The 51,256-nt window shown below is 51.4% G+C and carries 67 protein-coding genes and 1 pseudogene; 7 read left to right on the top strand and 61 right to left on the bottom strand.

All coding sequences use genetic code 11. The features are described 5' to 3' along the window. Nucleotides 1–95 precede the first annotated feature (95 nt). The 37 genes from NFS35_RS23460 to NFS35_RS23285 all read right to left on the bottom strand — a co-directional run bounded on the left by NFS35_RS23460 (nucleotide 96) and on the right by NFS35_RS23285 (nucleotide 25,018). The gene (locus NFS35_RS23460; RefSeq protein WP_251209484.1) at nucleotides 96–506 is read right to left on the bottom strand and encodes a hypothetical protein; all 411 of its coding nucleotides are present in this window, start codon (nucleotides 504–506) and stop codon (nucleotides 96–98) included. After that, nucleotides 497–982 (bottom strand): hypothetical protein, encoded by a 486-nt coding sequence (locus NFS35_RS23455; RefSeq protein WP_251209483.1) that lies wholly within the window; start codon nucleotides 980–982, stop codon nucleotides 497–499. Before NFS35_RS23455 ends, NFS35_RS23460 begins: the two co-directional genes overlap by 10 nt. Before the next feature lie 2 nt (nucleotides 983–984). Continuing rightward, nucleotides 985–1,557, bottom strand: a complete 573-nt coding sequence (locus tag NFS35_RS23450) for a phage tail protein (RefSeq protein WP_251209482.1) — start codon at nucleotides 1,555–1,557, stop codon at nucleotides 985–987. Beyond that, nucleotides 1,554–1,898, bottom strand: a complete 345-nt coding sequence (locus NFS35_RS23445) for a hypothetical protein (RefSeq protein WP_251209481.1) — start codon at nucleotides 1,896–1,898, stop codon at nucleotides 1,554–1,556. Before NFS35_RS23445 ends, NFS35_RS23450 begins: the two co-directional genes overlap by 4 nt. After that, nucleotides 1,898–2,959, bottom strand: a complete 1,062-nt coding sequence (locus NFS35_RS23440; RefSeq protein WP_251209480.1) for a major capsid protein — start codon at nucleotides 2,957–2,959, stop codon at nucleotides 1,898–1,900. The genes NFS35_RS23445 and NFS35_RS23440 overlap by 1 nt, the downstream gene beginning before the upstream one ends. A gap of 35 nt (nucleotides 2,960–2,994) precedes the next feature. Then, nucleotides 2,995–3,333 (bottom strand): hypothetical protein, encoded by a 339-nt coding sequence (locus tag NFS35_RS23435; RefSeq protein ID WP_251209479.1) that lies wholly within the window; start codon nucleotides 3,331–3,333, stop codon nucleotides 2,995–2,997. 31 nt (nucleotides 3,334–3,364) lie between these two features. Continuing rightward, nucleotides 3,365–4,501: a head maturation protease, ClpP-related gene (locus tag NFS35_RS23430; RefSeq protein WP_251209478.1), complete on the bottom strand. Its 1,137-nt coding sequence runs from the start codon at nucleotides 4,499–4,501 to the stop codon at nucleotides 3,365–3,367. Beyond that, nucleotides 4,437–6,044: a phage portal protein gene (locus NFS35_RS23425; RefSeq protein ID WP_251209477.1), complete on the bottom strand. Its 1,608-nt coding sequence runs from the start codon at nucleotides 6,042–6,044 to the stop codon at nucleotides 4,437–4,439. The genes NFS35_RS23430 and NFS35_RS23425 overlap by 65 nt, the downstream gene beginning before the upstream one ends. Nucleotides 6,045–6,135: 91 nt before the next feature. Next, nucleotides 6,136–6,366, bottom strand: a complete 231-nt coding sequence (locus NFS35_RS23420; protein WP_251209476.1) for a DUF6148 family protein — start codon at nucleotides 6,364–6,366, stop codon at nucleotides 6,136–6,138. Beyond that, on the bottom strand, nucleotides 6,366–8,192 hold the full coding sequence (locus NFS35_RS23415; RefSeq protein ID WP_251209475.1) for a phage terminase large subunit family protein: 1,827 nt from the start codon (nucleotides 8,190–8,192) through the stop codon (nucleotides 6,366–6,368). The genes NFS35_RS23420 and NFS35_RS23415 overlap by 1 nt, the downstream gene beginning before the upstream one ends. Then, complete coding sequence (locus tag NFS35_RS23410; RefSeq protein ID WP_251209474.1) at nucleotides 8,164–8,670, bottom strand: hypothetical protein; 507 nt, start codon at nucleotides 8,668–8,670, stop codon at nucleotides 8,164–8,166. Before NFS35_RS23410 ends, NFS35_RS23415 begins: the two co-directional genes overlap by 29 nt. 143 nt (nucleotides 8,671–8,813) lie before the next feature. Next, entirely contained in the window at nucleotides 8,814–9,602 is a 789-nt protein-coding gene (terS, locus tag NFS35_RS23405) for a phage terminase small subunit (protein ID WP_251209473.1), read from the bottom strand. A 189-nt stretch (nucleotides 9,603–9,791) separates the two neighbouring features. Further along, the gene (locus tag NFS35_RS23400) at nucleotides 9,792–10,271 is read right to left on the bottom strand and encodes a sigma-70 family RNA polymerase sigma factor (RefSeq protein WP_251209472.1); all 480 of its coding nucleotides are present in this window, start codon (nucleotides 10,269–10,271) and stop codon (nucleotides 9,792–9,794) included. Nucleotides 10,272–10,498: 227 nt separating this feature from the next. Further along, on the bottom strand, nucleotides 10,499–11,332 hold the full coding sequence (locus NFS35_RS23395) for a DNA-3-methyladenine glycosylase family protein (protein WP_251209471.1): 834 nt from the start codon (nucleotides 11,330–11,332) through the stop codon (nucleotides 10,499–10,501). A gap of 11 nt (nucleotides 11,333–11,343) precedes the next feature. After that, complete coding sequence (locus NFS35_RS23390; RefSeq protein WP_251209470.1) at nucleotides 11,344–12,597, bottom strand: ParB/RepB/Spo0J family partition protein; 1,254 nt, start codon at nucleotides 12,595–12,597, stop codon at nucleotides 11,344–11,346. 32 nt (nucleotides 12,598–12,629) lie between these two features. Next, nucleotides 12,630–13,418, bottom strand: coding sequence for a ParA family protein (locus NFS35_RS23385; RefSeq protein ID WP_251209469.1), 789 nt, complete (start codon nucleotides 13,416–13,418; stop codon nucleotides 12,630–12,632). A 49-nt stretch (nucleotides 13,419–13,467) separates the two neighbouring features. Beyond that, complete coding sequence (locus NFS35_RS23380; protein ID WP_251209468.1) at nucleotides 13,468–14,079, bottom strand: hypothetical protein; 612 nt, start codon at nucleotides 14,077–14,079, stop codon at nucleotides 13,468–13,470. Between the two features lie 110 nt (nucleotides 14,080–14,189). After that, nucleotides 14,190–14,411: a hypothetical protein gene (locus NFS35_RS23375; RefSeq protein ID WP_251209467.1), complete on the bottom strand. Its 222-nt coding sequence runs from the start codon at nucleotides 14,409–14,411 to the stop codon at nucleotides 14,190–14,192. After that, nucleotides 14,411–14,614, bottom strand: coding sequence for a hypothetical protein (locus NFS35_RS23370; protein ID WP_251209466.1), 204 nt, complete (start codon nucleotides 14,612–14,614; stop codon nucleotides 14,411–14,413). The genes NFS35_RS23375 and NFS35_RS23370 overlap by 1 nt, the downstream gene beginning before the upstream one ends. A 5-nt stretch (nucleotides 14,615–14,619) precedes the next feature. Continuing rightward, entirely contained in the window at nucleotides 14,620–15,021 is a 402-nt protein-coding gene (locus NFS35_RS23365; protein ID WP_251209465.1) for a hypothetical protein, read from the bottom strand. Nucleotides 15,022–15,124: 103 nt separating this feature from the next. Beyond that, complete coding sequence (locus NFS35_RS23360; RefSeq protein WP_251209464.1) at nucleotides 15,125–15,373, bottom strand: hypothetical protein; 249 nt, start codon at nucleotides 15,371–15,373, stop codon at nucleotides 15,125–15,127. Nucleotides 15,374–15,382: 9 nt separating this feature from the next. Further along, nucleotides 15,383–15,694 carry a hypothetical protein gene (locus tag NFS35_RS23355; protein WP_251209463.1) on the bottom strand — a complete coding sequence of 104 codons (312 nt, stop codon included), beginning with the start codon at nucleotides 15,692–15,694 and terminating at the stop codon, nucleotides 15,383–15,385. Continuing rightward, nucleotides 15,681–15,929 carry a hypothetical protein gene (locus NFS35_RS23350; protein WP_251209462.1) on the bottom strand — a complete coding sequence of 83 codons (249 nt, stop codon included), beginning with the start codon at nucleotides 15,927–15,929 and terminating at the stop codon, nucleotides 15,681–15,683. Before NFS35_RS23350 ends, NFS35_RS23355 begins: the two co-directional genes overlap by 14 nt. Further along, on the bottom strand, nucleotides 15,919–16,176 hold the full coding sequence (locus NFS35_RS23345) for a hypothetical protein (RefSeq protein ID WP_251209461.1): 258 nt from the start codon (nucleotides 16,174–16,176) through the stop codon (nucleotides 15,919–15,921). The genes NFS35_RS23350 and NFS35_RS23345 overlap by 11 nt, the downstream gene beginning before the upstream one ends. After that, nucleotides 16,151–17,590, bottom strand: coding sequence for a DNA (cytosine-5-)-methyltransferase (gene dcm, locus NFS35_RS23340; protein WP_251209460.1), 1,440 nt, complete (start codon nucleotides 17,588–17,590; stop codon nucleotides 16,151–16,153). The genes NFS35_RS23345 and dcm overlap by 26 nt, the downstream gene beginning before the upstream one ends. 12 nt (nucleotides 17,591–17,602) lie before the next feature. Continuing rightward, nucleotides 17,603–18,370: a Holliday junction resolvase RecU gene (locus NFS35_RS23335; RefSeq protein ID WP_251209459.1), complete on the bottom strand. Its 768-nt coding sequence runs from the start codon at nucleotides 18,368–18,370 to the stop codon at nucleotides 17,603–17,605. Beyond that, nucleotides 18,367–18,948, bottom strand: a complete 582-nt coding sequence (locus tag NFS35_RS23330; RefSeq protein ID WP_251209458.1) for an HD domain-containing protein — start codon at nucleotides 18,946–18,948, stop codon at nucleotides 18,367–18,369. Before NFS35_RS23330 ends, NFS35_RS23335 begins: the two co-directional genes overlap by 4 nt. A 2-nt stretch (nucleotides 18,949–18,950) precedes the next feature. Beyond that, complete coding sequence (locus tag NFS35_RS23325; RefSeq protein ID WP_251209457.1) at nucleotides 18,951–19,379, bottom strand: hypothetical protein; 429 nt, start codon at nucleotides 19,377–19,379, stop codon at nucleotides 18,951–18,953. A gap of 31 nt (nucleotides 19,380–19,410) precedes the next feature. After that, nucleotides 19,411–19,719, bottom strand: coding sequence for a hypothetical protein (locus tag NFS35_RS23320; protein ID WP_251209456.1), 309 nt, complete (start codon nucleotides 19,717–19,719; stop codon nucleotides 19,411–19,413). Further along, complete coding sequence (locus NFS35_RS23315; protein ID WP_251209455.1) at nucleotides 19,716–20,588, bottom strand: rolling circle replication-associated protein; 873 nt, start codon at nucleotides 20,586–20,588, stop codon at nucleotides 19,716–19,718. Before NFS35_RS23315 ends, NFS35_RS23320 begins: the two co-directional genes overlap by 4 nt. A gap of 319 nt (nucleotides 20,589–20,907) precedes the next feature. Next, nucleotides 20,908–21,882: a hypothetical protein gene (locus NFS35_RS23310; RefSeq protein WP_251209454.1), complete on the bottom strand. Its 975-nt coding sequence runs from the start codon at nucleotides 21,880–21,882 to the stop codon at nucleotides 20,908–20,910. A 46-nt stretch (nucleotides 21,883–21,928) separates the two neighbouring features. Continuing rightward, the gene (locus tag NFS35_RS23305; RefSeq protein WP_251209453.1) at nucleotides 21,929–22,507 is read right to left on the bottom strand and encodes an HNH endonuclease; all 579 of its coding nucleotides are present in this window, start codon (nucleotides 22,505–22,507) and stop codon (nucleotides 21,929–21,931) included. Nucleotides 22,508–22,526: 19 nt separating this feature from the next. Continuing rightward, on the bottom strand, nucleotides 22,527–23,858 hold the full coding sequence (locus NFS35_RS23300) for a phosphoadenosine phosphosulfate reductase domain-containing protein (RefSeq protein ID WP_251209452.1): 1,332 nt from the start codon (nucleotides 23,856–23,858) through the stop codon (nucleotides 22,527–22,529). 3 nt (nucleotides 23,859–23,861) lie between these two features. Next, entirely contained in the window at nucleotides 23,862–23,993 is a 132-nt protein-coding gene (locus NFS35_RS29135; RefSeq protein ID WP_275564731.1) for a hypothetical protein, read from the bottom strand. Between the two features lie 170 nt (nucleotides 23,994–24,163). After that, the gene (locus NFS35_RS23295; RefSeq protein WP_251209451.1) at nucleotides 24,164–24,313 is read right to left on the bottom strand and encodes a hypothetical protein; all 150 of its coding nucleotides are present in this window, start codon (nucleotides 24,311–24,313) and stop codon (nucleotides 24,164–24,166) included. Between the two features lie 15 nt (nucleotides 24,314–24,328). Beyond that, a complete protein-coding gene (locus NFS35_RS23290; RefSeq protein WP_251209450.1) occupies nucleotides 24,329–24,520 on the bottom strand; it encodes a hypothetical protein in 192 nt (63 codons plus the stop codon). A 219-nt stretch (nucleotides 24,521–24,739) separates the two neighbouring features. Continuing rightward, entirely contained in the window at nucleotides 24,740–25,018 is a 279-nt protein-coding gene (locus NFS35_RS23285) for a hypothetical protein (protein ID WP_251209449.1), read from the bottom strand. A 107-nt stretch (nucleotides 25,019–25,125) separates the two neighbouring features. Between NFS35_RS23285 and NFS35_RS23280 the strand changes: the two genes are divergently transcribed. Further along, on the top strand, nucleotides 25,126–25,299 hold the full coding sequence (locus NFS35_RS23280; protein ID WP_251209448.1) for a hypothetical protein: 174 nt from the start codon (nucleotides 25,126–25,128) through the stop codon (nucleotides 25,297–25,299). A gap of 20 nt (nucleotides 25,300–25,319) precedes the next feature. Here NFS35_RS23280 and NFS35_RS23275 read toward each other — a convergent pair whose 3' ends face one another. Next, a complete protein-coding gene (locus NFS35_RS23275) occupies nucleotides 25,320–25,487 on the bottom strand; it encodes a hypothetical protein (protein WP_251209447.1) in 168 nt (55 codons plus the stop codon). Between the two features lie 34 nt (nucleotides 25,488–25,521). Beyond that, nucleotides 25,522–25,695, bottom strand: coding sequence for a hypothetical protein (locus NFS35_RS23270; RefSeq protein WP_251209446.1), 174 nt, complete (start codon nucleotides 25,693–25,695; stop codon nucleotides 25,522–25,524). Nucleotides 25,696–25,861: 166 nt separating this feature from the next. On the opposite strand from NFS35_RS23270, the gene NFS35_RS23265 reads away from it, so the two are divergent. The 5 genes from NFS35_RS23265 to NFS35_RS23245 all read left to right on the top strand — a co-directional run bounded on the left by NFS35_RS23265 (nucleotide 25,862) and on the right by NFS35_RS23245 (nucleotide 29,497). Further along, the gene (locus NFS35_RS23265) at nucleotides 25,862–26,227 is read left to right on the top strand and encodes a helix-turn-helix domain-containing protein (protein WP_251209445.1); all 366 of its coding nucleotides are present in this window, start codon (nucleotides 25,862–25,864) and stop codon (nucleotides 26,225–26,227) included. Nucleotides 26,228–26,454: 227 nt separating this feature from the next. Further along, nucleotides 26,455–27,138, top strand: a complete 684-nt coding sequence (locus NFS35_RS23260; protein ID WP_251209444.1) for a hypothetical protein — start codon at nucleotides 26,455–26,457, stop codon at nucleotides 27,136–27,138. Between the two features lie 46 nt (nucleotides 27,139–27,184). After that, entirely contained in the window at nucleotides 27,185–27,538 is a 354-nt protein-coding gene (locus NFS35_RS23255; RefSeq protein WP_251209443.1) for a hypothetical protein, read from the top strand. 23 nt (nucleotides 27,539–27,561) lie between these two features. Then, nucleotides 27,562–27,990 (top strand): hypothetical protein, encoded by a 429-nt coding sequence (locus NFS35_RS23250; protein WP_251209442.1) that lies wholly within the window; start codon nucleotides 27,562–27,564, stop codon nucleotides 27,988–27,990. Nucleotides 27,991–28,123: 133 nt separating this feature from the next. After that, nucleotides 28,124–29,497 (top strand): recombinase family protein, encoded by a 1,374-nt coding sequence (locus NFS35_RS23245; protein WP_251209441.1) that lies wholly within the window; start codon nucleotides 28,124–28,126, stop codon nucleotides 29,495–29,497. Nucleotides 29,498–29,515: 18 nt separating this feature from the next. Here the strand turns inward: NFS35_RS23245 and NFS35_RS23240 are convergent. The 3 genes and pseudogenes from NFS35_RS23240 to NFS35_RS23230 all read right to left on the bottom strand — a co-directional run. Beyond that, nucleotides 29,516–30,058: pseudogene (locus NFS35_RS23240) on the bottom strand (ABC transporter ATP-binding protein); the annotation flags it as partial. A gap of 187 nt (nucleotides 30,059–30,245) precedes the next feature. Continuing rightward, nucleotides 30,246–31,286: a sensor histidine kinase gene (locus tag NFS35_RS23235; protein WP_162227798.1), complete on the bottom strand. Its 1,041-nt coding sequence runs from the start codon at nucleotides 31,284–31,286 to the stop codon at nucleotides 30,246–30,248. Next, a complete protein-coding gene (locus NFS35_RS23230) occupies nucleotides 31,237–31,914 on the bottom strand; it encodes a response regulator transcription factor (RefSeq protein WP_162227799.1) in 678 nt (225 codons plus the stop codon). Before NFS35_RS23230 ends, NFS35_RS23235 begins: the two co-directional genes overlap by 50 nt. A gap of 1,372 nt (nucleotides 31,915–33,286) precedes the next feature. Here NFS35_RS23230 and NFS35_RS23225 point away from each other — a divergent pair. After that, nucleotides 33,287–33,595, top strand: a complete 309-nt coding sequence (locus tag NFS35_RS23225) for a hypothetical protein (protein ID WP_251209440.1) — start codon at nucleotides 33,287–33,289, stop codon at nucleotides 33,593–33,595. 65 nt (nucleotides 33,596–33,660) lie between these two features. Here the strand turns inward: NFS35_RS23225 and NFS35_RS23220 are convergent, their stop codons facing one another. The 19 genes from NFS35_RS23220 to NFS35_RS23130 all read right to left on the bottom strand — a co-directional run bounded on the left by NFS35_RS23220 (nucleotide 33,661) and on the right by NFS35_RS23130 (nucleotide 50,888). Next, a complete protein-coding gene (locus tag NFS35_RS23220; RefSeq protein ID WP_251209439.1) occupies nucleotides 33,661–35,376 on the bottom strand; it encodes a recombinase family protein in 1,716 nt (571 codons plus the stop codon). A 241-nt stretch (nucleotides 35,377–35,617) separates the two neighbouring features. Next, on the bottom strand, nucleotides 35,618–35,818 hold the full coding sequence (locus tag NFS35_RS23215) for a hypothetical protein (protein WP_251209438.1): 201 nt from the start codon (nucleotides 35,816–35,818) through the stop codon (nucleotides 35,618–35,620). Nucleotides 35,819–35,969: 151 nt separating this feature from the next. After that, nucleotides 35,970–37,283 (bottom strand): N-acetylmuramoyl-L-alanine amidase, encoded by a 1,314-nt coding sequence (locus NFS35_RS23210; protein ID WP_251209437.1) that lies wholly within the window; start codon nucleotides 37,281–37,283, stop codon nucleotides 35,970–35,972. A 69-nt stretch (nucleotides 37,284–37,352) separates the two neighbouring features. After that, nucleotides 37,353–37,520 (bottom strand): hypothetical protein, encoded by a 168-nt coding sequence (locus NFS35_RS23205; RefSeq protein ID WP_251209436.1) that lies wholly within the window; start codon nucleotides 37,518–37,520, stop codon nucleotides 37,353–37,355. A 128-nt stretch (nucleotides 37,521–37,648) separates the two neighbouring features. Continuing rightward, entirely contained in the window at nucleotides 37,649–38,053 is a 405-nt protein-coding gene (locus NFS35_RS23200; RefSeq protein WP_251209435.1) for a phage holin family protein, read from the bottom strand. A gap of 61 nt (nucleotides 38,054–38,114) precedes the next feature. Further along, nucleotides 38,115–40,238: a glycine-rich protein gene (locus NFS35_RS29130; RefSeq protein WP_275564730.1), complete on the bottom strand. Its 2,124-nt coding sequence runs from the start codon at nucleotides 40,236–40,238 to the stop codon at nucleotides 38,115–38,117. Beyond that, nucleotides 40,231–41,310 (bottom strand): hypothetical protein, encoded by a 1,080-nt coding sequence (locus NFS35_RS23190; RefSeq protein WP_251209434.1) that lies wholly within the window; start codon nucleotides 41,308–41,310, stop codon nucleotides 40,231–40,233. The genes NFS35_RS29130 and NFS35_RS23190 overlap by 8 nt, the downstream gene beginning before the upstream one ends. Further along, nucleotides 41,297–42,133, bottom strand: coding sequence for a phage distal tail protein domain-containing protein (locus NFS35_RS23185; RefSeq protein WP_251209433.1), 837 nt, complete (start codon nucleotides 42,131–42,133; stop codon nucleotides 41,297–41,299). The genes NFS35_RS23190 and NFS35_RS23185 overlap by 14 nt, the downstream gene beginning before the upstream one ends. Continuing rightward, the gene (locus NFS35_RS23180) at nucleotides 42,130–45,213 is read right to left on the bottom strand and encodes a phage tail tape measure protein (RefSeq protein ID WP_251209432.1); all 3,084 of its coding nucleotides are present in this window, start codon (nucleotides 45,211–45,213) and stop codon (nucleotides 42,130–42,132) included. Before NFS35_RS23180 ends, NFS35_RS23185 begins: the two co-directional genes overlap by 4 nt. Nucleotides 45,214–45,362: 149 nt before the next feature. Beyond that, entirely contained in the window at nucleotides 45,363–45,731 is a 369-nt protein-coding gene (locus NFS35_RS23175; protein WP_251209431.1) for a hypothetical protein, read from the bottom strand. 538 nt (nucleotides 45,732–46,269) lie between these two features. Then, complete coding sequence (locus tag NFS35_RS23170) at nucleotides 46,270–46,647, bottom strand: hypothetical protein (protein ID WP_016302882.1); 378 nt, start codon at nucleotides 46,645–46,647, stop codon at nucleotides 46,270–46,272. 16 nt (nucleotides 46,648–46,663) lie between these two features. Beyond that, nucleotides 46,664–47,260 carry a major tail protein gene (locus NFS35_RS23165; RefSeq protein ID WP_129184116.1) on the bottom strand — a complete coding sequence of 199 codons (597 nt, stop codon included), beginning with the start codon at nucleotides 47,258–47,260 and terminating at the stop codon, nucleotides 46,664–46,666. A 1-nt stretch (nucleotide 47,261) separates the two neighbouring features. After that, entirely contained in the window at nucleotides 47,262–47,579 is a 318-nt protein-coding gene (locus tag NFS35_RS23160) for a hypothetical protein (protein WP_129184118.1), read from the bottom strand. Continuing rightward, a complete protein-coding gene (locus NFS35_RS23155; RefSeq protein ID WP_251209430.1) occupies nucleotides 47,576–47,959 on the bottom strand; it encodes an HK97 gp10 family phage protein in 384 nt (127 codons plus the stop codon). The genes NFS35_RS23160 and NFS35_RS23155 overlap by 4 nt, the downstream gene beginning before the upstream one ends. Nucleotides 47,960–47,961: 2 nt before the next feature. Then, nucleotides 47,962–48,294 (bottom strand): phage head closure protein, encoded by a 333-nt coding sequence (locus NFS35_RS23150; RefSeq protein WP_129184122.1) that lies wholly within the window; start codon nucleotides 48,292–48,294, stop codon nucleotides 47,962–47,964. Next, nucleotides 48,294–48,572 (bottom strand): head-tail connector protein, encoded by a 279-nt coding sequence (locus tag NFS35_RS23145; protein ID WP_251209429.1) that lies wholly within the window; start codon nucleotides 48,570–48,572, stop codon nucleotides 48,294–48,296. The genes NFS35_RS23150 and NFS35_RS23145 overlap by 1 nt, the downstream gene beginning before the upstream one ends. A 17-nt stretch (nucleotides 48,573–48,589) precedes the next feature. Next, a complete protein-coding gene (locus NFS35_RS23140; protein ID WP_251209428.1) occupies nucleotides 48,590–49,804 on the bottom strand; it encodes a phage major capsid protein in 1,215 nt (404 codons plus the stop codon). Between the two features lie 19 nt (nucleotides 49,805–49,823). After that, nucleotides 49,824–50,534 carry a head maturation protease, ClpP-related gene (locus tag NFS35_RS23135; protein ID WP_251209427.1) on the bottom strand — a complete coding sequence of 237 codons (711 nt, stop codon included), beginning with the start codon at nucleotides 50,532–50,534 and terminating at the stop codon, nucleotides 49,824–49,826. Nucleotides 50,535–50,717: 183 nt separating this feature from the next. Beyond that, nucleotides 50,718–50,888, bottom strand: coding sequence for a hypothetical protein (locus tag NFS35_RS23130; RefSeq protein WP_251209426.1), 171 nt, complete (start codon nucleotides 50,886–50,888; stop codon nucleotides 50,718–50,720). Between the last annotated feature and the right edge of the window lie 368 nt (nucleotides 50,889–51,256).

The raw sequence follows: 51,256 nt of genomic DNA, 5'->3' as shown, positions 1-51,256 counted from the left end.
CTTATTTTACTCTGAGGTATCTTTTTATCAACCACCTTTCTTGGAATTCCCTATGTTTGTATTATACAGGAAGCTCCTTTTCTCTTCTCTTTCTGTCACTCTTTAAATTCCGCACCGATCAGCGAAACAATGTCCGCATAGTATTTGTGCAGGATATTCCCTTTACTGGCGATCTTAACTTTCGCTTCCGCCAGTTTCGACACGGGCACCAGCATGTTTTTGGCCATGGGGTACTTTTTTATGGCCTCTTCCAGGCTCTTTTCAACCTCTTCCCTGGTCCCCACAAAAATGCTGTTCTGCTTCAGCATTCCCCTGGGCAGGGACGGCCCCACATACACAAGCGTTTCCCGGCTCTCCTGGGGTTTTTCCGGCTCCTGGGTATTTTCCCCCGCCTCTTCCTTTTCCGGCGCTCCCTGGCCCTCCTGGGGGCCTTCCTGGGCCTCTTCCAGGGTTCCCGTGGGAAGCCCTGCTGCCTCTATGGCTTTCTTTGCGCTTTTTACTGCCATATTTCTTCAACCTCCTGTTTGATTTCTGGTATGGACCAGTTCGTCATCATTTCCCCGAAATGATACGGGGCATAATCGTCTGGATAAATCAGATATTCCAGCGGGTCCTGCAAAGTAAACTGTTCCGCCAGTATCCTGTTTCTTTCCAGTTCTGTCCGTAGTCTCATAATGACATTCAGAACGTCATAGCTGCCCACGCTCTGGTCCTCTGCGTAAGTTGCCACCACTATTCTGATCTGGCATGTGCTTTCCGGCTGGTTCCGTTCGTTCTTCCCGTCCTTGCCGGTTATGATCTGCAAGAGAATGTACGGTATGCGCTGCGTGCTGTCCTCTTTCTTCGGCAAGCGCATTTTGTGGACTTCCGCTGCCCGTTCCTTCCCCTCTTCCCCAGGCTGTACCCGCACCTGTAGGATTATGTCCGCCGTCTTTGCCTTCACAAACTCCGCCAGATTGTCAAGTAAAATTATAGGTGTCATCTTTAACCCCCGTATCCGTTCAGCAGCCTGTCAATCTCATGTTCCAGGCGCTCATTTACAAGCCGCTGCGCCTCTTCCTGTACCTGCCTGGATACCGCTTCCTGGCCTGCCATCTGGGCGGCGGAAAGCCCCATAAGTTCCGATACAGGCAGGCGCTTCCTGCCTTCCCTCTCGAATACGCCCACATGGCCGCTTTTCATGGCGGCAATAAAGGCGCTTTCAAATACAGCGCCCCCGCCTTTCTTAACGCTGGCACGGACCAGCTTTTTCCCGCCGGGCTGTTTGGGGGATACCTTGAACTTGTACAGGGGGATTTTATACCCTGCAAAACGGACAAAGCCCGCAAGGTTCCCCGTGCTGGCCTTCTGTATGCTGGTATTCGTGGCCGCATTCAGTGCGGACGCCTGCACGGTGTACACCTGCTTTATTCCCTGCCATGCGGCGGTCTTTACACGGGACAGGCCCCTGTTTATGGCGTTCATGTACGCCCTTTCCGCCCCTTTGGGGACGTTTGCCAGCAGTGCCTGCACCCGTTCCATGGTTTCCGCATTGATTTCAACGCCTATGCCGCTCATTCCACATATGCCCCCAGTTCCAGTATGATTTCCCCGTCTTCGTAGTCTGCTTTCAGAATATTGTATTCCTGGGTGACGCCCGCCACCTTTATTGCAAACTCATGGTTCCTTTCCGGGATAAACCCTAAATCCTTATGCGCCACATATACCAGGGCTTCCAGTTCGGAAACCCCCGGCGCATTGTCGTTGCTTTTCCTCTGGCGCTCCGCCGCCGCCTCATGGTCCAGCACGGCGGGGGCTTCATACCATGCCCTGTCATACCAAAAGCCCGCCACCGTGGCAAATTCAGCGCTGTTGTGGAATACCGCCATATCGGCGTCACACTGGGCCTTGAAGTCCATCAGAATACCTTCGCCGTCAGCCAGCTGTCCACCTCATGCGGCACGGGAATGGGGGCGGATTGCAGGGACAGAAAGCGGCGGTCCGGGCGCTTCTTGATAAAAGTATCCGGCACCAGGCTTCCTTCCACCGTCTCCCACTTCTCCGTCTTCTGGTTCAGCCTGTTGATAGCGCCGTAAAGCCTGGAATACCTGGCATTCGTGCTGGCCAGTAACAGGGTGCCGGAAGGCACCATGGGAAGCTGCGTGGGTTTTGCGGGGTTAGTCCAGTTGTCCAGATACCATTCATTGTACTTGTAAATGTCCAGGCCCAGTTCATGAATGGTCCCTATGTAGGTGACGTTATTCTCCTTCTGTTCGGGCTTGATCACTGCCAGGGCATAGTTTTTCACGTCCAGCATTTTCTGGATACTTTCGTCCTTGATAAACTCCACCGCCACGTCAGATGCCATAATACATACGTTGCAGTTCGTGAAGCCTTCCTTCTGGACCCGCTCATGCCATTCCACCAGGTTTTCATACTTGCTCTGGGCAGTTCCGCCTTTCCATTTCAGTTTTGTATCTTTGGAAATGTCGATCTTGTTAGTAAAGCCAAAATCAATCACGTCCGCCACGCCCTTACCCACTACCATGATCTTTCCGGCCAGCATGGTCTGGGCGCACATCCACTCTTCACGGCGGATAATGCTGTCCCGCAGTTCCGTGAAGTCATCACGCATTTTAATGACGGCCCGCTGTGCGGGGGTCATTTCAGAATACAGGCTTTCCCCCGGCTGCCTGTTGATGATATTGTCAATCGTGGTGACTTTATCCGGGGCGATCAGCGGCGGGGTGTAGCTGTCCGTCTCATATCCGCTGCCCGGTATGATCTGCCCGCCCACAAGACGGCTCACAAACGGGGCCATTGTCCTGCTGCCCTTCCAAAAATCAATATCCACCTTTTCCGTTACAAATGTCCTTGTGTTCCCGAAAAACGTATCCCGGAAAAAGGTGTGGACAGGCGGCAGTTTTTTAATGACGCCCATCATGGTTCTGGGTTCATAAATGCTTACAGTGTTCGGCATTTTCATTCCTCCTTTACGCCAAAATTACACTAAAATTACACCAAAAAAATACACAGTTTTCTAAGCGCCGCCTTTGCCGCTGCGGCGTCAACCGTCCCTATGTTCACGGCGTCTGCAAAGACTTCCCCGGTCATGATATATACCACAGGTTCATCTTTCGCCGCCGCATTGACAGCAATGCCCACCACGTTGGCAATGCCCGCCGTGGTTGCGGGTTGCAGGGTCACGGCTCCGCTGTCTTCGTCCGTGACCGACATGATCATGTCATGCTGGGCAATCGCCGCCCCCGCAGTCCCCGTTTCTGTTACCACGGGAAATTCCCCGGCATAAAACTTCTGGGGGGTGAAATTTCTTTTTTCCACTAAATTTGCCACGTCTTTTTCCTCCCTTCTCTTTTTGCCTGTATTACAGAACCTCTTCAATGGCACGGTCATAGACGCTCTTTCCGTTATCTCCGCCGCCCATCTGTGTGCTGCCCGGCTCCACATCAAAAATCTTTGACGCCTGGGCGTCATCTTCCATGTTGCCCCATGCCGTTATGCCTGCCTGTTTCTGGGCCTTGATGATATTCAGCGCCGCCTGGCCAGCGTCCACCGGGTTTGTGAACATAGCGTCTTCCACGATCTTTTCAAATCCTTTAGGGGCGCTGTCCATAATGGATTTAATGCGGTTACGCTCTCCCTCTGCGGCGCTGTTTCTGATCTGGGCCACCAAATCCGGGTATGCAGTTTCCAGGGCAGAAACCGTGTTGATAGTCTCTTTCGGTTCCATCTGTTTTCCTCCTTTATTCTCGTTTTTATTTTGCAAACTGCCCGGATTGTTTGGGCGGTTTAACAACAGTTTTTCCGGCAGGGTATGAAACCCCGTCAAATCCATGGGCACAGAATTGACCACCACTTTGCTGGCGTTCTCTATGATCGTCTGTGCCTCTGTGAACATAAGTTCATCACAGAACCCGTTTTCTACAGCTTCATCACCAGTCCACCACGTTTCCGCCGTCATGATCGCCGCTATGTCCTCCGGCTTTTTGCCCGTCTTCATGCTGTAGGTATTCATAATGGACTGCTTGATCACCCGCAGTTCCTGTGCCATCTTCTCAAAGTCTTCCGCCCGGAAAGTATCCCATACCGACATGGCCGGATCGTGGACCATAAAAACCCCGTTTTTTGCAATCTTTATGGTATCGCCTGCCATGGCAATGATTGTGGCGGCGCTTGCGGCCCACCCGTCTATTTTCACGGTGATCTTTGCGTCCAGGTCCCGCAGGCGGGTGTAAATGGCATTTGCGGCGAACACATCACCGCCGCCGCTGTTAATGCGGACAATGATTTCCTCCACGTCCCCCAGGGCAGCCAGTTCCTGGTTAAACCAGGCGGGGGTCACTGTATCCTGCCACCAGCTTTTTTGACTGGTTATAGGGCCGTACAGTAAAAGTTCCGGGGGCTTTGTGTCAGTTCCCGGAATGAAATTCCAAAACTTATTTTCCGCTTCCCCCTGGGGGGTCTGCCCCTGCTGCCGGGGCTGGTTTCTGTTCTGTGGCAATGCTTGATACCTCCTTTAGTTTGCTTTCTTCCTGTTTTAGCTGTTCCACATTGGCGTAAAAATCCGAACCTGTCATTTCCATGGTTTCAGACTGCCTTGTGGAAAATCCGTTCTTTACCCGCTTTTCGGCAGCGCTTACTTCCTGCACCGGGTTCAATATTCCCCTTGCCGGCCCGTTCCACTCTGCCCTGCTGTATGCCTTTTTATACAGGGGGTCAGAGAAGAAACCAGGGGCTGCTATCCTTCCCTTTGCCACTGCCTCCGCAAGCCATTCCTCATATACCACCTGGCAAAAATCCGTTGCCAGCCAGGTCCTGTACATGCGGAACATTTTCCATGCCTCTTCCAGCGCCCCACGGCTTGCGGAATAGCTGGCCGTGAACGTCTTTAAAAGCAATTCATAGGGGATTTCCAGGGCGGAACCGATCTGGCGGCATATGGCTTCCACAAAGCCGGAAAAATTGCTGTTCGGCCTGCCTGGTGCCACTCCGTTGGCCTTTTCGCCTTCGTTCAGATCAATCACCGCACCGGGGGCCAGCTCTATGGTGGTTTCGTCATCTGCGTCCACCTGTTCGTCTTCCGGCACATTGGACCCTATCGGGGGGCCGTCCTCCGGGGACTGCTTTTCAATGAATACGGCATACAGGCCATTCACTACTGCTGCCACCAGTTCAGCGTCCGTATACCGCCCCAGCTGTTTCAGCGCCTCGATCACGGGGGCCAGGAACGGGACGCCCCGGCGCTGGTCTATGCGTTCCCGTGTCATAATGTGTATAACGTTCCGCCTGCCGCTCTTCTCCCCGTATGCGGGCACCCGAACCCATTCGGCAGGGGCTGTGGTATAGGAAAGCGGGTGATACTTTGAAAAATGGTATGCCACCACCTCCCCCGTGCTGTCCGTCTCCACGCCGCCTATGATATGATCGTCCATTGTGTCATATCCGCCGGGGCTGGAAAGCCGGTCCGCCTCGATCAGCCGGACCCGCAAGTCATATGGCTGTCCCTGCCTGGGCTTCATGGGCATTAGTGCCAGGCAGTCCCCGGACATAAGCCATGACATGAATGCCAGCTGCTGCAATTCGCAGAAATTATCCACACGGGCGGCGTCGCAGTCCGGGCTGTCTGCCCACAGCGCCCATTCCCGTTCAATCTGCCTTTCCAGGGCATGTGCCGTCTCCGTGTCCATGCCCAGGACTTCACGGTCAATCGTGGGTTTCAGCCGCAAGCCCCGCCCTACTACATTCGTTCGCATGGTTTTGATTGCCCCCGTTGCCAGCGGCACACCCATGTACAGGTCACGGGAACGCTGGCGCAACACGTCCAGATTGTCTTCTATGTCCTCACGGGCGGAACCGCCGCTGTACAGCCACCCGGCCATGGATTTTTTGTATTGGCTGGCACCATAGTTCCCGTATCCGCTGTTTAAAATGTCCATCTTCCGCCGTGCCGCCATTCTCTGCAAGCCCTTTTCCGGGCTTACGGCGGCCACCATGCCGTCAAATGCTTTTGAAATTATGCCTATCGTTCTCACCTCCCAGGGCATGAAAAAAGCACCTTTTACGGGTGCCTTTTCCTTTAACCTTTTTTGACGATATGATTTTACCACGGAAAAGCGGGCAATGGCGGGCAATCTTTTACAGGTCACGGGGCACGACCCTGTATGCGGCATTCCTGCTGCCGTGCTTCGCCTTGTTTTCCAGCTTCGTGACCATGCCCTGCCAGTATCGGATTGTCTCCCGGATTTCCGCCAGGTCCGCCCTTGTCAGCGTCCTGCTGCCTATCGTGTATGACTGGTTTGTGGTACATGTCAGTTCCGCTTCCAGCCATGCGTTAAGATGTTCCTTTGCAATAGATAGTGTAACCATTATAATATACCTCCACTTGTTCTTCTGCCCCTTTTTCTTTTCGGGGCTGCTGTTTGCTGTTTGGGTGCTTCCGGCGCTTTCAGCGGTACACCTGCTATTTCAATGGCTGCGGAAGCATAATTGCGGCAGTCCAGGGCCTCATTTCTCTTGTGGGCATTATCCTTTATGCGCCACTCAAAGAACGGACGCCCCATCTTATATACCAGCACCTGTTTTTCTGCCGTCAGCCCTTTAAAATAGTCTTCGTTATACCCTCTTTCCTCTTCTTTAGGGAAGTGACAGAACCCCGGCCCTTCCTGCTCTACCTGTAGGCGCTGTAACAGCAGGCTTTTCCCGGTATCCACCCCCAAGGTGAAAAGATATGCCTGTTCTCTGTTGTTCTTTGTAGGCTTCTGGATATAGGCCGCTGCGCTGTCGTTGCTGCCCTTAATCGCAAGGATACGGCGGTTAAACCTGGGCTTGCAGAATTTGTACACCTGGTTTGTACGGTGCCCGCCGCTGTCTATGCAGGTGCATATGATTTTCAGCTTTGTGCCGTCCGGCTTCTGCCAGGTCTGCCCCAGGAAGGCGTCCAGATCAGCCCATACCTGGTTCCGCATGTTGCTGTTGTCCCCATACAGGACAGTGTACTGTATGCCCCAGTTTTCATATTCCGGCCCCCAGCCCACCACTTCAATTTCAAAGCGGTCATCTTGCGTATCCACCCCGGCAGTCAAGTAAAGCACTTCCGGCGGGACTTCGCAGTTATAGCGTTCCCGGCGCTTCAGCAGTTCTTCGTCATCAACCTGGGTGCCTTCCTCTTCCCATGTCTGCCCCATTTTCGTGTTGGTCCAGGACTTCATGGGTTCTATGTTGCCTTTTTTCTTTTCCTCATTGGCAATCAGAAATTTGTTTACTATATCCTTCCACTGTGCCAGTGTGGACCCCAGGGCATTGAGATGGAAGCCCTTCACAGGGTTGTCCGGGTCCGCATGTATATATTTCCCGTCCTTAAAGCCTTTTTTCCAGGCAGCTTCCGGGGATACTACCCCGCATTTTGCACACACATACTGTATATTGTCCAGATCATCTTTATCGAATATCACCCCGGACCATTCCAGGGGCTGCAATTCCCCGCATTCCGGGCACGGCACGTTCCATTCCCCCTGGGAACTGTGCTGGTACTCAATTTCAATACGGGAAGCGTCCTTGATTGTCGGTGTGGACACATATACTTCTTTGCTGTTCCAAAACGTGGTCAGACGTTCAGAGGCCAGGAAAAGCGGGTCCCCTTCTTTGCCTGCCGTGGCCGGGTATCTGTCCACTTCGTCTGCCAGCAGTATCTGTATGGGGCGGGACGCCAGGGAAGACGGGCTGTTAGCCCCCACCATGGTGATATGCCCGCCGGGGAATATCTTTTGCAGGATTGTGTTTCCCGTGTTCCTGCCCTTTTCATTTACCAGGCCAGACAATGCCGGGGTATCCTGTAGCATTTTAGACAGACGGTCTTTGGAAAAGGATTCCGCCATCTGTATTGTGGGCTGCATAATCAGCACAGGGGCGGGGTCATAGTGCATGAAATACCCGATTGTATTCAATACCGCTCCTTCCGTTTTCCCGATCTGGGCAGAGGACATGACCACCGTTTTTTTCACCTTAATGTCTGATATGGTGTCCATGATTTCTTTCTGGTGTGGAACCTTTTCTGTCCTCCATCTTCCGGGTTCAGCGGAAGCGCCCTGGGAAAGCCTCCTGTACTGATCAGCCCAGGCGGACATTTTCATTTCTGGCGGCGGTTTTAACTTTGCAAATATCCGTTTAAAGATCGCCTTGCTGTGCTGTTCCATCTTCTCCCACCTCTTCCTGGACAGAAAAAGCGCTGTCAAAGTCTGCCAGTTCTTCCAGCGCTTCGTCCGTGGCCTGCTTTAATGCCATAAATATTTCTGTCTGGTCCGTCTCCGTTGCAAGCATCGGGGCCAGCTTCACCGGGATTGCCCGCACCCGCTGGCGGAAGCGCAAAAGCATATCTGTCATAACCTCTTCCACTTCGCTGGCCGCCAGCGCCTCCCGCCGTTCCAGCTGCAATTCCAGTTCCTGCCGCTCCCTCTTCGTCCGCACCAGCTTTGCCCGCTCCTGGTTATAGTCCACAGCGCCTTCCGGGGTCCCGTCCTTCCGCAGGAAGTCAATGTATCGGTGTACGCAATCCTTCAACCTGTACAGTTTCGGCCTGGCTTCTTCCAGCACCTTCTGGTCACGCAACTGCCGCACCCGCCGTTCCGATATGTCAAGCCATTCTGCCACCACGGCGGCTGTATACAGCTTCATTTTTTCGTACACCCCCTTCTTTTTGCGCCGCCCGGAACCCGGAAGCGGTTTTTTTCTTTTTGCAGATAGGCCGGGCCTGGGCGTCGCCGTACCCGCAGGCCGTCCCGGCGCTGAAAGAACCTACTGCCCCGGCGGCGGGCGGCCTATTCCTCCCCGTCTTCTCCGTCCGCCGGGTCAATGTTAAATTCTCCCGTTGCCTTCTGTCTCGCAAGGTCATATTTCAGCTTCTCTAACTCAATGCGCCGGGCCTCCATCTCCTGCGCCCTCATGCTGTCTAACAGCTTGATGATACGGCCATTCAGTCTGTTTAGTTCGGCCTCTACTTTCATAGCCCTGTCAAAAGGGCTGGATTTTATGACGGTCTTCATGGCGGTTTTCATGGACTCTTTCCCGCCCTCCGGGTCCGTGGCCTGCCCTATGTCCACCCCCATTCCCTCTGCCTGGGCTTTATCCTCTACAGACATGGGCACGATCATATGGACTATTTTGTCCGTATAATATTCCCCCTGCTTATCCGGGTCCGTATACTGGTTTAGAAGCCCCGTCAAATAAACCTTGCGGACCAGCAGCCCCTGCAATTCCTCATTCATGCGTAACATGGTTTGGCCAGGCTCCATGCTTTTGATTGCCTCCGCCTGGTCTTCTGGTATGTCCTCTATGCCTATCTGGGCAAATGCCCCGTGTGTTACGGCATTTTTATTTCCGTTTTTTGCAGGGGTCTTTCCGGCGGCATTTTGGTTCCCTGGCTGGCCCCCTCTTTTTTTCGGCTTGTTTTTTAGTTCCTCATTCCACTTGTCTTCTGATTTCCATTTTCTTATCCGATTTTCCGGGACGCCTGCTGCCGCCGCCAGGTCTTTGGTGCTGATCTGCCCGCCGCTTTCCAGGTACTTTTTCCGGGCTTCGTCCCTCTTTGGGTTCCGTGGTCTTCCCATGGCTCTTTCACCGCCTTTCGTTCGTTTTCAATCTTTCAGCCTCTCTTTGTGTGCGGAAATAGTAAAAAATGACAGGCTTCGGAAACATTGTTCACAAAGCCTGTCATTTCTGGGGGGCTGACTTCAAAGGCTTCCACCTTTGCTTCATTTGCCATTATATCAGAAAAAACGGGCAATGGCGGGCAATCTTTATGCCTTTAACTTGAAATTCGCAATAACCGGGTTTTCATCAAACTTGCCAGCAAGATTTTCCACGGCTGTATTGCGGATATTTTTACATTGCCGTTCAGAATAATGGTTCCGTGCCGAAACCTGTTCCCATTTAAGGCCGTGCAGGTAATAGTCTGTAATTATGCTCTTAAATTTCAGTTCCAGGCAGGAAACTTCCCTCAAAATCTCCGTTTTCAGTCTGTAAAGGGTATTGATTTTTGAATTGTAAAATTCTATGTCCTCCCGCAGGCTTTCCGGCAGGTTCAGCGCCGTGTTTTCTGTCGGGCTGGATACGTTATACTTTGCTTTGGGCTGTCCGTCCATGCTCTGGCCGCCCGTTGGCGTATAATAGTTTTCCAGATCAGCCACCGTGGCTTTATACAGGCGGATTTCCCCGTCAATATTGCGGTAAAAGGTCAATAATTCAATTACCTGGCTTTTTTTCATTGCTGCTGCCATTGCCATTCCTCCGTTTTTGGGTTTACGGCGGATTTCCCTTGAAGCCATACAGGCATGACTGCCGCCCCCAGCAGCCATGCCGTAAAATCCCTTGCTATCTTGATTATTATGTAAATCCGAACTTTTCCACACACTCTTTGCATATGGTCAGTTCATTTCCATTGATACGGTTTTTAATAATGGTCCATTTTCCGTTCAATATCTTTCCGCATAATTCGCAGTGCGTTTTATTCTTTTTGCTTTTCATCTGTCTGTCCCTCCCTGGCATAATAGAAAATATACTGCTGGATAACTCCCGCAAAACCGCTGTACATTTCCACGGGGAATTTTCCGTTATACTCCGCCGTTATGATCTGCTTTATCCAGGTGTCAATGGGGAAACTGTCCAGCTGGTGAAGGGCAAAAAGCTGGATACATGCCGCCACCTTCGCCCCTACTCCATATATGCTTTTCAGATAGTTCCCTGCCTCTTCCTGCCCCATTTCCGCCAGTTCTTCCAGGTTGACCGCCCCGTCCACCACGTTCCTGGCTAGGCTGGCTATGTACTTTGCCCTGTATCCCAGTTTTGCCGGGGACATGGCCGCTTCGTCCAGCAGGTCTTCCGGGCGTGGAAATTCATGCCACTGGCGGCCCTCAAATAATTCCCCGTGGGCCGTTCCACAGGACATGCACAGGCTTTCTATGCTCTTCTTTATCCTGGGTATGCTGTTGTTCTGGGATATGATGAAACTTACCATTGTTTCCCACAGTTCCTGCCGCAGTATCCGTATTCCTCCGCCTGCCTGTGCCGCTCTGGACAGGAAATGATCGTCCGGGTCTATATGGTCTATGTAATAGCGGTAATTTGTTTCCAGGTCAAAATACCGCTTCCACAGGGTTTCATATTCCTGGCTGCTACAGCACAGCGTCACCGGCCCGTTGTCCCTTTCCTGTATCATGTGCAGGCGCTTCCCGTATGCGATCACCTCAAAAACTCCCGTTTCAATCTCATTCAAGCGGAAGCACTGCCCAGACAGGGCAATCTGCTTCACGCTGAAATTTTCATACTGAACCTTTACCACTTTACCGCCTCCTATCCCAGTTTCCTGCCGCACATAGGGCAGCAGTGGAAGACAATGTTTTCCACGTCCCCGGTTTCCTTGCTGATTATCTGCACCATATGGCTTTCGGGGTCATATGCCAGCAGTACATTTCCTTCCGCTGTACTGATTTCCCGGTGGTGATGGGGGTGACAGAATGCACAGCCATGTACCTTTTCCGGCTGCCGCTCCACATACACCACTTTTTCCTGCCCCTCCTGGGGGCTTTCCTGGGGCTTTTCCGCCTCGTTGGTATTTTCCTCCGCCTCTTCCTCTTCCGGCGCTTCCTGGGCTTCCTGGGCGGCTTCCTGTGCCTCTTCCTGGCCTTCCTCTTCCCCTTCCGCCTCCTGTGCGGTTTCCTCTTCGGCCTCTTCCCCTTCCTGGGCTTCCTGGGCCTCCTGGGGGCTTTCCTGGGCCTGCTGCCACGCCTGCTGCCCTTCCTGCTTCCCAAACTCCATCTGCCCCGGTATCTGCTGGGCGTCCTCTTCCTGCCTTTTCAGCGTTTTGGCGTCACTGATCGTCAAGCCTTTGTTCTCCTGGTACAGTTCGTAGGCTCTTTCCTGGTATTCGGCAGACAGGCCGGACAGTTCATAAACCACCGAAATGCCTATGTTGTCCGCCTTGAACTCTTCCATTAACCGGGGGCACAGGTTGTTCTTGATTGCCTTATACCTTCCCAGCTGTGCTTCCTTTATCCCCGTAAACTCTGCCAGTATGGCACGGGTCCGCCCTTCCAGGCTCACTTCCTTCCGCAGTTCCACCACCAGGGCTTCCGTCTGCAATACCTCTTCCATCTTTTCCCAGTCCGTCTTCTCCCGGAAGCCGTTAGCAAAAATCAGCGTCAGCCGGTCCAGAATGGCATTTATGTTCCCCTGCTTTTCCTCTTCCGTCTCCTGGCGGATAACGCACGGCACAAAGCGGAACTTTTTCTGCCCTTCGTCAGCCAGGGCCATGCAGGCCAGGCGGCGGCGGTGCCCGGCCTTAATGCGGTATTTATCCCCGTCCCTCTTCACCAGCAGGGGCTGCAATATGCCCACCAGGGAAATGGACTGTTTTAAATCGTCAATGTTTTCCGTGCTGTAGAAATTCTCTTTTGACGGAATAAGGTCATACACGTCCAGGGTCAGCTGTTCCATGTTCTCCGCCTGCTGCCTGCTGTCCTGTCTGTTCTCCTGGCCGTGTTTTGCCTCTGCCCTTGATCTCTCGCTTAATAACTGGTGTAAATCAAAACCTGTTTTTTTCGCCATCTTTCCTTCCCTCCCTTATGTGTCCAAATCGGTCACATTTCCAGCATTTTCAGATATTCCTTGACCAGTTCCAAATAATCCATGGAAGCTGCGGACCGGCGGGAATATAAGAAGATCGGCAGCCTGGCAAACGTGCTTTCACTTACCTTCCTTGACGCTCTGATCTTTGTATGAAAAATGGGGTATTTCCCATCTGCTTCCAGTTTCTCCGCTCCCTGGGCGTGTGCCTCGTTTTTGGCGTCAAATTTAGTGATAAAACAGCCTCTGAACGTCAAGCCGGGGTTTAAATCCTCCCTGGTGCTTTCGATCTGTTCCGCCAGTTCCGCCAGCCCTTCCGTGGTGTTGTCATCAACTTCCAGCGGGACGATCACGTCATTGCTACAGGCCAGGGCATTTATGGTGGAAATATTTATATCCGGCGCATTGTCGATTACGCAAAAATCATACTGGTCCGCCACTGCTGCCAGCGCCTTCCCTATTCTGGTCTGCTGTGCCCTGGACTGGTCCAGCAGCACTTCCAGGTTTGCTTTCAGCAGTTTCATGTTGGAAGTGATAATGTCCAGGTTCTCAAAATCCGTGTGCTGTACCAGTTCCGCCATTTCCGGGCGGCGGGCGGTCATGATCTCCGCAATGCCTCTGCCGTCCTCACTTCTCCGGCGCAATCCACGGGAAGCGTCCCCCTGTTTATCATTGTCCACCAGCAGGACCCGGAAGTGGAAGACTTCTGCCAGAATGTAGGCAATGGCCACGCTGGAAACCGTTTTTGCCACCCCGCCTTTCAAGTTGATTACAGACAAAACCCTCATTTTCTTTCCGTTCATGTGTTACCACCTTTCTGCCCGTTTTGCCGATAGCCCAGCTTTGTTTTATTTATTTCTCTTCGCAGAGAATGTGCATACATAACAGCCCTTTAATTGCCGTTGGTATGTCATACGGGACGGTGCCCGTCTCATTGCATTTGTCCAGCATTGCGGTGATACCAGCCAGCTGCCAGTCCTCTATATCGTTTTCCGGGTTTCTGATAAAATTGATAGCGTCCCTGGTTTCCTTCATGCAGGTTTTCATGACCCTGGCATTGTTTGCGCTGGTATCAATGTACATAACCTGCTTTCCGGGATTTTCCTTGCACTCTTTTTCAAACTCCGCCCTGGCCTTCTCGCCTCTTTCCTCTTCATTGAACATTTCATCAGCAAACCAGTACAGCCATTTGCAAAGCCTGGTATACACCTTTTTCCGCTCTTCGGCGTTCTTCGGTTCCTCTTTGGGTGCCTCTGCAACATATTTGCGGCTTTCGCTGTGCTTCGTACTCCAAAATTCCGTTTCGCCGTTTTCCGTGATCTCCCAGAATGTGTTGCCGTCCTTACAGCAGAATGTTTTATGGTTCCTGCCGTATTCGTCCATGTCGGTATACTCTTTGTATTCCCTGCCCTTGATGATCTCTAACTTTGCCGCCTCATACTCTGCAAAAGATACTCTTTCCATTCCTGTTCCCTCCGTGTGGTCTGTTTTGTTATGCTCTTATTATATACTTCCGTAAGTATATATTCAATAGGCGTATTGTACAAAGTTACGGAAGTATATTTGTGCAAGTCTTATACTTCCGTAACACGGAATACCGTTTCCCCCACACGCTCCACCCGGCCTGTGATCTGTTCCTGGTGCCCGCTGTTGTCCAGTTCGTACAGGAAAACCACCCGGCCTGTCTTAAGGCTATGTACTGTCAGAATGTCCGTAATGGTCTTGCTTGTGCCCTCTTTTAAGATACTGTCCCCCAGTTCAAAAGGACAGACCGCCATAAATGCCGCTTTCTGCATTATTCCGCCCCCTGTTCTGCCTGCCGCTCCCTGGCCCGTCTCTCACGCTCTGCCGCCTCTGCCACTTTGGGCTGTATCCTGTTTATCAGTTCCAGCTGCCGGGTCAGCCAGCTGCTTCCCTGCCTGGGTGCCGCCTGCTGCCTGGAAGCCTGCTGCGGCGCTCCGTGCTTCCGTTTATAGTGCTTCTTTTTCTTCTTTGCCATCTGCCCTATTTCCTCCTTTTGGGGCGGTATTTCCTCTTTGTGGCACGTTCCCGCCGCCTCTTCTGAAATTCCGCCTCCCTGGCCTGCCTTACGGCTTTTTCCGTCCTCTCATGGTCTATGTTGTCTTCCTCTTCCTGCAAGACTTCCAAAACCTCCACCTGGTCATGGTTAAACGTGTATACGCCGCCCGGCTCATACCTTCCGGCTTCCCAGTCCCCGCAGAAACCTTCAAAGTCATCACGGTATGCAGGGAACGGGCTGTACTGTTCCGCATGGTACATGGCCAGCTTCACCCTTTCGTCAATGCTTTTCTCCCAGCTGTAAAGGTGCCAGCAGCTGTGATGATCGTATGACCAGGAAGAAAGAAGCAGTTCCAGGCCGTTGAAATACTGATCAGCCTTCTGCATATTCTTAAAATCTCTTCCAGTAAATCCCTGCCCCTTCCATTCTTCCCTGTATTCCTTCCAGTCCCTGTATGGTATATTGATTTTCGCCCGCACTATTTTGGGCTTATACTGTCTTTCCTACTCCTTCATTGCCCTTTTTCCTTTCCAGCCGGTCCGCAATCCGCAGAATGGCCTCCATTGATCTTTTTATATTGCCGTCCGTGTTCGCCGTGATCTTCAACACTTCCGCTATGTCCCGCAGTTCCTGTGCCTCTTCCCCTTCCGCCTGCTGCCCTGGGCAGACAATGCAGGCTATGCTGTCACGGCAGGAGAACGGGCAGGCCATACAGTCTTTTTGTGTTTTTCCCGCCATAGTCTCCACCTACTCCCAGCCTTCCAGTTTTTCCACCCTCCTGGTCAAGTTCCGCTCCCTCTCCATTAAATCCAGAACCTGCTGCGGGGTCAGCCCCGTGGCCTCATACGCATTCAGTTTCCTTGCGGCCTGGTTTACAGACACGCCTTTCCGCAGGACCGGCTTTCCTTCGTTCTGGCTCCGCTCCGTCAAGAGGCGGGGTTTTTTGTTCCCAGGGGTTTTCTTCTCCCTCTGCCGCCCGGCATTCACCTGGGGCATGGCCTTTTTTATGTATCCATATTCCGGGACAATCTTTTTCATAGCGCCGTTAATCACACTCATGGGCTTCCCCCTTTGCCTTAATCCGCATAAAACGGAACATGAAAGTTTCATCATGGATAATACGGGGTTCCCCGTCCTCGTTAATGACAAGTACGTCAAGGAACGTGGGGGCCGGCATAATCCCGGTGCTGTTCTCTTCCCGCTCCCTGCTGTCCTTCCAGATCATGTGCATTTCCAGGGCGGCATACACCCGGCCTTTATATGCCACCTCGTACCCCTTTATATCAATTCCCATTATCTCCAAAACCTCCTTTTGCTTTTTTCATGTACTCTTCCCATGTCTCGCAGTCAAATTCCTGGCACTCTTCATTGAATGCCAGGTGAAGGAACTTCCCGCACTTTGGGCAGATTCCGTGCCCCAGGAACGGTGCAAGCCCTATTTCCTGGGCAATGCTTTTGCATATATACAGATCGCCCCCGCAGGCAGGGCAAATTCCCTTGTATCGTGGCCTGGTGTCATGTGCCTGGTCTTTCCTGCCCACTTCCGCCCCTCCTTTCCCTGTCCACCTTGCATATGCCTATAAAAACCCTTTCAGCGCACGGAACCGCAATGCTGTTTCCCAGCGCCATATACCTTGCATTGTCGGACATTTCTTTCCCGCTGGCCCCGTACATGGTCCACCCGTCCGGGAACCCGTCCAGGCGCTCACATTCTGTCGGGGTCAGACGGCGGACCCGGTATTTCACCGTCTGGGCAATCTTCTTTATGGCTTCCACCACTATGGTTTCACTGCCTCCGCCTGCTGCCCCACGGCTCTTTTTCAGCGTCCCCACCCCTTCTTTAAACTCCGCATATCCGTTCTGGGTGTATCCCACCACCACTGCCGCCTGCTGCTGTGAAGTAAGCGTGGGCGTCTTTTCCTCCGTGTAGCTTATCCCGCCGACTTTTGGGCTTGCTTTGTGAAGCATACCTGCCGCATATACCACGGCATGGCGGTCATTCGTTGTAAGCGTGGGGGCGGTATCCTGGTTTATTCCCAGCTGGTTCCCGCCGTTTTCCTCGCTCCGCCCTATGACATTCCCGGCTATGGTATACACGGGCAGGAGATAAAGCCCTGTTTTCCCTCCGCCCCCGCCAGCCCTGCCCATCAATGTGACGCTTTTCTTTGCGTTTATATATATCCTGTCCGCCGTCCTGCCGAAATCCAGTGTCAGCTGGCCGTCTGGCTCTTCTGCCAGTCCTCCGCTATCCGTTCCAGCAGCGCTATTTTCAAGATCAACGGCACTTCCTTCTGGCGTTTCTCCGCCCGTTGCAGGATACCCCAGCAGGCTTTCGCACTCAAAAAGTATTTGTCCGGCGTCTCCGCCTCCAAAATCATGGACAAGATAGATTCTCTTTCTACGTTGGGGGACTCCCCAAAATTGAGCGTCAAGCCTTCTCCATGCTGTAGTATGCAGTTCCCCCCCTGGTCCCCTAACTCCAACCATTCCGGCTGCCGCCCACTTTCCACTTGCAGGCATTGGAATATTACTTTCTGTGATCTCTTCAAGGACCCGCCGGAAATCCTCTCCTTTATTGCTTGAAAAAGCCCCGGCCACGTTTTCCCAGATAATATATTTTGGGTATTGTCCATTTGTCTTTTCCCTCATTTCCCGTATAATCCGCACCGCCTCCAGGAATAGCCCGGAACGGGACCCGGACAGCCCGGCCTGCTTCCCGGCCACGCTTAAGTCCTGGCACGGGCTGCCGAAACTGATAATGTCCACCGGGGGTATCTCCGCCCCGTTTATCCTGGTTATGTCTCCCAGCCGGATTGCCTTTGGAAAATGCCTTGTTGAAATGTCAATGCAGTTTTCTTCAATCTCGCTGGTCCATACCGTTTCTATGCCCTGTCCGGACGCCGCAAGCGGAAAGCCTGCTATACCGTCAAACAAACTCCCTAAAGTCAGCCCCATGCCTCCGCCTCCTTAATTCCCGTAACGCTCCGTGAACCACCTGGCATATACCCTGGCCATATCCTCTATGTCCTCACATTCCGTATAGTCAGCGCCGCATATGGCGGCTTCCAGCGTGGTTTCCAGGAATGCGTCCTGCTTCTCTTCGTCCTGTGCCCCGATAATGTCAATAATCCGGCCTGCCGTCTCTACTCCCATGACGGCTTCCAGCTTCACCTGCCGTTCATGGCGGTTTGCAAGGCGGGCCATTTCCTCCTGGGCCAGTTCGCTTTTGTAGTCCAGGAAAAGGCAATGCCCGTTGAACTTTACCTGGAAGGCTTCCAGATCAGCCGCCGTCATGTACTTGTGCCCATAGATTTCTTTCATCTTCCGCCAGGTGCCCCAGGGCACAAAGCCGAACACGTCACCAATACCCACGCATACCCCGGCCACTGCACCTGCTGCCCAGTGCCGTTCTAAGCTGTCCCACTGGGTCTTTGTGATCACGGACTGTAAAATCCTGTCCGTGCTGGTATACTTCGCCTCAAAGCATATTGCCTGGCCTCCCCGCAGGGTGCCCATGAAATCCGGCTGTGCATTTGCGGTGAAACGGCCTGTGAAAGTCCCGTCCCTGCCTGTGCCTGTCGTTCTGAACGGCTCCGGGATTTTCTCCACGATTGCCCGCCCGGTATCCCTGTAATACGCACACGCTCCGTTTATGTACCCTTCAAAGAAATGGCCCTGGGCATTGTTCTTCATTGCCTGCCAGCTTTTATTTGTCCGTGGCTTTCGTCTGTTCATTCTGCCTGCCCTCCCTTCCTGGCCAGCCAGGTGTCTTCCATGTCCGCCAGGTGGACCATGACCGCCAGCGGGTATTTTGCCCAGGCGTCTGAAAGACTGTGGCCGTCCGTCCTGGCCCTGGCGTCAAATCCGCCCATATGCCAGTTAATTGCCATGATCTCTTCGTCCGTCAGCCAGATATAACGCATAATCAGCATAACCGACTTTTCCCCGTGCCCCGCCGGAAACTGGTTAGCATACCCCCAGCACTCCACCTGCTGCCATTTCCCGTTTGCGTCCTTCTGGTTCTTTGTCTGCTTTGTGTAGAAATCCGCCTTGCATACGTCATGCAAAAGCCCCACTATGGCGATACTGTCCAGGTCATACCCCACGGCACGTTTTAACAGGTTCTCATATACCCCCAGGGAATGTTCCAGCAGGCCGCATTCATGCGCCCCATGGTACTTTGCACTGGCCGGGGCCGTGTAAAAATCCGTTGTTTCCAGCCAGCCCAGCAGGTCTTCCATGCCCTGGCGCTTCACACTCCGCAGGATTGCCCTAAAAGCCGTTATCATTTCTTCTTTGCTGTGTCCTCTCACTTTCATACCTCCATTTTCAGATATTGCCACGATTGCGGCGGGCGGCTTATGCCGTATGCTTCCAGCGGTATGGGCTTTTCATACTCCTGGACTTCGGATATTATCCAGCCCCACATGGGCCTGCCGCTGTTCCCCGCATATTCTTTCAGCTGTTCCTTTTTCAGACAGCTTGCCACCTGTACGTTGTATTCCCCTGCCGTGCCGCATACGCTCTGCACCTCCGGCAGGGTTCTGATCTTCTGCACACCTGGGCAGTTAAATTCCCCGCATATCCCCACGCCTCCCGTGATATACACCAGCACCCGCAGGGGCCACTTTTCCGGCGCTATATGGGGATACGTTTTTCTGATTTCCAGCAGCTTTTCCCTGGAAACCATTTTCTTCCACCAGCGGTCATGTAAAGACAAGATCACCGTTATCCTGCTGTCCACCTTCCTTTTCCTCCTTCCCGGCCTTAATTCATCATGCCTCCCCTTCTAACACAATCCTGGTATAGATCAGCATTTCCAGGTCACTGAACCGAAAATCGCTTATGTTTTCCACTGCCACTTCCGTTTTAGGCTTCTGCTGGCTTCCCAGATACTTTCCCCTGTTCTCTTTTCGGAAAATATCTGTGGCCAGGCCGAACCGCTTCACTTCCCTGCCTGCGTCAATTTCATCATGGTACTGGATACAGGCCACATACCCCCGGTATATCTCCCGCCCGTCCGCCTCCTGTATGATTAGGCGGTCACTATGTACCGCCCTTTTCAGCATATCCCCCAGCGTCACTTCTGCTTCCCTCCCTTCCCTTTAGGCTTTTTCTTTTTGGGCTTCTTTGCCTTGCGCCACATTTTTAAATAAATACTCCACCCTGTTTCCTCATAAAATTCCGTCTTAATCTCACTGATCGTATAATCCGGGAACTGTTTTTCAAAATATGCCTGCCCCATATCATTGGACTTTGCCAGGTCCTCCACTCTCTTCTTGCTATACTTGTGGTCAGCGTCCGGCTGCCTCACTGGCCGTTCCAGGTTCCGGGAAGATGACCAGCGCTTTTTCCCATTGGGGTTCTTTGTCACATACATGCACAGGGCTTCTATGCCGTTCTTATCCACCTGCAAGCGGTCCGCATTGACCCACCCCATCTTCCTCACCTGGTCCATATACTGGGGGTCTGTATTGTACTTGTTCCAGTTTATCCGCTCCGCCGTCCACATCATTTCCACTTCGTCCCGGCTCATGCCCCCGTTCATGATTATGTGGTGGTGTATCCTGGTGATCTTCTCCCCGTCCTTGCTGTAGCCGTACTCTGTCACCAGTATGTATTTTAAAGGGGGCAGGTTCAGCTTTTTCCGCCTGTAGGCAATCCGCCGCAGGTAATTCCCCACCACCCGTTCTGCCTCTTCCTCTGTCTCCGGCAGTTCTTCATCTGCATATGTACAGGTGACATGCAGATCACCTATTCCAAAATTTCCGTTCCCCAGCTGTACCAGATACCTCCTTGCATTTTTATCATTCAAGTCTTTCTGCTTTGGCTCTGTAACCTTCTGCCGCTTCCCCCTCTTCCCTTTAACCGCTCTTTCCGCATTATCCGTCCTGGGGATTATGTCAACCTCTCTATAGTCCCGGCAGTCCACTTTCTTTTCCCGATAAAACATTTTCTGCCTGCCTTCCCTTGTACCAGGGGCAGGGGTATTCTTACCAGGCCAGCAGGGGTTCCCCCTCCTGTACTACTCCCTTATATTCACCTCATTGACAGATACATATACTTCCGTAATTATTCGCTATGGTAAGAATGTTAATACCCCATACAAGCCCGCTTTCCGGGTAATTTTCCCGGATTTTGCTTGCCTTTTGCCTGCCAACATGGTACAATATAAGTGTGATTTATATATCTGTTGGCAAAAAGCCTTGACCGTGTTTCCCGGCACTGTCAAGGCTTTTTTCTTGCTTGTTTTGGCTGCTTGCGGGGCGTTGTCACGCCCCGATCAGTTTATCCGTGATCTGTTTCCAGTCTTTCACATACAAAGCGGAACGGAAGCCGATGTGCACACTGACGCCGGAACGGGGGGCGTCCAGAGAGACAGCGGACGCCCCGGCGCCGGAAGTGTGGTAGAAACCCGACCCCCGGAACGGCACAGCTTCTGCCAGTTCGCTGTCTACATATATGCCGTCTTTGCGCTCCCTGTAGTCCGGCGGCAGGATAGCAAGGTCAAAAATGATCTGCGGTATACTTTCCAGGCCGTCAACCCTTATGTCACGCATATGCACCCCGTCCCAGCCTTCCTCTGCCTGGCCTGTGGTGATGACCACGCCGTTACCGCCGGAAAGATAGATAGGCTTCCCGTCCTCCGTCTCCGCCTGCTGCCAGGCGGCGCTTTCCCTGGCCGTGTTTACCGCTGCGGCGTCATTGTTGGGGATATACTCCACACGGCCTTTTTGCAGGCGCAAGCCTGTTACCATCTCCCATACATTGCCTTTCAGCCCGTATATGCCGCCCTCCGTGTGGTCATGGCTCCACGTCACCGGGTCAAGCCCCGTCAGCGTCCGGCGTCCGTCATATGTAACGCCCTTTTCCTCCGGGTGGTCATAATCCCGGCCGCAATTCGTGTTCCCATGCGGCTCCGTGCCCAGGTCCCGGCTTTCCGCCAGCAGATAGGCGTATTCCGTATTGGTCAGCAGGTGCCAGCCCTCCCCCTTCTCCCGGCAGGCTCTGGCGGCGCTGTCCTGGTCAATCTGTGTCCAGGGTTCCCGATACGGCAGGGAATAAGGTATGCCCTGTATATTGGTATTGTGGAACTGGGAAATTAAAATAGCGTCCACAACCTCCCCGCATACCACGAACATGGGCGGGGCCTGTTCCGGGTCCTTGCTTCCGGTCCAGGAAAATGCCGCCATATAGTTGGGCACCCCGTTTTCGTCCTTAATGATCAGTTTCTGTCTTCTTACCATTTGTCTGGCCCTCCATTCATTTTTTATCTGAACCCCTGGCGGGGTATCATTCCACTGTATTTTTCTTTCTTCCCGGCTTTACGTCCTCAAAGCGGTATGTGAAGCCGTCCAGGGCATAGGGGTTCTTCACTTTCCCGTTGCACCGGTCCAGTACCGTCTGATAACTCATGTGGTTAGCTTTTGCCGCCTCCCTGGCCGATCTGTAAACCTCCACGTCCCTGCCGTCCCTGTCCACTTTAAAGACGGTCTTTCTTTTGCTGCTCATGTGCCCCGTAAGCCTGCCCAGGCTCACCCGGTCAATGAACCCGATATTTTCCAGGCGGTTATCCCAGATATTCCTGTTGATATGATACGGCACCTTGCTTTCCGGCCATGTTCCGTACCAGGCCATTGCCATGATTGTTAAAAGCGGTACTTCCGTGCTTTTCCCGTCCTTTGTCAGTTTGACAAAAAGCCTCTGCCGGAACTTCCTTCCGCTCTTCCTGTATGCGGTCATGTCCCGCACCAGGCCGGAAGGGAAGACACGGCGCACGTCAGCTATTCGGTTCACCTGGTATTTTCCGCCGTATCCGGGAATGTCCCGCCACCAGTCCGGCCCGTTGTCCTCTGGTATGTATGCCTTCATGCCTGCTGCCCTCCCAGCGTCAACATGGCCCGCCCTCTGCCCCGCCAAATGCCCCGGCAGGGAACCGCCAGTTTTCTGTATACATGCGTTCCGCAGGGAAAAACCCTGTCTTGATCTCTTCTATAGCCTCCTGGTCCCAGTAAACGCAACTTTCAGCGCCGCCTATATAGGTTTCCAGGTCTTTTTTATTATCCAGGGTGAAGCCCAGCGTTTCTTCGTCACGCTTCACCGCCTCCACCTCTTCCGGGAATATGTCCCGTATCCCCGCCCAGTGTTTGGGCAGGGAGAATATGCACATCATACAGCTGCACCTGTTCCAGCCCGCCCTATAGCAGGAATGCGGGGTCACTTTATGCCTTTTGATGATCTCCCATATATCCCTTTCGCTGTGGTCTATCACTGGCCGCCACTGGTGAACCAGCCGCCGGGCCTTTTTAAATGCAAATGTGCGGTGTAATTCCATTTCATTCAGTTTGGAACGGCAGCTGCTTTCCCCTCTCCGTTCCCCGGATACCACCAGAATTTTGGTATTCGCTTTGGTCTTCTCCAAATTCGCCGTGACGCTGCCCTGTACCTGCATTTTCAGCGCCCCACTGCACCAGCGCCCAGACTGTGGGCTGCTCTTTGCAGGAAACTTCATTCTTTTCCCTATCAGTTCCAGATCAGAAATACTTTCCAGGTTTCTGATTGTGCTTTCCGCCACCATAACTTTCAGATAGGCACTGCACCAGCGTGTTGCCAGGCTCCCTGCTTTCGCAGGGAATTTCATTCTGTAGCCATACTCTTTCAGTTCCTGGACGTCCTTTTCCTCCGCTATCCCTTCCAGTATCTTTTCCCGCAGTTCGTCACTTCTTTTCTGCTTGTCGGACAGCGGCACCGTGGCCACCTGCCCTTCGTCATCTTCATACTGCACAGGCCAGGAAGCGCCCTGGCGGTACACTTCGCCCCAGAACCCGTTCACCCTCCAGGATTTCCGCAGGTGAACCCCTTCCGCCTCTGCAAATGCCTTTACATATGACTGGGTGACTGGCCAGTCCATGCGCCTGTCCGGGTGCCCTCCGTCAATGTCATGGTGCCACAGTTCTATCTTTTCTTTGGGCACTCCCCATTCCAGCAATTTCAGATATGCCGCCAGGCTGTCTTTGCCGCCGGAAAAAAGGACAATGATCAGATCATAGTTTTCCAGGGGCAAAAGCCGGGGCAGGTATGATTTTTTGTCCGTGGCCGTCTTCCGTTTCCCAGGGACACGGGGGCGGAAGCGCACCTGGCGGCCATATACGGGGCGCTCCTGCCTGCCGTACACCACCGGGGTGTCTTTGGTGCAGTCAGCGTCTTTTATGAAATTAACCATCTTTTATTCCGCCTCCGTTCTTCTGTCTTCCCCTTTCAGCCCGTCCACCTGGTAATCCGGGTGAGTGCTTCCTTCCAGCCAGCCATTTTCCAGGGTCACTTTCGGGCAGCCGGTCCTGTCATATGTAACCGACACTTCCCCATAGTATCCCCAGACGGTGCCGTCATTCAGATATACGGTGACAGTGCCCTAGGGGTCTTCCTGCCGCAGTGCCGTTTTTACGTTCTGAACCAGAAAAACCGCCATCATCACCACCAGAAACCCCAGAAAAAGTGCCGCCGCTTTCCTCTTCACCCTGCCGCCTCCTATCCTGCGGCCCGCACTGGTTCTGCGGGCCGGTCCTTTTCTGTCACTGTTACTGTTATTTTCACCTGTTCCCGTTTTGACAGAATTGCCGCCAGGGCGGTGAAAAAAGCCTGGGCATTGAATGTGCCCTTTACTTCAATTTCTGCCATGCCTGCTGCCCTCCCTTACCCTGCCACGGCAGTGCCAGCCCCCATGCGCTTGCCGAACTGTACGCCCCGCAGGAAAGCCAGCATTTCTTTTTCTTCGCTGTCTCCCAGGGTTCCCAGGAAGTCCAGCATTTCCACGGCTTCCTGCCTGTTGTCCTGGGGTATCATGGTTTCTGTCCGCCCAGTGTTTGCCATATTGTCTTTTGCCATTTTCTGTACCTTCCTTTCTGGCACTGCTGCTGCCACTTTCGCCTTAAAAGCCGCCTGCCCGAAAACCTGTTGACCGTCTACATGCTTTATAGCTGGCATGACCGCTGCCATTTGCAGTGCCTTTTCTTTTGGGTGGCGTCCCTATTGCACCAGACGGGGATTGAACCCGCTCCGCAGGCTTCCACGCCTGCTGCCCCTCCGGCTCCCGGTGCCATATCTCTATATCTCAAAATTGTTCGTTGCTATAGCGAAATTTCTAAGTGCTTCCTTCTGGCCCTCTATAACGTGGTATTCCCTGGCCAGCTGTATGGGCCTGTATCCCTCCCCGGCCTTCACCAGCGTTTCCACCAGTTTTTCCAGACAGCACCAGCGGTTCCCGTCTCCCTTTTCCTGGCATAAGTCCTGCAACTCCTGGAAAATCTCTTTTTGCTTCTGGTCCAGCGCCGTGATCTGTTTATTCCATTCCGTGTACTTCTGCTTTAACTCATTCTTTGTCATGTCCTGCCCCTCCCGGTTTTTAATCCTCTTCTTTTTATTTCCCCTCCCCTCTGCTATACTGTACTTGCCAGCCGTGCCGGGCTGGACTACATAGGGAAGGGGGTGCCATGATGACTGATACTTTCGGTATCAAAAATGCGGCCATTTCTGCCTTGAATGATTTAGGCCGCACCAGTTTTTCCGGGGACGGTTTCACATCTGACCAGATCAACGCCATTGCGGAAGCCATAACAAACGCTATAGCTGCATATGACGAACAAAGGCAGTCCACAGAAAACTGATTTTGGGGTCCTTGCCAGTTTCAGCTGGCAAGGATTTCTTTAATGTGGTTTTTTGCGGTTTCGATTTCAGAAATGATCTTTTCCGCCGCCTGTTTCTCAATTCCTAACAGGTTCACCGTAAGCCATACCCTTTTTTCGGGTCCGTCTTCCAGTAGCACTTCAAATTTTCTGCTTTCCTTTTCGTTCACCCTCTCACCTCCTTCCTGTAGCTGGCCTGCATTCTCATACTGCTGCCGCTGCCAGCTTCGCCTTTTCGATTTTTTGCCTATCTGATAAGGCGGTCATATATGTCCTGGCCAGCACTATGGAATTTTCGTCCAGCGTTTCAAGAATTTTCGCCACTTCCCTTGTGTCGGAAGAAAGCATTTCTTTTCTGGTTTCCTCTGTGGGTTTCATGTTGTCCTCCCTTCTGTAGTTGTTGCTTCATTCGCTTTTTTGTTGCTTATGTTATCATTATAGTTGCGTAAGTTATCATTGTCAACACTTTTTTTAATTTTTTGTTGCGTATGTTTACATTTTGGTGTATGCTAGTATTGCAGCCAATAGAAAGGGGGTGAATTTGATGAATGAGCGTATAAAAGAGTTGCGTACCATGTTGGGACTATCTGCTGAAAAATTCGGCTCTCGTGTAGGTGTTACCCGATCAGCCATTAGCCGCATTGAAAATGGCATTGTAAACGTAACAGAACAAATGATATTGTCCATATGCCGGGAATTTAATGTACGGGAAGAGTGGTTGCGAACTGGCACCGGGGAGATGTTTCTTGATTTCACGGAAGACGAATTTACAAAAGCGGCAGCAATGCTTTCCAATGACGTTTTTGTTAGAGGTCTGATTGTGGAATACTGGAAGCTTGATGATGACAGCAAAAAACTATTCCGGGATTTTATACATAGGCTGTCAGACAATATGCGGGGGCAGGAATAAGCCCCTGCATACCGTCAGTGAAATGCTATTTCAGATACTTAATGAACGTGTAAATCTTAATCAGAATGTTCTTGTCCGAAATAGCGTCAACCATTCTATGAATGGCTGCTTTTAACTCGTCTACCAACATGTTCTTCCCTCCCTTCTCCTTGTGTAATGCCTATTTACGGCATTGTAATTTTAAGTTGCTGGAAGAACACAATACACACATACCATGGAGGTACACAATGAAAAAAATATCTTCTGTCTTTATGCTTTTAATATGTCTGCTACTTTGCTCATGCGGCTCTACTACTCCAAAGTCGGCAGAACTCACCGAAAAATATGATTTTTACAAGTCCAGCATTTCCGGTTTAAAAACTGCAACTGGCGTTACTGCGGAAGAAGCAGACGAAATTTTTATTACCCTCGCTTCTGATTGTGGTGTAGATAGTTTCTTTACGGTATCAAAAAATACTTCTGGCGGTTTTTATAATGTTAATTATGGTTTTAATACCTTAAAGGTATATCTTGATGGTGTCTCTGTTTCCCAAGTCTTTGACGGAAAAGACCAAATATACCCGGAAGCCATACCTCATAATTTCTTGATGGATTTTGAACCGACTACAAAAGACGTGATGAATGGTTCTGGTGATACTGTTTTGGGTCAATATGCCTTTATCCGTATAACGGATGATAACCTTGAAAAAATTACGTCTGAAATGTTAAGGGAATTTGCCGACAATGTAGTTGCAAATTCAGGCTATAATTGGGTATCCATAATAACTTATTCAGACACTGGTATATGTTTTTCTGGTTCTGATGTCTCATCTGCTATTTATGGTAAACTCGATAAGGATGGCAGTGTACTTGAATCATATGGGCTTTGGGTCCGTGATGAAAACGGTAATTATAGCTATACAGAGTCTTGATATTTTCTCGGTACTGCAAGTAATTATTGCTGTAAAAGGGGGTATTATGGACAATCTACGTTATGAATGGAAAACCCGTTCCCCGGAAGGCTCCTGGCAAAAGACGCCTGCCGGGAACTATACCACAAATGCGGTATACAGGGCCGTCATAGGCAACTATATTGTGCTTTCCCTGTACCAGACGGACAGCGGGCGCAAATATGGCCTGTTCCTCTCTCTGAAAGTGTGGAAAGAAGACGGCTGCAAAGAAAGCAAGACATGCCAGGCCCAGCGGGTGGCGTCCTTTAGCGCCAAACTTCCGCCGCCTGCCGCTCTGGCCCTGGCGGAAGAATGGTTTTCCGGCTTTCTCCGGGACCAGATCAGCTTTTCCCGCATGGGCCTTTCAGAATTGTTAAAATAGTCTTCACAGGAAGGAAAACCACCATGATTATTAAACTTACTTTAAATGATAACGACTTTGGGGAACTTTTGAAAGGGTTCTGCCGGTCCCTGGGAAATGGATACCCGCTGCCGTGCCCGGAATGCGAAACGGAACTTGAACCAATAGGACAGACGGCCCCGGTTTCCACGCCCCACTACAAAAATGCCGATCTGGTCATACAATACTTTCATGCTTCCCGGCGCTGGAATGAACTGTACCACGCCGACACGCTGCCGCCGGAAGAAAAAGCCTGGTTTTGTGGCCAGATCACCCAGGCATGGGCGCACCTGGTCCAACTTCATGAAAGCAAAGACTACTTGACCAAAAATTTTGAATGTTCCTTCGTTGACAGCGTGACCGGGGAATGGGAAAACGGGGAAGTGTTCTATTTTTTCCCTGGCGGCTATGGAAACAAAGTCATCAACCTGTAATAAAAATGTCCGGGGGTGCTGCGAACACTCCCGGACGGTGCAGAAATATATGATCTACCAGATACAACATACCACTGCCCCTATAGTATACCACATAGGGGCGGGAAATGACAGGCAATTAAAAGGTGATACTATGATTAAAAAAGCGGAAAATACCGCCCTGCGTGTGGCTTTATATATCCGAGTATCGGGAGAAGAACAAAAAATCAAAGGCTTATCACTGGAAGCCCAGCAGGAACGGCTGGAAGCATACGCACGGGAACGGGGCTGGGTGATCGTGGGGGTCTTCATTGACGCCGCAAAGACAGCCAGGAAGAACATGCACAAAAGAACGGAATTTCTCCGCATGATGGATTTAGTCAAGCGGGACGGCGTTGATCTCCTGCTGTTCTGCCGCCTTGACCGCTGGTTCCGCTCCGTGGCGGACTATTACAAGGTCATGGAAGTGCTGGAAGCCCACGGCTGCGGCTGGAAGACCATTGATGACGGGGAAGGATACGACACAACCACCGCCAGCGGGCGGTTATACATTAACCTGCGGTTATCCATTGCCCAGAATGAAGCCGATCTGGACGGGGAAAGAATTGCCGTTGTGTTTGACAGCAAAATCAACCATGGCACCGTGGTTTCCGGGTCCTGCCCCTTCTGGCTCCGGGTGAATGACCAGAAACGTTTTGAGGTTATCCCGGAAAAGGCAGCCATATTGCAGGACGCCTTCAACCATTTTGAGGCCACGATCTCCCAGCGGGCCACCGTGAAGTATATCCGGGAAACCTATGGGGTGAACTGGTGTGACGCCACTTTCCGCCGTATGCTGCGGGACAAACTGGCCATTGGCGTATACGACAAAAACGGCAGGTACAATGAAAATTTCTGTGAAGCCGTGATCAGCCCGGCGCAATTTGAACGGGTCCAGAAACTTCTGGGGAACAATGCGAAAAGCACCCCCACTGGCCGGGTATTCCTTTTCACGTCCCTGCTTGTCTGTGAGGAATGCCGCCACAAATTAGTGGGTGCCTTCACAAAAGGCTATTATTATTATCGTTGTAATCAATATTTTCAGCGTGGGCGTTGCTCTCATAACAAGTTTATACGGGAAGACGTGGTGGAAAAGTGGCTTTTTGACCACCTGGGGGAAGAACTGGAAAAATACCGCCTGGCGTGGGAAGTGCAGGAAGAAAAGCGCCGGAAGGCTGCCGCCTCCGTTGACCGGGCCGCTGTCCGCCGGAAGCTGTCCAGGCTTAAGGATTTATATGTCAATGATCTAATCGACATAGAGGAATACAAACGGGACTATGACAAATATAACGCCATGCTGGAAGAAAAGCCGGAACCCGCCGCAGATCAGCGCCCAGACTTTGCGGCAATAGAGAACCTTCTTTCCCAGGATTTCAAAACCATCTATGACGGCCTGGAACGGGAAGAAAAGCGGACCCTCTGGCGCTCCGTGATCTCCGAAATCAGAATGGACAATGACCAGCACGTCACGGGCATTTCTTTTTTGTGATCATAGTTGTACCAACTTAACAGTGCCCGTAGGTTCATCTGCAAGAACAAGTTTAGGTGCAGTAATTAACGCACGGGCAATAGCCGCCCTTTGTTTTTGACCTCCCGATACTTCATACGGGTACTTTTCTAAAATATCGGAAATCCTAAGCTGCCCTGCCAACGGTTCTAAACGGCTTTCCATTTGCTTCTTTGCAGTATTGGAAAGCACAAGAGGGAGATAGATATTGTCCCGCAGGGAGAAATTGTCTAACAGGTTAAAGTCTTGAAAGACAAACCCTAAATTCTCGCGCCGGAACCGTGAAATATTGCTATCCTTGATTTGCGTAATATCTTTTCCGGCAAGTAAAATCTTTCCCTCGGTAGGACGGTCTAATGCAGCTAAAAGATTGAGTAGCGTTGTTTTCCCGGAACCGCTTTCGCCCATGACTGCAATAAACTCACCCTGTTCCACGCTGAATGAGACATCTTTTAATGCTTCTACCTGATTACCGCCAAACCGGCTGTTATAAATTTTCCGCAGATGTTCCACCATCAGCAGGGTATCGTTTTGAATATTCATATGCATGTTCCTTTCATTCTGTTTTTTAGTCGAATTTCTATGACTCAAAAATGCAGGCATTTTCTTTCGTTGAATTAGAATATCTGCTTTGCATAATTTCTGATTCATATTATAAAAACAGCAGGAAGTGTCTGCCATAGATTTATGTGACATTTCCTGCCTTAACCTTACATCCGTTGTAAGGTTGCTAATCCGCAACGGAAAAATCATCTGACGGAAGATGGATTGTTACCGTTGTTCCCTTATTCACTTGTGATGAAACAGTAATTGTATATCCTAACAAAAGTGATACCTTTTTGCACATATACAGCCCACAGCCCGTAGACTTTTGATGAATACGCCCATTGAAACCTGTATATCCTTTTTCAAACAGGCGGGGTAAATCCTCCGCAGCTATCCCTATACCAGTATCGCTGACACAGATCTGCAATGGGGCTGGCTGGTATATTGCAATACCGCCCTGTTCCGTATACTTTGCTGCATTGGAAACTAGCTGTTCCAAAATAAATAACATCCATTTTTTATCCGTGAGAACTGTGCCGCTCAAATTATGCAAGTCAATCCTTAAACGTTTTGCAATCAAAACAACAGAATGTTTTTTTACCGCCTCCTGTGCCAGGGGCAGCAACTCCACTTGCTCTAGGCACAAATCGGAATGCCGGTCTTCCAACTGCAGATACTTTAGCGCCATATCTATATACCGCGATATCTGTAACAATTCTGTTTTCCACTTAGACGGGGTGGCGTCACCTGTCTGTAACATCAAATCCATAGAATAGACGGGGGTCTTTATCTGGTGCGTCCAGAGCGTGTAGTAATCGTCCCTCTCTGCATTTATTTCCCGTTGTTTGGCACGTTCGACCTGCCATGCCTGTATCATCTTTCCGATGACCTGCTGGTAACTTTTTTCTAAAAGCGTATCAGCCTCCGGCAGGTCAGGCATAACAGGCACTCCGGATTGTTCTATCTTTTTCAGCCGTTCGCAATTCCAGTATGTCCGGCGCAAATCCCGGACTGCAAAAGGCAGAACAAACAGGATGAGCAGGAATGTTGTGTACAGGATTGGTTCCATGCGTACATCATAAAGAAAATACATAAAAAAGTTACATACAATCAACCCGCCAAACACGATCACCATTTTATATTTATCTTTCATATATTGAATCAGAAAACGCTTTTTATCCAACCTGATAACCCATTCCTTTCCGGGTGATAATAAAATCCTCAAGCCCGATCCTGCTTAATTTGTTCCGCACCCTCGTTATATTTACCGTCAGCGTATTATCATCAACAAAAGTATTATCGTTCCACAATGCCTGCATGAGGTCATCACGGGACACGCTCTTCCCACTGTGGGTCATAAGCTCTTTTAGGATAATAAAATCATTACGCGACAGTTCCAGCACAGTTCCATTGTATTGCAGTTTTGCATTATCCAAGTCCAATACCACATCACCGCAGGCAACTACATTCATTGCCCCCTGGAAATCATAAGTCCGCCGCAAAAGGGAATTGATCTTTGCAAGCAGGAAATTAAGGTCAAAGGGCTTTACCACAAAATCATCTCCGCCCATATTCATTGCTAAAATCATGTTCAGATTATCGCTGATTGAAGAAATAAAGATGATCGGGACTTTTGAAACCTTCCTTATTTCTTCACACCAATGATAGCCATTATAATGAGGAAGCGTGATATCCAATAAAACAATCTCCGGCTTAAACCTGATAAACTGCTCTGTTATCTTGCTGAAATCTTTTAGATATTCACATTGAAACCCCCACGTGCTTAAAAAACTGCTAATGGATTGTGCCGCGCCTAGATCATCTTCTATAATTAACACTTTGTACTGCGTCATTATCGTGCCTCCTGTTTTTCATTTTAATGTAAGCGTCATGCCTTATATATTCCGCTAAAAAATACAAAACTGAATTTCCCACCACTTCATCTCCCTGATCGTGCCAGCCATTCCCCCTGAAGGGCTCCACTGTCGCTGCATATAGGATTTCAGATTTTCGGTGCTTTTCTTATTAACTTCATAGACTGTTTCCTATTACTTCGGCAGAATGCCAGTCCTTCTAAAGCAAATACACTCTCTGAATTATACCACAATATTTTCTATTTTTTACCCACCAGCACGAAATGACTATTTTCTGGGAATGAAAAGCACCAAAGCGGTTACACAGGTAGCCCTTTCCCCTGATTTATTACATACCTATTTACCGTGGTCACAGCATTGCAGACACCTTGCATATTGGATCTGCCGAAAGCTAAACCTCCTTTATAAAATTCGACAATACCGCCAAATTTCAACAGCATTTGCATACAAACAGGCGAAACTCCAAACTATCACGCAAAACCCTATACTTTCACGCAAAACTCATACTATCACGCAAAAGTCAGCAGTTTTGCGTGATAGTATACTTCCATCCCCAATCGCCATATTCACAGCGGTCTCCCCAAACGCAAAAAAGAGGAGCCCACCAGCCACCCCGGTGAACCCCTCCAAGCTCAAAATCCCTTGATTTCAAGCCATTTCTCTTTACTTTTGCCTGCGAGTACGAAAATTCCTATGGCATCAATTATTGATAGCCGCCTGTGCCGCTGTTAGATTTTGATGACTTTTTACCCCGGGGTAAAAATATTTACCCCTTTTACCCCACCTGTGAGGAATTTACCCCACCCCGATTTTGATTCGACAAATTGCGATTTTGCCGCTAAAACCCCTTGTTTTTATGCGGAATCCGGTATAAAATCATTTCAGCGGAACATTCCGCCTGATTTGACAATTCCGTATAAATCTGCTAAGATATATTTACATAAAGGTACTGCCGATAGACGGCTAGTCCAGATTATTAGCTACAAAAATAGCCGCTAAGTTTGCTAGACTGAGGGCGGCTATTTTTGTGGTTTATTATTATCCTTGCTTCCGATGGCGTATCCGAGACCGAAGCAGGTCAGGCATAAGCCAAGCACTGAAATCAATCCTTCAATCGTCAACATCCACTCAGCCCTCCTTTCCCAGATTCCTGCAGGCAGGTTTCTATGTAATCGGAGGGTCACAGTCCCTCCGCAGAAGAACTAGCCGCCTACCGTTATGGCAGCACCCGTATGAATATTTTATCAGAAAATGTCGGATGCCACAAGATAGTTTCCGGCTTTTTTCTTTTCCCTCTTGCCAACTCCCAAATTCAGAGTTAAGATACGACACCACGGAAGGAGGGATTGGATTGGAAAAAGATTCTGCATTGTACCAGCTCATGGATACCCGCATGAACGGCGTCATGAATGGAATTGTAAGCGGTGACGGGGAATATCAGGCGATTCTCCGAAAGTCTGACGTATACTCCGGCGAACTGGAAAGGATGGATTTATCAAAAGAAATCCGGCTGCTGATTGACCGGTACGTCAGCGAGCAGAACGCGCTGGGGTCCCGGTTTGGGATGCTCGCCTACCTGTTAGGCTTTTCCGACTGTAAAGCGATGTTTTTAGGGAAATGCCTGCCAACAGAAGTAAAAGAAATGGACACAGAATTGTAACCGCAAAGTGCCGGACAGGACGGAAAGGCTGCGCCACAGCCATTCCGCCCTGTCTCTCTTTCGTTTTAAATGAATATCCACGCCTCCAGTTCCGCGTACCTGTTAGACTTTGACCACTGCGGGTGCTTTTTGAACCATGCCCGCTCGTCATCCGGCGTGACCGTTATCTTCTTAAAATAAACAGGGGAACCGGCATCATTATCCAGTCCCCCGCGGGCATCGGGATTTAAGTTTAAAAGCCACTCGAAGCGGTCTTCATAAACTCTTACCCCGGACACATATTTATCCATTTCCTCTTCTGAAAACTCACCGTCCTCCGGCATGGTGAACTGCTCCATGAGCCTCTGCAGGCCATCCAGCTTGCCGCTGACATCTGCATCCGTGGCAGGCTTCACATCACCGTACTGCATCATCTGTTGTTCCAGCTCCGCGATCTTTTTTTCAACCTCCTGCTGCTTGCGGCTGAATACCTCCTTCGGTATCTCGTTGTTCATCCTCATGTCAAGGAGCGTCTCGTAGCGCCCCTGTTCTTTTTTCAGCCGTTCCTCTATGATGGATTTATCCCGCAGGACTTCCGCCTGCTCCACCCCGGCAATGCCGCACCCAAGCACTGCCGCCGCATTCCTGACTGTCTCCTCCGGGTCATCGAATACGGCGTGGAGGACTTTCTGCGCCATCGTGTACATCTTCCAGTCCTGCACCAGCGGCACTCGGCAGACGCCCTCGATGCTCAGGCCGTTTTTCAGCCTTGCTGATATGGTCCCCGTCCGGGTCTGGTCATAACATTTATAGGTGTAGGTGACGAAGTCCGTCTTGGTATGCCACTTGGTCTTCGCAAAGGCATGGCCGCACTGGCAGCGCAGCTTCCTCCGCCAGAGGTCCTCCGAATAGACGCCCTTGTTCTTCCGGTAGTTCCGCGATTCCGCATTCCTCTCCGCAAGCAGGCCCTGCACCCTCTCAAATTCCTCTTTGGTGACGATGGGCTGGTGCTTCCCTTCCACGATGACGCGGTCAAGCTCCCCGTTGTTCTTCGCCCTTTTCTGTTCGAGGTAGTCCGGCACGTATTCCTTCCGGTATTCCAGTTCGCCGCAGTAGAGGCGGTTCTTTAAGATATGGCCGATGGTGGCGTAATGCCAGAGGCTTTTACCCATCGCCGTGAGGTCGCCGTCCTTTTCAAGCTGCCTTTTTATTTTCTGGTAGCCATTGCCTGAAAGGTACATATCGTATATCTTCCTGACCGTTTTTGCCTGCGTCTCGTTGATGACGTATTCCGGCCCCACCTTATCATATCCAAGCACGTTCCCGGTGCCGTAGATCACCCCGTTCTGGAAGGACACCATCTGCCCCGCCTTCACGCGCATGGATGTCTTTTTCGATTCGTTCTGTGCAAGGGTCGCCATGATGGTCAGCCTAAGCTCCCCGTCCTCATCGTTCATGGTCCATATGCCGTCCTCGGTGAAATACACCTCAATCCCCATCCGTTTCAATAACCTCGTCTGCTGGAGGGTGTCCACCGTGTTCCTTGCGAACCTCGATACCTCCCTCGTGACGATTAAGTCAAAATGTCCGTCTTTTGCGTCCTCCATCATCCGCACGAAATTTTTACGTTTGGATATGGAGGTGCCTGTAATCCCTTCATCGATATACCGGCGGTACAATACCCAGTCCGGGTGCCTGTCAATCAGGTCATCATAATACTGCACCTGGTTCTCCAATGCTGAAAGCTGTGCCTCATGCTCTGTTGAAACTCTGGCATATATCGCAACTTTCCGTATACGCATCTGCATCCGCTCCTTTCTTTTTTGGTAGTCTATTAATCACTCTGAAAGCCCGTAAAGTCAAGCGTTCTGGCCGCTTTCTTCCTATATAAATGCCCTCTTACATTCCCTGAACCCGCACCGTAAAACCACGCAAAAATCCGGCTGTCTTTTCCCTCATGGGCAGTCAAAACAAGCCCACAGCATCGTTCCAGATGCCGGGGCTTGCTTTCCGTTCTGCGGTATTCAGTTACTTTTTACAGGTTCAGCTTTCGCCGGAAATTTCCGCCTCCAGTATCCTGTATGCATCCACAAGTTTTCCTTCCAGATTCCCTCCCAGATAGGCTTTCAGTTCTTTCTTGGAGATCAGCACCATGTTTTTATTTGTCTCCGAATCAAGACATCTCACCGCCTCCAGTGCATTGTGGACGGCATCCATGATGGTTTCCAGTTCTTCTGCTTTCATTTTCTATCCTTTCTGCCCTGTGATTTCAGGAATGGGGCGGGCTTCCCCGTTCCCTTAGTACACATGTTCGCTCCAAAATGCAGGATTAGCAAGGACTGTCTGCGGAAATACTACACAAACATATGCCCTGCCTTTTGTCTATCATTTTCCCTTAAATCCGTGTGGTGTACGCTAGAGAAATCCACCCGTCCCTCTTTTCCGCATAGGCTTTCAAAAGCCCCCAGCCGTCCTTTTCCTCAACCACGGTGAAAATGCCCACGCCAGTAAACTTCCCCGTCTTAGGATATGACGTTCCGGGGCCGCGGCGGATATTTAAGTCGGGGATAGATATGCGCACCATGTAGGGTGCGGAAAGCGTGATACTCTCCATGAACTGCACTTTCCCCTCATCCATAACGGCTTTCAGGATGGAAAGAATCTTCTCCCCATACTTCTCCCCTGCCGCCCAGCCTTTCCACTGCGGGTTCTCCTTCTGGCCGAGCCACTCCACATAGGGAGCGCAGCCCCTTGTAACATAGCGGAAACGCGGGTCGATCTTCTCATTTATCAATGCATCCGTGGAGGCATAGGCTTTGAGGTGCTGCACCTGCGCCCGGATGCCAAGCTGCGGCGTGTCAAAGGACAGCCCTGCTCTGCCCCTCTGCGTCACCCCAAGCCCGCAGAAATTATTCTGCGAAAGGGTGACTGCCGAGCCGGAGAAAGCGAAATTCCCTGTTTCCAGACAGGACTGTGCAAAGGCGATGTCACCCCTCACGCCCTCCGCCTCACCTTCCGAAAGGTACAGCGGGAGCATATCCAGTACGGTCTGTGCCACGGACGGATTTTTCTTTTTCAGATAAGATTTCATCTGCTCTGCCGTTGCCGCAGGCTTTCCCATAATGGCAGTAAGGGAATCCTCCGCTGTGCCACCGTCCATAGCTGACTTAATGTCTTTCCTGAACTGCTCCATCGTAAGGCCGAACTTAGACCACAGATGCTCCACGTCTCCGTGGTTGCTGGCAATGCCCCTCTTACATCCCTCCGAATGGGAAATCACCACACCATCCGCCAAAGGGTCTAAACGGTATTGCTGACAAAGGTGTGCAAATAATTCCACTGCATATTTATATGTGGCAAGCACATGGGCTTTCGTATTCCCACCGTCCCCGGTCTCCGTCCAGTTCGCGCCGCCTGTATATTTAATAGTGGCAGGCTCCGTCATCTCCACGCCGATGTGGGTATTGTTCGCACTGCCGCCGCAGTGCCAGCCCCGGTGTTCCCACGGGAGCAGTTGGTACACATCCCCGTCCGGCTCAATGATGGCGTGGACGCAGGCGTTTGCGTCAGCCCTGTTCCAGTTCTTCATAAACACATCCGCCTTTGGCTGCGGGCATCCCACCGAGTGGATCATAAGCCCCTTTACGGTAATTTTCTTCCCCGTCTTATAGCAGCCGGACTGCGTAAGGTAATTCTGTACTAAATTCATTCCATTTCCCTCTCTTTCTGCGCACGAAAAAAGCACCGTCGCAGCGATGCCCTTTTACAAAATATCCTGTTATCTTTCCATCCGTCTCAGCATGGCGCGGCACACCTGCCTTGCCCTCTTTTTCAGCGGGCGTTTCCATCTGCGGATGGATGCCGCTTTGGTGTGGTTCCTCGACCAGCCGCCGAAATCCTCCAGCGTGTACTTCCCGTGCATCTCCATTTCACCGTATGCCCTCATCCGTAATCCCTCCGTCCCTGTATTCCGGCTTCCCCGGTAACAGACATCTTCGCTCTGAACGGGCATAATAGCAAGCAGGAACAGGAATATAAACTGCACAAACATCATCAGAAAATTTGTGCAGCATATCACTTCCCTTTTTCCTCCCGCAACTGCTCCAGCACGGCTTTCAGCTTCTCCGGAATATGCAGCCCCGTCCTCGCGGCATTCTCCAGGATGGAGATACCTTCATTGGAAAGGTAAAAGAAGATGACCGCCGTCCGCAGGACGCTCCCCTCCCGGATGACGTGCGCATCTAAGATATGCCCCACCGCCACAAGGCTGAAAATGATCACCTTCTTAAAAATGCCCTTGAAGCCCACTTCACTGGACAGCTTTTTCTCCACCGCAGCCGCCATCAGCCCGGTGATGTAGTCCACCACCACGAATACCACCAGTGCGTAAAGGAAGCCGTCAAAGCCTCCCATGACCGCACCCAGCGCACCGCCGAGTGCCGCAAACGCATACTGCGCCGCCTCGATAAAATTCTTCATTCTGTTTCCTCCTTCAAATTTTGTGTAAGAAAAAAAGCACCTCTTCGGTGCCGTTTCCTGTTTATGCGCATTCCACATACCGGATGAATGCCTTGCCGTGTCCTTCGTTCACCCCTGCCTCGGTCTCCGCAGGGTAATATTTCCCATTATGGGTAAATGGTGCGACCCCGTCCACATAGCCGGAGCCCCCTGCGCCGGATTCCCCGCGCAGGCCATAGTTGCCGCCGAACCACCCGCCTCCGCCGCCGGAATAGCAGGTGCCGCTTCCTGAATAATAATCCCCCACGCCAAAATTTTCAGAAGGGCTGTTGCTTGTGGATATCTGCCGCCCGCCTAAAGCACCTCCTGAGCCGTTTCCCCCACGCTCACCGCCTCCATCACCGCCTTTATGGACTGTCCCATTGTCAATTCCCCCACCGCCTCCGCCGCCTGCCACGATCAGGACACAGGAGCGGTTGGCATAGCTTAAGCCGCTGGAACTGGTGGAGCCGAGATATCCCGATTTTGTACCCACATGGGTGGAACCGCCGCCTCCCGCCCCATACTGCTTGCTGCTTGAGTAACTGTAGCCTCCCGCACCTCCGTTTGCCCCCGCTGACGTGCCATTCGGTGATCCACCGTTAAAAATATAAACCACTTCATCCTTTTTCATCTTCTTGTACCCTTTGGAATGCCCGCCAAGGCCGCCTTCTGCCGTAAGGGAGTCCACTTTTGCAGCACCCCCGGAAGCACCCCATACCTCAAACTCATAAATGCCGTCCTGTGGGATAACGAACTGTACATAATTCCCTGTGTAGGGGAAGTCATACTCCGTTGTCACCCACATGGCATAGAGGGTAGTACCCGCAGGAAATACGCCAGATTCCCCCGGCTTATAGCTCGGCGTTGAAAGGGAATCAATGCTCCATCCGCAGAAGGACATATTCTTCCGTGTGTAGGGGCTTGCCGGAACCTCGGTAGGTTCGCTCTGTGCATTCCCGTTATTGTAATAGCAGGATGCGGTGAAACTTTCCTTTGCACCGGACTCCGTAAGGGTGCCGCCGTTTGGCATCAGCCCGATGGCCATCTGCTTTTTGAACACCGCATAGAGCGTGACCGGTTCCTCCGAACTGATGATATATTCCGAAAGCACCTTCTTTTCCGCGGAATCATCCTGCCGCCATCCCACAAAGGCATAGCCCTCCAATGCGGCAGGCGGCGCGGCGGCAATGGCATCCTCCCTGTCCGGCACAGTTCTTTCTAACGCATATCCATTGTCGATCTGGTACGTCACCTTAACGCCCGCCGCATACACCCTGTCCTCACCCACGAAAATCCGCGTCACACGTTTTGTTGTTTCATCTTCATAGCAGAGATAAATGGTGCTTGCACTGTAGCTTTCCAATGCCCGGTACTCGTCAAGGCTCACCAGTTTCATCACAAGGCCGGTGCTGCTCATCATCTCCGTTACTTTGGAATCCAGTTCCGTCATGGATTCCCCCATACTGGAAACATCGGAAATGACACCGTCCAGTTCCCCGATGATGTTCCTTGCCGTAAACACTGCGGTACCATCTAAGACCTTATCCCCGGCTTTCGTGATCCTCGAATACCCGGAGGGCTCCGATGCCGCCGTGGTGCCTGCCTGTGTACAGACAAAAGTTGCCCACCCCGGAGCGCCCACTGCCGTCACCGCATCCCCTACGGCATAAGAGGTTGCACGGGTGAGGGTCTCCCCTCCGCCGCCTCCACCGCCGCTCCCGGCTTTCAGCGTGGGGAATACTTTCGTAAGGCCACTAAGCCCTGCGGAAGATACCGTGAAAATGGCAAGTTCAAGGTCATAGGAGGAATTGTTGTAATTAATGTTCACATCCGCATCCAATGGCGGAAGTTCCAATGCCGCCTGTGCCAGTATCTTGATTGGCTCATCCGCATTGGATAAATCAAGGTGGATATACACCCTCCCCTGCAGGGTTTCCCCCACATCCGCAAGGCGCACGTCAATCTCTGTTTCATACACTTCAAAAAAGCGCCCCCGTATCATGCCAAAACCCTGCGAAATATGAAGGACATTGCCCCTGGCATATGTGACCTCACACCCTTTGAAGATGCCGCTGCCGGGGATCGCCGTCTCGTAGATGATGGCGTCATCCTGCGGGGTCACGTTCCCGCCCTTATAGGTTTTTAATGTGATGTTGTCAGCCATTCTCCTGCCTCCTTAATATCTTCGTCAAGTCCAGCCGCACCGTGCCGAACACCAGCTTTGTGTTCTTCCCCCGCTCCCTGCCCGTGAGGATGCTCCGGTAACTCTGCCCGTCAGATATGATGTCCGCCACCTGCCCGAATTCCAGCTCCTCCGGCTTCACCAGCGCGTCACCGTTCATCATGGTAAGTTCTATCAGATTGGAATAGGAAAGGTTGGCAAACTTGTTATGGGCGGCGCTGATTGCCGCGCTCTCAAAGCTGTTCCCCTCCTCATGGGAAACAGACTGCATCTCACACACCACCGGGGTAATGCGGTCACGGTCTTTCGTGTCATAGCCCAAATCCGGGTGGAGAAAATATACCCTTTTCTTCTCATAATCAGAACTGTCATAGATCACCAGTTTATTCACATCGGCGCTGACCTGTTTTATCGTGACGCTTTTTTTGATGATGTTTGGAAGGTCGCTCTCTATGGTGATGATGCCAGCCGCCGCCCTCCCCACAATGATCTGCACTTCCCGGTTCTGGATATCCAGCTTTGTCTTTACAAGGATGCTGTATTTTTCCATTGCCGGGATGATCACGGAATCTATGAGGTTTACGATGTTGTAATGCCCGCCCTTATCGGAGGGCGTGATGTGCAGGCTCCAGTCCTTTGTGGCGGTGGCCGCACTGACCGAAAGCCCCTTGATATTCTGCATTTCATCCTCATTGGTAATAAACATTTCACGGATGCGGTCACAGATAAACTGCTCCATGCTGCCCTGCCCCTGCAGGTCTACATCGAAAAGCACATCCGTATTCAGCAACTCCATCAATGGCTTATAGGAAATGGTCTGTAACTTTTTCGATTTATCCGTCCCATAGCCGATTTCCGTCACGATTCCGGCATACTCTTCATCCCCTCTGCTGATTCGGATATAGTCCTGCTTCTTCACACCGGGCAGGGCAAGCACCGTCACGGTATTGCCGTCTGATGATAAATAGTCCTCTTTGTAGGTGATCTCATTTACATTGGTATTTCCCACCATTTCAAAGTCCTGCGTAAAGATTTCCACGTTATACGGTCTCATAGCTGATCCTCCCTTCCACCATCACATTTAAGATGTTCAGCCCCTCATGCACCACGGAAATGCGGTTGCTGCCGTACTGCAGGTGGAAGAACCGCTCCGTGGTAAAATCGCACATCTGGTACCTGTCCGCCACCACCTCGTCACTGACGCCCCGCTCCGTGATGCTGTAGGGAATCTGCGTGGTGTCGATGACCAGCTTATGCCCGTCCGGGATATTCCCCTCATACCTTCCCGTTTCGTACAGGACATTATTTACATAGTGCTTCCATACGGGATTCGTGCAGGGGCCGTACACCGTCACCCTGCATGGGCTGTCCCCGTGGCTGTCGCTGTCGATCAGGAGGGTGTTCTGCGTCACGTCCGCATAGGCGTAGGTGTATTCGTAAGGGTATATTTTCCCGCCGATGGATAGGGTGCCGCTGTAGCCGGAAACATTTTTATAAAACTGTCCTGTCGCCGTGAAAGCCACCTCGCAGTCTAAGCCCGCACCGCCAGTGATCAGTTCACTCTTTGCGATCTCCGTCATCCGCACCGGGACGCGGAAAGCCTCCTCCATCTCATACACAAGGGTCAGCGGAACTGCCCGGACGAACCGGGAGAATGCCCGGTAATTCACATAGGCATCCCTGCCGCCAAAAAATATCCGCCCAGCCATCACGCCCTGTGAGAATAATTCCTCCAGAGGGATGAAGTCCGTTCCGATCTGTTCATACTGCGTCCCGTCCTTATAGCCGAAACCGCCAATGGAATGGAAAAAGGATGCCCTGGCATTCAAATCCCATGACATCCCCTCCCCGTTTATAAGCCTGAATTTCCTTATCATGAATACGCCTTTCCCAGCTCCCGGTTCAGCCCGTCTGACAGTTCCCCGACCAGCACCCCGGAATCCAATACTACCTGGCTGTTCGCTAACCTGGGCAGATACTTTGTCACCACTTCATACATGGCATCCAGCCTTGCCGCCAATGAAGAACTGCCGCCGGAACCTCCTGCCGCCTGCACCCCCGCCGTCATGGAATCCGTGGCAGGGATAAGCATTCCCGCCAGTTCCTTCATGGGGCCGGTCAGCTTCCCTAAATTCCCACGGATTCCTTTTCCAAGTAAATCTATCATATCCGGCATAAAGGTGTGGAAGTTAGAAAGCGGCCCCTCGTCCGGCTCGGAGAAATGCAGGAAGGACGCAATCGTCCCTGCCACATCCTTCACACTGTCCACCAAATGGCTAATCTTCGCTTTAATACCATCAATTAAGCCGCCGATGATATCCTTGCCCCACTGCAATGCCTGCGAAGGCAGGCTCTTGATAAAATTAATGGCCGCATCGAATCCGCTCTTCACCGCCCCGGCGATACCGCTCATGGCGTTCTTGATTCCTGAGAGCAGGCTGTTAAATACATTTACCACCGCATCCTTCAAACCGCCCACAATGTTTGTGACTGTAGATTTGATGGCATTCCACACACTGGTGATGACTTCCTTTATCGCATTGACCACAGAACTGACTGCGGATTTGATGGCTTCCCATGCAGCGGTGATGGCGCTCTTTATCGCCTCCATAATGGAAATGACCGCTGACTTGATGGCCTCCCATGCCGCCACAGCCACATTTTTTATCGCCTCGATTGCAGCCGATACCGCGCTCTTGATGGCTTCCCATGCGGCAATGACCGCAGAACGTATCGCCTCCATTGCTGTGGAAATGGCATTCTTTATCGCCTCCCATGCAGAGACCACCACATCCTTGATGGCGGAAAGCACCGCCGTTACTGCTGACTTGATGGCCTCCCATACAGAAGTGATCACATTCCGTATCGCCTCCATTACCGTGGTGACGGTATTGCGTATTGCTTCCCATGCGGAGGAAAGGAAAGAGCCGATGGCATTGGTCACGGTCTCAATCACATTTTTTACCGCATTCCATACCGTGGAGACCACCGTCTGAATCACATTCAGCACGGTTGTAATAATGGTTTTGTAAAACTCGAACCGCGCCACGATGAGCGTCTTTATCACATCAAGCACAGTCTGGAAGATGTTCTTTATCCCTTCCCATAAGCCGCTAAAGAAATCTTTCAGCCCGTTCCATATGGCCTGCGCCGCCCCGGTGATGGCATTCCAGATATTGGAGAAAAAGTCTTTTAATCCATTCCACACGGCTATGGCGGCATCTTTTATCACATTCCACAGATTGATCCAGAACTCACGGAAGCCCTCGCAGTTATTCCACAACGCCACGAAAATGGCTATCAGAGCCGCGATTGCCGCAATGACCAGTGTTACCGGGTTCGCCGCAAGGATGCCCCACAGCGCACTAAGCCCTCCGCCGATACTGGAAATGCCGCCGATCAGCGTGGGGATGAATGTCATAATGCTGCCCACCGCTGACACAACTTTCCCGATAATGATTAATACCGGGCCGATTGCCGCCGCAAGGAGTCCTATGGTGACGATGGTGTTCTTCGTCCCCTCGTCCATGCCATTCAGCTTGTCAACAAAGCCCTGCACCCATGTGACGATCTGGCGGATGGCAGGCATGAGGATTTCACCAAAGGAAATGGCAAGCTCCTCCAACTGGCTCTTTAAAATGGTAAGCTGCCCGGCAAGGTTATCCTGCATGGTAGCCGCCATTTCCGCAGACTTCCCGTCACAGTTCGCTATGGCGCTGCTCACCTTCTCGATGTCCGCAGGGGCGGCATTCATCAGGGCGAGGAATCCCGACATGGCATTTTTGCCGACAAGCGCCTCTGCCGCCGCTGCCTTTTCGGACTCGGACAGCCCGCCGAATGCCGTCCGGCAGTCAGCGAGGATGGCACTCAGATCCCTCATGCTCCCGTCCGCATTGGTGGTGGCGATTGTGACCTCCCCGATGCTCGAACCACAAATCTTCACTTCCCCGGAAAGGTTGCTCATGATGGTGCGGAGCGCAGTACCAGCCTGGGTGGACTTGATGCCCGCATTGCCCATCAGCCCGATTGCCTCTGCGGTATCTTCCGCGGAAAAGCCAAGCGCCCCGGCAATGGGCGCACAGTATTTGAAGGTCTCGCCCATCATGGATACGTTGGTGTTCGCATTGGAACTGGCCGCCGCAAGGATATCCGCGAAATGCCCGGAATCTGCTGCGGTAAGGCCGAAAGCGGTAAGTGCGTCCGTTACGATATCGGAAGTGGTCGCAAGGTCCTCCCCGGATGCCGCCGCCAAATTCATGATGCCCTCAATGCCTGAGAGCATATCCGAAGTTTTCCAGCCCGCCATCGCCATGTAGTTCATGGCCTCGGCTGCCTCCGATGCGGAGAACTTGGTCTTGCTCCCCATCTCCCTTGCCTTATCCCGCAGGGCATCAAGGTCTTTCCCCGTTGCCCCGGAAACAGCACCGACCTGGCTCATGGCGGTATCGAAATCTGCGGCGGTCTTTACCGCCATCGTGCCAAGCCCCACGATGGGCGTGGTCACGGTCTTGGTGAGGGTGGTCCCCACCCCGGAAATCTTATCCCCTAAGTTCTTTAAGTCCTCACCCACGGCGGCGATCTTCTGCACCGCCACCGCTGACTGGTTCGCCTGTTCTTCGAGGCTTTTCAGCCGTTCCTCGGTCTCGATGATCTCCCTCTGCAAGCCATCGTACTGCTCCTGTGTGATCTCACCCTTTGCCAGCGCCTCGTTTGCCTGTTCCGCAGCGGCTTTCAGGGTTTCCAGCTTTTCCTTCGTCTCCCGCACCGCATCCGCAAGGAGCCGGTGCTTCTGTGCTAATAGCTCCGTGTTGCCGGGGTCCAGTTTCAGAAGATTATTTACATCCCGTAACTGTGACTGCGTGGTGCGGATATCGGTATTGACTGATTTTAAGGCGGCGGTGAGTTTCGTGGTATCGCCGCCAATCTCTACCGTAATGCCCTGTATCCTTGATGCCACTCCCCCTCACCTTCCTTCCCCACGAAAAAAGGAAGCCCGCAGGCTCCCTGAAAAAAAGCATAAAAAAAGACACCTGCTGTTATGGCAAGTGCCTATGTAAAAAGTATTCAGTTTTCATCCGCTGTTACATCATCCCTACAAATGGAAAGTTATCGCTTTCTGATAATCCAATCATCATCTTGGGTTTTTCTTTCTGCATAGTAACCGCAAGGCATATCCTTTAAGGTACTAACAGAGTTATCTAAATCAAAAACCCATTTTAAAGATACTAACTTTGCTTCATCTGTTTCATGTGTTTCTCCGCATAGAAATTGCCACATTCCGTCATCTTCATCATGTGATACATATAGAATAGGTGCCTGACGCTTCAATATATGACAACAGATAATCGTAGCAGTATCGGGTGAATCATAAAAAGGAAATTCCATGTCTGTTACTCCTTTCAAATTTTGATTAACAAGTAAGGCTTGCAGCCTTTTTCCACCACCAATCATAGCAGAAAAAGGCTGTTTTTTCAATCAAAATGCGTCCATTTATCTCAACCGATTTCATATCCACACCTTTTTAAGAAATCCAGCAAACTCAATGGTTTTCAGCATGAAAGGTGTGGATATTGTTTTAAGAATATTGGTAAATAAAAATTATTCCATTTTGGATACTTCCGATACTTTCTGAAAAATTAGTATTAAGAAACGGCTTAGAAACATCATTTCCGTATTTTTTAACATTATGAAAAATCAGAAAGTGTCGGAAGTGGTAAATTTTAAGGATTAAAAATCACTCCAATTATCAATATAAAATCCACACCATTGTTGCCGGAAATGCCTATATATGGCGGTTTTCTTAAGAAGGTGTGGATATGCTTTTGGTTGTGATAAATGGATTTATTTTAACGTTAAAATAAATCCATTGCGACCTGATCAGCCAGTACAGCGTAGGAAAAGGAATCATTGCGGCTCTCACAGTACATATCATTGATTAATCCGATGGAGAGCAGGTCAAGGTCTGCCATCGAAAGCCCTAGCTGCACACACCGCAGAAGGAACAGCGGCGTGGTCATTTCCCGCTCAGTTGGGCGAAGTTTTTTTTAGCCTCCACATCCGTCTTTACATTCAGCCCCCACAGTTCTATCAATTGCGGAAGGACCTGATAGATGGAAAAAGTGTTGAAACCGTCCAGCCATTCATCCACTTCATTCGGTATCTGCGGGTCGGCGTGCTTCGCCATCGTGTAGGCGATATTCTCGAACATTTCAAGCGAAAATAAATCGAGGTTGGAGTTTTCCTCATCCCCTTCCCCGATGCTCTTTTCCAGAATCCGCAAATCCTTATAAATATCACGCTGGAACTTCAAGCGGTAAATGCGCGGAATCGCCGCCGATGCCTTGAAAAGTACATCCTGCCCGTCAATCTCAATCTTCCTTACGATACTCATATCCTTTCAGCCTCCTTTATCCCTGTCCTTCTGTCTCTGCATCCACCGCCTTTGGTTCCGGCAGATATACGGATTTATACCAGTTGGCATAAGTCTCCGCAGATGTCCTGTTCCCGGTCTTGGCTTTCACATAGCCGCTCGCCAGCGGACGCGCCTTGATGGTCAGCGTCTCGGTCTGCACCTCCCGGCTCTCCTCATTGGTCTTGCCCTCGATCTTGGGGCGGCTTGCGGAACAGTTATACAGCACATGGCGTATCTTGCGGATGTCGCCGTCAAACTCAAACAGCAGCGCAAAGGCCGCCGTCTCGGAATGGGCATTCTCCACCAGCACCTCATTGTTGTCCGCCTCTTCCTTTAACACATCCGTGCGGAAACTTTCAGGAATGAGGGCAAGTTCCAGATCCCCATCATAGCCCATGTTGTTGGCTATGATGTAATACTCGATGCCGTCCGCATAGAACGATTCCGGCTCCCCGTTGGGGTCAAGGGCAATGGAAACCGCTCCGGGCATTGCCACGGGCGTCTCAAACCCGATCTCCCCGTTCTCCTGTGTTTTCTGCAGGGCATAATGGCAGTTGCAGATATTGAATTTCACTTTATTGTTGTTCTTCATTTCAGACCTCCATTTCATACAAAACTTCGTACAGTTTTTCCGATTCAATCCACGTCTCCGATTTCCCATAGAAAATACCGCGCTTTAACAGAACAGCCTCTATGGTTTCTTCCAGTTCCGGGTTTTTCAGATCGGTGTACAGTTCAATGTCAAGCTGGTTTATTTTGAAATATGCGATCCCGTCTGCTGCGAAATTGGCAGCTTTGGGATATAAAAATACAAGGAAAGGCGGCTCCGGGGATTCGCCCTCGACAAAGTGGTCATAGGCAAAGGGCAGCCCCATTTCCCCCATCATCTTCAATACTTCTTCGTGCTTCATCCTTCCAGCCCCCTTTTGATACCCTCTTCCAGTTCCCGGATGCCTGCCTGTTCCGCAGGGGCGATATGGGGGAATGCCCGGACTCTCCCGCCGCCCCGCTTGGCATGGCCTTTCTCCAGAAGGTGAGTGAGCTGGTAACGCTTTTTGTTATGCACCACCAGTTCCAGTGCATTGGCAGTCTCCTTCTGCTTTTTCACAGCCCATCCCTTTTTGTACTGCCCCGTCCGAACCGGGGCATTGGCTTTCGCCTCGGACTTGACCGTGTTCCCGGCTTTGGTGACGCAGTCCTTCATCACGTCCGTGGCAAGCCCCGCATACTCGATCAGGCCGTCCATGACCGCCTCCGCCATCTGCTCGATGGATACTTTTCTTTCAGACATTTTTACCTCTTTTCCAAAGCCGCCCGCAGCTTTATGGTTTTATTCTGGTATTTCACGTTGTCAATGAACGTGATGTTATAAACTTGTCCCCGGAAGATAATGCGGAAATGCTCCGTGTCAATGGCGGCGGCTTCACTGCAATAGCGGATAAGGAAAAACACTTCTTTCTCCGCATTAAGCTGTGCCGCCTCCCAATACTCGCTCCCGGAAAGGTTGTTCACATAGGCGTGGCAGGTGTAATAATCCTGCCACGATAAAATGTGATTCCCGGCTTTGTCATTGCCCGCCACGCTCTTCTGTATGGTGATTTTATCCTTCCATTCCCCAAGCGCCATCAGAACACCTCTTTCCGTATGCCGAATAAAAGGGAGCGCAGCGTCCCCACCAGCTCCCCGTGGTCTGCCTGCTCCCGGTGTTCATACAAGTAGGCGGCGGCATAGAGGACGGCAATCCGCACCATCGGAAGGTGCGCTTCCAGTTCCGATTTCTCCATCCGTGCCACATCCGCACACAGGTTTTCCCCGGTCTCAATCAATCCCAAAATGAACGAATCTTCATCACTGCTGTCAACACGGAGATACTGTTTCGTTTCCTCCAATGTCAGGACTGCCATCCCTGCCGCCTCCCTTCTTATGATCCTGATGATGCGGAAGCCTTCACCTTCATGGTTTTTACTGCTTCCGAAAGAATCAGCTTGCCGTCCACACGCTGTGAAGCAAGGAATCCCACCTGCCCGGTGGCCGCGAACAGTTCATTCAGACGTTTGAAACTCCTGCCCTGTCTGTCAGCGATCCAGTAATAGGAAAAGTCACCGAACGCCATCACCTTGCTGCCTGCCGCCACTTCCGGCACATAGGAGGAAGTGTGGTAAGGGCGGTTTAAGATCATGTCCGGCACCCCTGCCTGCACACTCGGCTGCCAGATATAATTTCCGTTATTATCCTTTAACTTCCGCAGAGCCTTTACCGTGGTGTCATTCAACACCCACACCGCCTTTTTACGGTAAGGCGCTTTCAGGGAATAAAATAAATCCATCACATCATCAAAGGTGATATTCGCCGTGGCGGTGGTCACGCCATCGGATGCGCCGCCCGTGGCATTTAAGATACCCGTGGGCTTGCCCTTGCCGTCACCAATGAAAAAGGCTTCCTCCTCCTTGGTCCCGATCCTGCGCCCGAACTCCTTGGAGATGTAAGCCTCTAAGTTGAATACATTGTCATTCAGTAACTCATCCGATACCTTGATCATGGTCGCCACCTTGAACGCGCCAATGGAGACCTGACCGAAGGAATCGTCCGATTCCGGGTATGCCCCTTCCTCGTCAATCCATGCCGCCTCGCCTTTGGATGCCACCACGGGGATTTTCCTGTCGCCGCTGGAAGTCTGGATGACTGTGGCAAGGCCCCGGAAACAGTTCTCTTCCTCCAAAGCCTCCACCAGCGTATGCTCGAACTCGTCCGGCACAAGGTAGCCGCCCTCGGAATCCGTGCCCACCTGCAGGGCGTTCTCCACATCGAAGAAATTCTTCCGGCGCATGGCGTTCCAGAACGTCCTCCTGTAATTGTCCGTTGCCCTGCCTATCTTTTCCTCCCCGTCCGGGTGGTTGTTGGGCTTATTGGTGATTGGCTCGGAGGTGGGCTTGTTCAGTTCCGCGTCAATGGCGGCCTGCCGCTCCAGGCGCTCGATCTCCTTCCCCAAATCCACCACTTCTTTTTCCATCTTCTCATAGGCAGCGGTGTCCTCTGCGGAAAGCAGCCCATCCTCGCCGCGCTTGCTGTCGAGGAACTTCTTTGCCGCCTCCCATGCCTTTGCCCGTTTTTCCCTCAGTTCCAAAATCTTGCTCATAACATTTCCCTCCATAAATTTAATGTGATAATAACTGTAAACGCTTCTCTAACTGCTCAATGGGTACTTTTGCCTCCGGCTTTTTCGGAATCAGCTTGGTCAGCAGGGAATTGGTCACTGCCGTCCGGGAGAACATCATGCCCTCCATAGCCGCATCCTCTGATCCATCTGTACTTTCCCCTTCATGCAGGATGCCGTCCGCAAAGCCCAGCTCCACAGCTTTCTTCGCATTGAACCAGCTCTCCGCATCCATGAGGTGGGATATCTTCTTACGGTCTATCCCGGTCTTGATCTCGTAGGCGTTCATAATGCCTTCCTTCACTTCATCCAGCATCTCCCCCGCCTTCTGCATCTCTTTGGAATCCCCGATTGCTACGGTGATGGGATTGTGGATCATCATCATGGCAAGGGGCGACATCAGCACCGTGGTGCCCGCCATAGCGATGACGGAGGCTGCCGAAGCCGCCAGCGCGTCCACCTTCACGGTCACATCGCCTTTGTACTCCATGAGCATATTGTAAATCTGTGCCGCGGCGAACACATCGCCGCCCGGTGAATTGATCCACACGGTAATGTTGCCGCTCCCGGCATTCAGCTCTTTTGCGAACAGGGCAGGCGTCACCTCATCCCCGTACCACGTTTCATCCGAAATCTCGCCGTTCAGCACAAGGGTGCGTTCTTCCTCCCCACCCGCGTCATTTTTGATCCAGTTCCAGAACTTCCTTTTCACTCTCTGCTATCCTCGCTTTCCGCCTCCTGAAAGAGGCTGTGTTATAACACACCTTAGTTTCCCTGCAGTTTAAATAAGGTGTGCCAAAAGCACACCTTGAAACCCTTTCTTTTCCCCACGGATGCCCGATTTACGGCGCTTTCCGCGCCCTTCCAGTGATAGCAGGATGCCGTCACACCAGTGTCACACGGGGAATCTGATTCTCTGGTTCAGGAAAAGTAATTCTATCGTGTTACCGACAGCGGAACTGTCCCCTTCCGCCACTGCCGCTGTCCTGATACTGGACACGGCATTTGTTATCTGTGGCAGAACAATTGTACGCTCAAAGTAGTCAACGTGTGCTTTAAAACACACCCCTCACCTCCCGCAATCCCCAAAGAATCCCCAATTTACGGCGTTCCTGCGGCTGTCCGGTTTCAGGACGCACCGGGTGATTTCAGCACCTCTAAAATCCCCGACCTTACCTGTTGGTATTTTTAAGTGTGTTTTAAAGCACACCAAAAACCGCACCGTTTTCCCGGAAACGCCCTGTTTACGGCGTTCCTGCGGACATCCGCCATACAACAAGGTGCAGTATCTGAACCAGTAGTATAACTGCCGATGCAACCGTCCTGTAGTTGCACTGTGCTTAAAAGCACATATAGAATCCCTAAAGTCGGATTATAAGTACTCAAAACGATAAAAACCAATATGCCGGCATCAAGAAACCTTGATTTTATCAG

The organism is Acetatifactor aquisgranensis (assembly GCF_943193215.1).
Classification (GTDB): Bacteria; Bacillota; Clostridia; order Lachnospirales; family Lachnospiraceae; genus Acetatifactor; species Acetatifactor aquisgranensis.
The sequence above is the reverse complement of the archived record's forward strand: the minus strand, read 5'-3'. Positions and strand labels throughout refer to the sequence as shown.

Excerpts from the sequence above, each read along its gene's own strand:
- NFS35_RS23460 (WP_251209484.1), bottom strand. The coding sequence starts at position 506 with ATGGCAGTAAAAAGCGCAAAGAAAGCCATAGAGGCAGCAGGGCTTCCC.
- NFS35_RS23455 (WP_251209483.1), bottom strand. The coding sequence starts at position 982 with ATGACACCTATAATTTTACTTGACAATCTGGCGGAGTTTGTGAAGGCA.
- NFS35_RS23450 (WP_251209482.1), bottom strand. The coding sequence starts at position 1,557 with ATGAGCGGCATAGGCGTTGAAATCAATGCGGAAACCATGGAACGGGTG.
- NFS35_RS23445 (WP_251209481.1), bottom strand. The coding sequence starts at position 1,898 with ATGGACTTCAAGGCCCAGTGTGACGCCGATATGGCGGTATTCCACAAC.
- NFS35_RS23440 (WP_251209480.1), bottom strand. The coding sequence starts at position 2,959 with ATGCCGAACACTGTAAGCATTTATGAACCCAGAACCATGATGGGCGTC.
- NFS35_RS23425 (WP_251209477.1), bottom strand. The coding sequence starts at position 6,044 with ATGCCCTGGGAGGTGAGAACGATAGGCATAATTTCAAAAGCATTTGAC.
- NFS35_RS23420 (WP_251209476.1), bottom strand. The coding sequence starts at position 6,366 with ATGGTTACACTATCTATTGCAAAGGAACATCTTAACGCATGGCTGGAA.
- NFS35_RS23415 (WP_251209475.1), bottom strand. The coding sequence starts at position 8,192 with ATGGAACAGCACAGCAAGGCGATCTTTAAACGGATATTTGCAAAGTTA.
- NFS35_RS23410 (WP_251209474.1), bottom strand. The coding sequence starts at position 8,670 with ATGAAGCTGTATACAGCCGCCGTGGTGGCAGAATGGCTTGACATATCG.
- terS (WP_251209473.1), bottom strand. The coding sequence starts at position 9,602 with ATGGGAAGACCACGGAACCCAAAGAGGGACGAAGCCCGGAAAAAGTAC.
- NFS35_RS23400 (WP_251209472.1), bottom strand. The coding sequence starts at position 10,271 with ATGGCAGCAGCAATGAAAAAAAGCCAGGTAATTGAATTATTGACCTTT.
- NFS35_RS23390 (WP_251209470.1), bottom strand. The coding sequence starts at position 12,597 with ATGGCGAAAAAAACAGGTTTTGATTTACACCAGTTATTAAGCGAGAGA.
- NFS35_RS23385 (WP_251209469.1), bottom strand. The coding sequence starts at position 13,418 with ATGAACGGAAAGAAAATGAGGGTTTTGTCTGTAATCAACTTGAAAGGC.
- NFS35_RS23380 (WP_251209468.1), bottom strand. The coding sequence starts at position 14,079 with ATGGAAAGAGTATCTTTTGCAGAGTATGAGGCGGCAAAGTTAGAGATC.
- NFS35_RS23375 (WP_251209467.1), bottom strand. The coding sequence starts at position 14,411 with ATGCAGAAAGCGGCATTTATGGCGGTCTGTCCTTTTGAACTGGGGGAC.
- NFS35_RS23370 (WP_251209466.1), bottom strand. The coding sequence starts at position 14,614 with ATGGCAAAGAAGAAAAAGAAGCACTATAAACGGAAGCACGGAGCGCCG.
- NFS35_RS23365 (WP_251209465.1), bottom strand. The coding sequence starts at position 15,021 with ATGCAGAAGGCTGATCAGTATTTCAACGGCCTGGAACTGCTTCTTTCT.
- NFS35_RS23360 (WP_251209464.1), bottom strand. The coding sequence starts at position 15,373 with ATGGCGGGAAAAACACAAAAAGACTGTATGGCCTGCCCGTTCTCCTGC.
- NFS35_RS23355 (WP_251209463.1), bottom strand. The coding sequence starts at position 15,694 with ATGAGTGTGATTAACGGCGCTATGAAAAAGATTGTCCCGGAATATGGA.
- NFS35_RS23350 (WP_251209462.1), bottom strand. The coding sequence starts at position 15,929 with ATGGGAATTGATATAAAGGGGTACGAGGTGGCATATAAAGGCCGGGTG.
- dcm (WP_251209460.1), bottom strand. The coding sequence starts at position 17,590 with ATGGGGCTGACTTTAGGGAGTTTGTTTGACGGTATAGCAGGCTTTCCG.
- NFS35_RS23335 (WP_251209459.1), bottom strand. The coding sequence starts at position 18,370 with ATGAACAGACGAAAGCCACGGACAAATAAAAGCTGGCAGGCAATGAAG.
- NFS35_RS23315 (WP_251209455.1), bottom strand. The coding sequence starts at position 20,588 with ATGTTTTATCGGGAAAAGAAAGTGGACTGCCGGGACTATAGAGAGGTT.
- NFS35_RS23310 (WP_251209454.1), bottom strand. The coding sequence starts at position 21,882 with ATGGTAAGAAGACAGAAACTGATCATTAAGGACGAAAACGGGGTGCCC.
- NFS35_RS23305 (WP_251209453.1), bottom strand. The coding sequence starts at position 22,507 with ATGAAGGCATACATACCAGAGGACAACGGGCCGGACTGGTGGCGGGAC.
- NFS35_RS23300 (WP_251209452.1), bottom strand. The coding sequence starts at position 23,858 with ATGGTTAATTTCATAAAAGACGCTGACTGCACCAAAGACACCCCGGTG.
- NFS35_RS23295 (WP_251209451.1), bottom strand. The coding sequence starts at position 24,313 with ATGGCAGAAATTGAAGTAAAGGGCACATTCAATGCCCAGGCTTTTTTC.
- NFS35_RS23290 (WP_251209450.1), bottom strand. The coding sequence starts at position 24,520 with ATGGCAAAAGACAATATGGCAAACACTGGGCGGACAGAAACCATGATA.
- NFS35_RS23285 (WP_251209449.1), bottom strand. The coding sequence starts at position 25,018 with ATGACAAAGAATGAGTTAAAGCAGAAGTACACGGAATGGAATAAACAG.
- NFS35_RS23280 (WP_251209448.1), top strand. The coding sequence starts at position 25,126 with ATGATGACTGATACTTTCGGTATCAAAAATGCGGCCATTTCTGCCTTG.
- NFS35_RS23270 (WP_251209446.1), bottom strand. The coding sequence starts at position 25,695 with ATGAAACCCACAGAGGAAACCAGAAAAGAAATGCTTTCTTCCGACACA.
- NFS35_RS23265 (WP_251209445.1), top strand. The coding sequence starts at position 25,862 with ATGAATGAGCGTATAAAAGAGTTGCGTACCATGTTGGGACTATCTGCT.
- NFS35_RS23260 (WP_251209444.1), top strand. The coding sequence starts at position 26,455 with ATGAAAAAAATATCTTCTGTCTTTATGCTTTTAATATGTCTGCTACTT.
- NFS35_RS23255 (WP_251209443.1), top strand. The coding sequence starts at position 27,185 with ATGGACAATCTACGTTATGAATGGAAAACCCGTTCCCCGGAAGGCTCC.
- NFS35_RS23250 (WP_251209442.1), top strand. The coding sequence starts at position 27,562 with ATGATTATTAAACTTACTTTAAATGATAACGACTTTGGGGAACTTTTG.
- NFS35_RS23245 (WP_251209441.1), top strand. The coding sequence starts at position 28,124 with ATGATTAAAAAAGCGGAAAATACCGCCCTGCGTGTGGCTTTATATATC.
- NFS35_RS23230 (WP_162227799.1), bottom strand. The coding sequence starts at position 31,914 with ATGACGCAGTACAAAGTGTTAATTATAGAAGATGATCTAGGCGCGGCA.
- NFS35_RS23220 (WP_251209439.1), bottom strand. The coding sequence starts at position 35,376 with ATGCGTATACGGAAAGTTGCGATATATGCCAGAGTTTCAACAGAGCAT.
- NFS35_RS23215 (WP_251209438.1), bottom strand. The coding sequence starts at position 35,818 with ATGAAAGCAGAAGAACTGGAAACCATCATGGATGCCGTCCACAATGCA.
- NFS35_RS23210 (WP_251209437.1), bottom strand. The coding sequence starts at position 37,283 with ATGAATTTAGTACAGAATTACCTTACGCAGTCCGGCTGCTATAAGACG.
- NFS35_RS23205 (WP_251209436.1), bottom strand. The coding sequence starts at position 37,520 with ATGAGGGCATACGGTGAAATGGAGATGCACGGGAAGTACACGCTGGAG.
- NFS35_RS23200 (WP_251209435.1), bottom strand. The coding sequence starts at position 38,053 with ATGAAGAATTTTATCGAGGCGGCGCAGTATGCGTTTGCGGCACTCGGC.
- NFS35_RS29130 (WP_275564730.1), bottom strand. The coding sequence starts at position 40,238 with ATGGCTGACAACATCACATTAAAAACCTATAAGGGCGGGAACGTGACC.
- NFS35_RS23190 (WP_251209434.1), bottom strand. The coding sequence starts at position 41,310 with ATGAGACCGTATAACGTGGAAATCTTTACGCAGGACTTTGAAATGGTG.
- NFS35_RS23185 (WP_251209433.1), bottom strand. The coding sequence starts at position 42,133 with ATGATAAGGAAATTCAGGCTTATAAACGGGGAGGGGATGTCATGGGAT.
- NFS35_RS23170 (WP_016302882.1), bottom strand. The coding sequence starts at position 46,647 with ATGAGTATCGTAAGGAAGATTGAGATTGACGGGCAGGATGTACTTTTC.
- NFS35_RS23165 (WP_129184116.1), bottom strand. The coding sequence starts at position 47,260 with ATGAAGAACAACAATAAAGTGAAATTCAATATCTGCAACTGCCATTAT.
- NFS35_RS23160 (WP_129184118.1), bottom strand. The coding sequence starts at position 47,579 with ATGAAGCACGAAGAAGTATTGAAGATGATGGGGGAAATGGGGCTGCCC.
- NFS35_RS23155 (WP_251209430.1), bottom strand. The coding sequence starts at position 47,959 with ATGTCTGAAAGAAAAGTATCCATCGAGCAGATGGCGGAGGCGGTCATG.
- NFS35_RS23150 (WP_129184122.1), bottom strand. The coding sequence starts at position 48,294 with ATGGCGCTTGGGGAATGGAAGGATAAAATCACCATACAGAAGAGCGTG.
- NFS35_RS23145 (WP_251209429.1), bottom strand. The coding sequence starts at position 48,572 with ATGGCAGTCCTGACATTGGAGGAAACGAAACAGTATCTCCGTGTTGAC.
- NFS35_RS23140 (WP_251209428.1), bottom strand. The coding sequence starts at position 49,804 with ATGAGCAAGATTTTGGAACTGAGGGAAAAACGGGCAAAGGCATGGGAG.